Here is a 57671-nt window from a genome sequence, read left to right on the forward strand (position 1 = left end):
TTATCCGCTCGATGTTCTTCACCGGCGTCAATGCGCTCTCCTACGCCGAAGTGTCGGCCGAGGACACCAGCAAGGCAACGCCGATCACGGCGGTGTTCCAGCAGCTGTCGATCGCACTCGGCGTGGCGCTGGCCGGCGGCATTCTGGAAGTGTCTACCTCGATCCATGGCGGCCCGCTGATGCTCGGCGATTTCCACATTGCCTTCTTCATCGTGGCGGCAGTGTCAGCGGCGGCGTCGGTATCGTTCATGCGGCTGGCGCCGGACGCCGGCAACGCCGTATCGGGTCATGGCCGGATGACGACGCCGAAGACACTGGAGCCGGTGAGCACGGCTGGGAAGTAGGGGCGGCGCGACGAAAATCGTCGACGTCGGCGATCCTTCACACCCCCCTCTGGCCTGCCGGCCATCTCCCCCGCAAGGGGGGAGATCGGATATCACGCGGCTTTCGCCAATCTTGCAACTTTGAAGGAATGGCGAGGCGGTCGCAGCTGCCAATCTCCCCCCTTCCGGGGGAGATGTCCGGCAGGACAGAGGGACGGAACGCTACGAAGCGCCTTTCACGCCGTGCCGTCTCTGCCCTTAAAATCCTTCGCCAGCAAATACAGTTCCACCGACTCATCCCGCGACGCCGGCGGCTTCACGTGGTGCACCGAGCGGAAGTTCTTCTTGAGCATCGACAGCAGCTCGTTTTCGGCGCCGCCTTGAAACGTCTTGGCCAAAAAGTGCCCGCCCGGCTTCAGCACCGACAGCGCGAAATCGGCGGCCACCTCGCACAGATGCATGGTGCGGATGTGGTCGGTTCGCTTGTGGCCGGTGGTCGGCGCGGCCATGTCGGACAACACGATATCGGGGTCGCCGCCCAGCGCCTCGGCGAGCTTTTGCGGCGCTTCCGGGTCGAGGAAATCCATCAGCAGCACCGGCGCACCCGGCACCGCATCCATTTCGAGATAGTCGATGCCGATGACATGTGGATTATCAGCCGTCGATTTCGTCCTCGCGGCCGCCACCTGGCACCAGCCGCCGGGGGCCGCACCGAGATCGATGACCTTCATGCCGGGTTTCAGCAGATGATGCTTGTCATCGATCTCGATCAGCTTGTAGGCCGCGCGCGACCGGTAGCCGTCGGCTTTTGACCTCTGGACATAGGGATCGTTGATGTGGCGCTGCAGCCAGCGGCGCGACGATTCTTTGAGGCCCGACTTCTTCTTGATTCGTGTTTTGAGGACGCGAATGCTGGCGGAGCCCGGCTTTTCCGGCTTCTTGGTCATGACGTTATTTCTTGTTTGAGCTTTTGCGCTGGCCGAGTTGCCGCCGTTTTTCGGCGGCTTCGCGTTTCGCGAAGGGCTTCCCCCACTCCGTCGCCGCTTCGCGGCGCCACCTCTCCCCCCTCCGGACGGAGAGGAAAGGCGCCGGTCTGCATAAGTTCGCGCCCTTCCTCTACCCCGTCGATCGGGGGAGAGGTGTCGAGCGAAGCTCGACGGAGTGGGGGTCGACCGTTCACCAAAGCGATGCGGATCATGCTCGGCCCCGCCCACTGTTGCGCCAGACGCCGTCATCGGCCATCAGCTCGCTCAAAATGCCTTCGCGTAAGCCCCGGTCGGCGACGCGCAGCCGCTCCGACGGCCACACCGCACGGATGGCTTCCAGGATAGCACAGCCGGCCAGCACCAGGTCGGCACGGTCGGCGCCGATGCACGGGTTGGCGCAGCGCTGCTGGAAATCCCAGCCAACCAGTTTTTCGACCATGCGGTCGACGCTGTCGCGGTCCATCCACAGCCCATCGACGCGGCGGCGGTCGTAGCGTTCGAGATCGAGATGGACGCCGGCCAGCGTCGTCACCGTGCCGGATGTGCCCAGCAGATGGAATTTCGGACTGGCCAGCACATGGCTCAGCCGGTCGCGGCCGTCGAAGGCTTTCAGCCGCACCGCGACGTCGTCGACCATGGCGGCAAAGATCTCGCGCGTCACCGTGCGGCCGCCAAAGCGTTCGGCCAGAGAGACGACGCCGACCGGCAGCGAGGTCCACGACACGATGTGGTTGGCCAGCCGCGGCGAGCGCTGGCCGGTGAGGTCGATCAGCGCGATTTCGGACGAGCCACCGCCAATGTCGAACAGCACCACGCCTTGCGTGTCGCGCTCGACCAGCGAGCCGCAGCCGGATACAGCAAGCCGCGCCTCGGTCTGGCGGTCGATGATTTCCAACTTCAACCCCGCCTCTCGTTCGACGCGCTGCAGGAATTCGACGCCATTGTCGGCGGTGCGGCAGGCCTCGGTGGCGATCAGCCGGGCTTTCCTGATCTTGCGGTTGCGCAATTTGTCGCCGCAGATCTTCAGCGCCTCGACGGCGCGGTCCATCGCCGCCTGGCTCAGGTGCCCATTCGCCGTCAGCCCCTCGCCCAGCCTGACGATGCGCGAGAAGGCGTCGATGACGCGGAACTGGCCATGGCGCTGCGGCACCGCGACCAAAAGCCGGCAATTGTTGGTGCCGAGATCGAGCGCGGCAAACACCGGCAGTTCCTGCATCGGCGGACGATGCATTGGCTGTTCCGGTCGGGATTGTGGCGCCGAGGGCAAAGGCACCGGCGCTGGAGCGGCCGGGCCGACTGAGGCCGGCGCACTAACCGCTGCGGCGGTTGCGAGAGGGCTGTCGTCGCGCGCAAAAACCTTGCGCCCACGCCGGCGCTTGCGCCGCTTTCTCGCCTTGCCTCGCTGATGCTGGGCTTCGCCGGCCTGTCCGTTACCGGACTGAGGCCCCGCCTGGCGGGGCCGCCCGGCGGATGGGCTTGGCCCGCCTGACGGCGGCGAAGCCCTGGACACGCCCACTTCCGGCGCGCCAGCGCCGGTGTCGTGGTCTTCCACTTCAGTTCCTTCCGGCGCCGCGCGAACCGGAAAACCGGACGCAGCAGGCGCTTCAATCTTTCAAGTTGCCGCCAGAGTAGCAGTGCCGGGCCGGATCACCAAGAGCAGCGGGTCAAATTTTGCCGGCATCATGCCGCGGCAATGCTTGCCGCGTTGAATAGCGGGCTTGTCCGGTTGAATAGCCGGCTTCAATGAGGCATTTCTGAAATGAGGGGGAATATTGGTGAATCGCGGACGTTTTTACGCCCGCTTGGGCGATGGGCAGCAACGCATGACGAGAACTCCATGAGTTGGAGGCGCTATCTGTGGCCGGTCATCGGCATCGCGGCGGTCATCGGGTCGCTGCTGTTGCTGTGGCATGAGTTGCGCGGCATCTCGCTCGACGATGTCTGGGACGGCATATCGGCCATCCCGACGCGCGGCTGGGTGCTTGCGGCACTGAGCTCGGTGGTCGCCTATGCCTCGCTCGCCGGCTACGACCACATCGCGCTCTTGCATATCGGCAGACGAGTGTCGTGGCTGTTCGTCACCTTCTGCTCCTTCACCACCTACGCGCTGTCGCACAATATCGGCGGCTCGGTGTTTTCGGGCGCCGTGATCCGCTACCGCGCCTACGGCACCAGGGGGCTGACCGGCCAGGACGTCGGCATTCTGGTGGCGATCTGCTGGATCACCTTCGTGCTCTCCAGCATTCTGGTCGGCGGCCTGGTGCTGGTGTTCGAGCCTGCGATCATCGACCGCTTTTCCGGCGCCCCGCACCACGGCCTGGCGATCGCCGCCGGCATCGCTTTGCTGATCCTGGTCGGCGCCTACATCTTCGGCAGCTGGCTGCATCTGAAGCCGCTGAAAATCGCCGGCTTCCAGCTGCACTATCCCGCGCTGCCGATCGTGGCGCGGCAATTGCTGATCGGCCCGATCGAGCTGTTGGCCGCGGCGGCGATCATCTTCTTTGCCCTGCCCGTTGCCGGCAATCCCGGCTATTTCGTCATCCTCGGCGTGTTCCTGGTCTCGTTCTCGGTGGCGCAGATCTCGCATGCGCCGGGCGGGCTCGGCGTGTTCGAGGTCGTGTTCCTCGCCGGCCTGTCTGATATGGACCCGGTCGGCGTGCTGGCGGCACTTCTGGTGTTCCGGCTGTTCTACCTGATCATCCCGCTGCTGATCGCGCTTGGCGTGGTGCTGTTCTTCGAGCACTCGCAATACAGCCGGACGGACAGTTGAGGTCGCGCCGGGCGACAGCGCCCGCCTGGCGCAATTGGCTGATGAAACACCGAGATTGAAATGCAACGCAGGCTTGACTATTTTCCGGCGGCGGCTACAAGGCACGCGCGGCTGCTTCGGCGGCCCACCAGCGCGACAGCGCCTGCTGGGGAATAGGTTAACGGTAGACCCACGGACTCTGACTCCGTTAGTCCTGGTTCGAATCCAGGTTCCCCAGCCAAGGCACGTCAGGTCCATTCCGGACACATAGGTTACGGTTTATATCGGAGACATGGGTAACACTTTTGGCCCGAAGGGGTTTTGGAGTGGTTCGAGCCTGCATGTCTCATCATCGAAGTAGCCCAAATCATAATCCATGAAGGAAGCCAGCCAGATATGGTCCTCGACCTGTTTGATGCCGACGGTCTGGCCGGCAAAGACGAGGCTGAGGTTGATCTTCTTGCGATTGTAGCAGATGCGGCCGCAGGTGGTGACGGTGACGGCCTTGTCGTGAAACGGATAATCGAGATCCGGCAGGCCGGCATAGATGCGCGGTGACGGCGTGTAGCGCTCGGCTGGACAGGCCATGTCGAGCGCCTGATGTGGGCGTTCTGAGTTGAACTCATTGATGAAGTCATCGAACCTGGCCTGCTGCTGCAGGAAATTGGAGCCAGCCGGTTTGGTGGTTTCCTTCTTGAGAGTCAGGTGCATGCGCTCATGGCGCCCGTTCTGCTGCGGACAGCCCGGCTGGATGCGCTCGATGTCGATGCCCAGGCGCAGCCACCAGACCGACAGTTTGCTGAGATTGAACAGCGCGTTTGGGCTGGCAAAGGGAACGCCATTGTCGGTCCTGATGGCGCTGGGCAGGCCGAACTCTTTGAAAACGCTCTCGAACACCGTGAAGGCATAGGCTTCCTTGGTAGTCGACAACGCCTCGCAGGCGATGAGATAGCGGCTGGCGAAGTCGGTGATCGTCAGCGGATAGCAATAGCGCCGATCGGCGAGCATGAACTCGCCTTTGTAGTCGGCACACCACAGATCGTTGGGCCGATAGCCGTTTGAAAGTGGTGTTCCCATCGCCCTGTTGCGCCTTCGCTTGCGGCGCTCGACCAGGCCATGGCTGTCGAGAACCGCATGCACCGTCGAGATCGCAGGCCGGTGAACGTCAGGATACAGCCGGGCCAACCGTTCGCGTATCTTTGGCGCACCCCAGGTCGGCTTGTCTTGCTTGAGGCGCACAATCAGCTTCTCGATTTGAAACGGAAGCTGATTGGCGTGGCGGTAGGGTCGGCGTGATCGATCCGTCAGCCCCTCAAGGCCACTGTCATTGTAGCGTGTGAGGATCTTGTAGCCGGTCTTGCGCGAGATATCGAACTCACGGCAAAGCACCGCCATCTTCTCGCCGTCCAGCAGCCGGGCAATGAACTTCAGCCGCTCTTCCATGACGTTACACTCCTTCCAAGGCACCTTGCTCTCCTTGCAAAGGGCCGAAAGTGTAACCCATGTCTCCGGAATGAACTGTCACCCATCTCTCGGGAAGGGCATCATGCCCACTGACAGCCAGTACATCCTCGAACGCATCCGCCAAGGATGCGTGGAGTTGTCCGACGACGAGTTCGTCATCGACAGGCTGGCAAAATATGTCGGCAACGGCAGGATCCGCTGGCATGTCGAATTGCGTAGGCACCGCATCGAACTGACGACCGGCCAGATCAAGAAGCAGCCGACCTTTCGCAGGAAAATCCTCGAACAGGCTGGCGTGCTGCCGCCGCAGCGTACCGGGGCCGACTACCGGCGATGGGCTCTCGATCTGAGGCGGAACGCCATCGAGCTTCCCTGGCGGGACAGGCCGGTCGATGCCGGTTTTGCCATCGACAGGCTGACCAGCCACGGCGATGGGCGCTGGACGGTGGAATACCAGGGCAAGGCGATAAAATTCACGACGACCAAACTGCGCAGGCAGCTCAGCTTCCGTAAACGCATGCTGGCCAAGGCCAAGGTGCTGCCGCCCGAACTGGCCCCAGCCGCTTATCGAAAGTGGATGGACTGGCTTATTCAAAACGCCACTGAGGCGGCACCACAGGCCGGCGAAATCTTGATGACGGAGAAAAGCTGGCTGGACGACCTGCCGGAGCTGGCCGGCTGGCAAGATGAGGCGCCGCCCGAGAATTGATTGGGTTCCAATGATGTCATACGCCGCTGGCGTCCGATCCGGTCGACGCTGTTGGGCACTTCACGCAAACAGGCTAAGATCGGTCCCGGCAGGGAGGACATTTGCAATGGCCGAACCAGAGGACAGAGATATCAGGGAATCGCGCCGCATCCTCCGGGACATCAAGCAACAGAACGGCCCGGCAGGCTTTAGTCGTCTCCCTTACGAGGACCGGTTGCTTAGCCTGAGCGAGAAATATCCTGATCAGATCGTACGGTATTGGCCAGTTGGACTTATCGTTGTCTTTGGACTCCTCGCCCTGTTGATCTATTTCGCCCAGCGCAGTGGGCATTGCCCTCGGTGCGCTTTGACGAGGTTCCTCGGCATCCCAACGCGGATCTATCCGCATTTTAACTAATGTAGACAATCTCACGGAGAACGTTCTCCCGGCTGGTGAGCAGTGTGGAATGGACTAACCTTGTGGATGAGGATGAGCTTCCGGCACCCAGCCGATCAGGCCGCTGGCGCGCAATAGCTTTGGCGGCACTCCAAATCGTCCCACCGGTCATTTCGGTGGGATGCGCCATCATGGCCGGCTATTTCACCTATGTGGCTTCAAACAACAAGCCGCCCGCGGACATGGCCGCTTTGGCCGTGTCGATCATGAAATCCGGCGATGCCTCTCCGGAACTGCGCGATTGGGCAGCGGACGTTCTGGGGATACAGACCGATATCGGAATGCCTGCCAAAATTGCCCAGCAATAATCGCCTACCCGCCTCATATTCCTCCGGCGGGAATTTGGTCGCCGCCCAAATCAGCGGCCGGCGCCGCTCATTCAAGAGATGGCCTGAGGAGGCGCCGGCCAGGCGGGCATTGGGGTACCCGCCGACGCTACATTAGCATTCACGCATAGATTTGGAATGGCGCGAACGCGGAAGGCCGGCTGCCTTCACAGCAGCATTACCGCAATTTTTCCCAAGACCAGGAACCCGCAACGGTGCAAGGGTTGGAACGCCCAGCGTTTCGGCGCGGCTTGCCTGGAGACAATCATGGCGACGTTTCTTACCGCTCTCGCATCCGAAGGTCCGCCAGCCGACCGGGCGAAAGACATGGACCTGTATGGATGGTTGATCGGCAGTTGGGACATGGAGACGCTCCACCACCGCAACGACGGCACAATTCAGAAATGGGATGGCGAGTGTCACTTTGGTTGGGTGCTCGAAGGCCGCGCCATTCAGGACATCTGGATCAGGCCCAGGCATGTATGGCACGACCTTGCGCGTCTTCGATCCCGGGATTGGTGGCTGGCACATTATCTGGAGCGATCCGCTCAACCAGGATTACTCGCGCCAGATCGGGCGGGCCGAAGGCAAGGACATCGTCCAGATGGGCGCCGACTCGCGCGGCCTGCAGGCGCGGTGGCGGTTCACCGAGATCACCGCCGACAGCTTTCACTGGATCGGCGAGGAGAGACGCGCGGAGAGCGACCCCTGGCGCGTGACCTATGAACATTTCGCCCGCCGGGCGGGTTTCTGAAGCACGCCTGCGCGTTCCGCCCTCGTGCCCTTGCGCAACGCTCGATCATTTTCCCAACCGGCGCGATAACCCTCGTCCCGGTCGACGCCCCCGGCGAGAGCACGAAGGCGGTGGTCCCGCCGCCTGCCCCGCCCGCGAAAGGCAACAGCGCGCATACCGGCGTTTGAGCGAAAGACGGAAGCTTACTCCGCCGCTTTCGTAGCCTGCGATGCCCCTGATCGAGAGGAAATCCTCGAGCCTGTATCCGGCGTATTCGGCCGTTGCCGGATTGCTTTGCGCCGCCCGACCGGCAGCCTGCGCCAGCCGGGATGGTTGATGCAGACATTGTGGTGCGCATGGCGGGCGAGGTACGACCATAGATTAGCGATAGCTCAATTAACACCAAACGAGTATCTCAAAACCCGCCGGTACAAGCGCGCCCAAGAACCTTCATATGTACTGAGCGCGAACAGAGGCTAGACAAGCGAAGATTCCAATAGCATTGTTGCCACTGGGACGGGGCTCGACCGGCAAGCGCAAACGATGCTTGTCGGTGGTTGGCAACAGCTAAACCGTACGGCCGTAATTGCCACGGCTGCGAGACCAAGGAGTCCCAAGGATGCCGAACCCAAGCCAAACCAGCGATCAATGGTGGGTCAACGACCAGACGCCGGACAACCCGTACGGCAAAAGCGAAGATTACGGGGCCTTCCTCACCTACCTTGGAGCGCTGGACCGGTCGATAACGCCGGCGATCGCGGCGGGAACGCTGAGGATCAATGTCTCCGAGCTCAATGACCATCCCGAATACAAGGCCGCCGCGATCGGCGCCTTGCAGATGTGGGCCAGTGTCACCCCTTTGAAGTTCGAAATCGTCGACAATGCACCATACAACAGCGCAACGGACTGGATTCAGCCCCGAACTGGGCGAAGAGGACGACGGCAGCGCCTATTCCAACGACCGCTATGTCAGCATCGGCCAGCGTTTCCACGACACCGAGGTCAACAAGACGGATATTGGCGGCTATGTCTTCGATTCCTTCATCCATGAATTCGGTCATGAGTTCGGGCTGAACCACCCCGGGCTCTACAATTACAGCGGCCCCGGCGGCGTACAGATCAATTATCTGAACAATGCGACCTGGACCTACGACCGTCAGCAATACAGCGTCATGTCCTATTTCGACGGGATCGATGTCGGTGAAACCAGCCGCTGGTCGGCGTCAACGCCGATGATGGCCGACATCGAGGCGGTCATCCGCCGCTTTTTCTCCACCGTCGACGAGAACGGCGTGCGCACCTATCATCATATCGATCTCAACACCGGCGACAACGTCTACGGCTTCGGCAGTGCCGTGGACGGCTACCGGCTGACCTCCTCGGGCATGCAGCACGATATCGGCTTTGTCATCCATGACACCGGCGGAACCGACACGATCGACTTCTCCGGCTCGACGGCCGGTACGATCCTCGATTTGCGCGCCGGACAGTTCTCCAGCGTCAACGGCCACAGCAACAATGTGTCGATCTTTGCCGGGCACAACGCCGACGGCACCGACTATTACATCGAGAACGGCATCGGCAGCAGCTATGACGACGTCCTGATTGGCAATGACGGAGCCAACGTGCTGGATGGCCGCGGCGGCGGCGACCGCATGGCCGGCAATGGCGGCGACGACACCTACTTCGTCGATTCCCTCGACGACATCGTGCGCGAGGAAGCGAATGGCGGGAATGACACGGTCGTTCTGCTGAACCGGAACTTGAATATCCGGAAAATCGCCAACGTCGAACACATCATCTACGCCGACGAGTCGACACTCCAGCCTGGAGACGGCGGCACCGAAACCGCACCGACCATCGGCGACAACACGATGACCAGCGTCATCTTCGGCGACAATGGCAACAATACGCTCGACGGCGGCGCCAGCGACGACACGATCTTCGGCCAGGGCGGCGATGACCTCATCATCGGCGGCCGCGACTCGCTCGCCAGCCGCGACATCAACAACACCATCGATGTCGCCGACCTTCCAGACCAGACCGAGAGCGACGACGGCAATGACACGCTCTATGGTGGCCGCGGCAACGATACGATCCTCGGCGGCCAAGGCAACGACATCCTCGACGGCGGCGACGGCGACGATACGCTGAGCGGCCAGGATGGCGTCGATATATTCAGGGGCGGCGCCGGCGTCGACACGGTAGACTTCAGCAAGGAGAGCCCCTTCCAACTGCTCGTCAACCTCGAGACGAACGTTGCCAATGGCGGCACCGCCACCGGCGACACCTTCTACAGCATCGAAAACCTGATCGGCTCCGATGACCGCATCGACCGTTTCATCGGTACGTCGGCGGCAAATCATTTCTGGGGCCGGGGCGGCGGCGACTATTTCAACGGCGGCGGCGGCAACGACATACTGGATGGCGGCAATGACGGCGACATCCTGTACGGAGAAGCCGGCAACGACACGATCATCGGCGGCGCCGGCCAGGACTATCTGGATGGCGGCGCCGGCATCGATACGGTCGTCTACGAAGGCAGCTCCGCCAGCGTGACGATCGACCTCGCCAATGGCACGGCCAATGGCGGCGATGGCGATGGCCCGGTGCAGATCGTCGGGCGCGGCACCGTTATCCGACACGACATCCTGGTCGGATTCGAAAACGCCGTCGGGTCGTTCTTCGACGACCATCTCATCGGCAACGCCCAGGCCAACAAACTTTCCGGCGGCGCCGGCAACGACACGCTGACCGGCGGTGGCGGCGCCGATATATTGAATGGCGGCGCCGGCAGCGACACGGCGGACTACGCCGACGCGGCCATCGGGCAAAACCTCAAGCTGGGTGGCGGCAAATCCGGCGGCGACACCTATATCTCGATCGAAAATCTGGCTGGCTCGGGCTTCAACGATCACCTGACCGGCGATGGCGCGGCCAATGTGCTGACCGGCCAGGGCGGCGCCGACAAGATCGACGGCGGCGGCGGCGATGACACCCTGCTCGGCGATTTCGCCTATCAGGGCGATGCTCCGCCACGCCCGGGCATGGGCACCGGCTACGCCACGCTCGGACCGGACGCGACCAACAATTCGGTCTCGACCGCCTTCGACATCTCGAACAACTTCTCGCTGACGGCTGACCCCGACATCTTCGATTCGACGACCACCCTTCACACCACCGTCAATGCCACCGGAAACGGCCTCGGCGGATATTACAGCATCAACCTGGCGGCCGGCACGATCATCACCATCGACATCGATGGCATTGCCGACCCCAATGTCCATGACAGCATCGTCAGGGTGCTGGACAGCGATGGCAATATCGTCGCCCAGAACGACGATGGCGGCAACGACCCCGGCTCCAACAACGGCCGCGATTCGAGCACCAGCTTCATCGTTCAGGAAACCGGAACCTACTATATTGTGGAGGGCGAATGGTCGGACTCGGCTCCTGGCGATGGCTGGGTCGAATCCGTGCCGGAGGGCTCGACTTACAAGCTGAACGTGTCGGTCGAATTCCCGCCGGCACCAGCTCAGCCGGGCGTTGCGGGCGCCGATACGCTCAACGGCGGCGGCGGCAGCGACCTTTTGGATGGCGGGCTGGCTGCCGATACGCTGACCGGCGGCGCCGGCGACGACTATTTCCGCTTCTCGACAGAACTCGGGAACGGCAATATCGACTGGATCAAGGACTTCAAGGTCGCCGACGATACGATCCTGCTGGACAACCTCATCTTTGCCAGCGTTGGCGGCGACGGCGCCCTCGCTTTGGGCTCATTCTACAAGAGCGCAGCCGGTGCTGCTCATGATGCCGACGACCGCATCATCTACGACACCGACAGTGGAATATTGTCTTACGACGCCGATGGTTCCGGACAGGGAGCAGCCGTACAGTTTGCACACCTGAACACAAATCTGGACCTTTCGGCTGCAGACTTCATCGTCATCTAACGCGTTGCCGGGAGGGGTGCCGTCAGGCTCCCCTCCCGCATACCCCAGCGCAGTGAAAAGGGAGAGGACGCGATGACCGACCGCCGCACAGTGTTAATGGCCGCCGGAGTTGCGGCAGTCGCCGCGGCCACCGGGGCAGCGGCAGCGCAATCGCCAGATATTCGCGCAACAGATATTCGCGGCGCCGTCACCTTTGTGGGGGGCAAGGCTATCCCGGAAGGTCATCTCGAGATCTATCTTGAGGATCCCGCCATTCAGGACAGTGGGCGACGCCGCGCCGCCAAAACCAGCCTCAAGAGCGAGGGCGGCTCAAAGACCATAGAATTTTCCTTGCCCCTGCCCGCAAGCTCGACCGCTTCACCAACGCTGCAGGTCGTTGCGCGCCTGGAGCGTGCGGACGGCTGGCTGGTGGCGCGGGGCAGCGCGCAGTTCCAGGCCGGCCTGCCCGTCCATGTCACACTCAAGGCAGTTATCTATTGAAGGGCGAGATGCCATATCCTGATTGCGAGCCTGCATGCAGCTGACGCCATCGACGCCGCTTACGCTGGTCGGAATCCTGGCGTCCTTTCGACGTGCGTTTTCGGGCATCGTCCTGATGAGCGGGGTCGTCAACGTGCTGACCCTGACCGGCTCGTTCTTCATGTTGCAAGTCTATGACCGCGTCGTTCCGGGTCGCAGCGTGCCGACGCTGGTCGGCCTGGCGGTGCTTGCGGGAACATTGTTCGTGTTTCAGGGCGTGCTGGAGTTGATCCGCTCTCGCCTCATGGTTCGGCTGGGACAGGGGCTGGACGCAAAGCTGAGCCCGTCGGTCTATTCGGCGCTGATGCGCCTGCCGCTGCGCGCCAAGCCTTCCGGCGACGGGCTGCAACCCCTACGGGATCTCGATCAGGTCCGCTCCTTTATCGGCAGTGCCGGACCGACCGCTTTGTTCGACCTGCCATGGATGCCGCTCTACATCGGCATCTGTTTCATTTTTCATTTCTGGATCGGCGTTACCGCGCTTGCCGGCGCCGTTGTCCTATTTGCACTGACGCTTCTGGCCGAATTCCGGACCCGCGGCCCGACAAGGATCGCCGGACAGCACGCGGCCGTTCGCAGCACGTTGGCCGAGGCGACAAGGCGCAATGCCGAAGCCATGCAGGCCATGGGTTTTGGCGGGCGTATCGCCGAGCGGTGGTCTGCCGTCAATGCCGAGTACCTGAACGCCCATGCGGCGGCCAGCGATGTCGCGGGAACGCTTGGCACGATTTCCAAGATCCTGCGGTTGATGCTGCAATCGGCAATGCTGGCGATCGGCGCTTATCTGGTCATCAAGCAAGAGGCGACCGGCGGCATCATGATCGCAAGCTCGATCATGATGGGCAGGGCGCTGGCTCCGATCGAACTGGCGATAGCGCATTGGAAGGGTTTCATTTCGGCGCGGCAAAGCTGGGCACGCCTGAAGCAGCTTCTGTCCGCGCTGCCGGAAGGCGCAACCGGCGTGACCCTGCCCGCGCCTGTCAGCGCGCTGGCGGTCGAGAATGTCAGTGTCGCGCCGCCGGGCGAACGCACGCCGGTGGTGTGGGATGCAAGTTTTTCACTGGCCAAGGGAGCAGGCCTGGGGGTCATCGGCCCGAGTGCTTCCGGCAAATCATCGCTGGTGCGTACGCTTGCAGGTGTCTGGCTGCCGGCGCGCGGCGCCGTGCGGCTGGACGGAGCGACGCTTGACCAGTGGCCGGCCGACGAGTTGGGCAAACATATCGGCTACCTGCCGCAGGATGTGCAGTTGTTCGACGGCACGATTGCGCAGAACATCGCCCGCTTCGACCCGGATGCGTCATCCGACATGGTGCTTGCGGCAGCCAAGGCCGCCGGCGTGCATGATCTCGTCGTGCATCTGGCCGACGGTTACGACACGAAGGTTGGCGAAGCCGGCGCCTCGCTGTCGGCGGGGCAACGGCAGCGTGTCGCCCTTGCCCGCTCTCTCTATGGCGATCCGTTCATGGTCATCCTGGACGAGCCGAATTCCAATCTCGACTCGGAGGGTGAAGTGGCCTTGTCCGCAGCGATCCAGGGCATCAGGGACCGCGGCGGCATCGTTATCATCGTCGCGCACCGGTCCAGTGTGCTGGCCAATGTCGATACGGTGCTGGTGATGGCCAATGGCCATGTGCAGGCCTTCGGTCCGAAGGACGAGGTGCTGAACAAGGTCTTCCGATCGGCAGCGCCGCTCAAGGTCGTTGCCGCCACGGAGCGAGGCGTTCCGGCATGAGCGAGGACAGAAGCGCTTTGCATCACCGGCAGGTCCGCCGCTATCTCGTGGCTGGCGTTGCTACCTGTCTGCTGCTTGTCGGAGGTGTTGGCGGCCTGGCGGCAGTGACCAAGATGTCGGGTGCGGTGATCGCAGCTGGCCGGCTGGTGGTCGATTCCAATGTAAAGAAGGTTCAGCATCCGACGGGCGGCGTGGTCGGCGAGATCAGGGTGCGTGAAGGCGACCGGGTCAAGGCGGGCGATATTCTGGTGCGGCTGGACGAGACGACAACGCGCGCCAATCTGGCGATCGTCTCAAAAGGTCTGGATGAGTTTTATGCACGGTTGGCGCGCCTAGAGGCGGAGCGTGACGGCAAGGACACGATCAGCTTTCCGGACGTTTTAACATCGCGGCGCGACGAAGCCGGTGTCGCCGCATCGATGGCCGGAGAACAATCGCTGTTCGATTTCCGGCACCAGGCGCGATCCGGCCAGCGATCTCAATTGCGCGAACGGATCGCCCAGTTGACGCAGGAGACCGCCGGCCTGACCGAGCAGCGGCAGGCGAAACGCCGCGAGATCGAGCTGATAGGGATCGAGCTGGAAGGGGTGCGGTCGCTCTGGCGTCGCAAGCTGATAGGGATCGAGCGGATGACGGCGCTGGAACGGGACGCGGTGCGGCTCGAAGGCGAGCATGGCCAGTTGACCGCCGGAATTGCCCAGGTGAAAGGCAAGGCGTCCGAGATCGAACTGCAGATTATCCAGATCGACCAGGACCTTCGCAGCGAGGTCGCAACCGACTTACGCGAAACCCAAGGGAAGATCTCCGAGTTCGTCGAACGCAAGGTGGCGGCCGAGGACCAGTTGAAGCGCATCGATCTGCGCAGCCCGCAGGATGGCGTGGTGCTGCAGTTGGCCGTGCATACGATCGGCGGGGTGATCACCCCCGGCGAACAGGTGATGCAGATCGTACCGGTGACGGACGACCTGACCGTTGAAGCGCATATCGCACCGCAGGATATCGACCAGGTGACGATGGGCCAGAATGCGATTTTGCGCCTGTCGGCCTTCAATCGGCAAACCACGCCGGAGCTGACCGGGACGCTGTCGCGGATCTCGGCGGATCTCACCATCGAAGAGCGCACCGGAGCAGCCTTCTATGTGGCGCGGGTGACGCTGCCCAAAACCGAGGTCGCCAAGCTGCGCGGGCTGGCGCTGGCGCCAGGCATGCCGGCCGAAGTGTTCTTCCCGACGGGCGACCGGACGATGCTTTCCTATCTGGTGAAGCCGCTGTCGGATCAGATCCAGAAAGCTTTCCGGGAAGAGTGAAGCCGCACCTTTGAGAGCTGAAGCCTCGGGACCGGCTGGTTGCCGGTCCCCAAGGGGTAGCCCCTACTCCGCTGCCTTATACCCCGCGATGCCCTTGATCTCGAGGAAATCCTCCAGCCCGTATTCGGCGTATTCGCGGCCGTTGCCGGATTGCTTGTAGCCGCCGAATGGCAGGCCGGCGTCCCATTGCGGATAGTTGATGTAGACAGTGCCGGTGCGCATGCGGGCGGCGACTTCGCGGGCCTTCTCGATATCCTTGGCCTGGATGTAGGACGCCAGCCCATAGACAGTGTCGTTGGCGGTGCCGATCGCCTCTTCCACTGTGTCGTAAGGCATGATCGCCAGCACCGGCCCGAAGATTTCCTCGCGCGCGATGCGCATGTCTGATGTGACGTCGGCGAACACGGTGGGGCGGACATAGTAGCCGCGGTTGAGCTCGGCCGGACGCCCCGGTCCACCCGCGACCAGCGTGGCGCCTTCATCTATGCCGGCCTGGATCAGGTCCTGGATCTTGTCGAACTGGATCTGGCTGACCACCGGGCCGAGCTTGGTGCCGGCCGCATCGGCCGGGCCGACGGTCAATTTTTCGGCCGCCGTCTTGGCGTAGCCGGTCGCCTCGTCATGGCGGTCGCGCGGCACGAACATGCGGGTCGGCGCGTTGCAGGACTGGCCCGAGTTGCTGAAGCAGCCGGCGACGCCCTTGCTGACGGCCTTTTCGAGATCGACATCGGGAAACAGGATGTTGGCCGACTTGCCGCCGAGTTCCTGATGCACGCGCTTGACCGTGTCGGCGGCCGCCTTGGCGACCAGGATGCCGGCGCGGGTCGACCCGGTGAACGACATCATGTCGACATCGGGATGGCTGGACAGCGCCTGGCCGACGCCCGGGCCGTCGCCGTTGACGAGGTTGAAGACGCCCTTGGGAACGCCTGCCTCGTCGATGATTTCGGCAAAGATGATGGCGTCGAGCGGGGCGATTTCCGAGGGCTTCAGAACCATGGTGCAGCCGGCGGCAAGGGCGGGGCCGACCTTGCAGGTGATCTGGTTCAGCGGCCAGTTCCACGGCGTGATCAGGCCGACGACCCCGATCGGCTCCTTGACGATCAGCGACGAGCCCTTGACGTGGCGGAATTCGAACGACTTCAGCACCTCGGCCATCTTCCGCAGATGTGCCAGGCCAATGCCGACCTGGCTGTCTAGTGCCATCTGGCGCGGCGCGCCCATCTCGCGCGATACGGCCAGCGCCAGATCGGCGCTGCGCTTCTTGTAGACCTCGATTATGCGGTTGAGGATATCGAGGCGCTCCTCGACCGAAGTGAAGCCGAATGTCTCGAAGGCGCGCTTGGCGGCCGCAACCGCCTTGTCGACATCGGCCTTTGAGCCGAGCGAAATCTGCGCGAAAGCATCTTCGTTTGACGGGTCGATGACGTCGAGTGTGCTGGGCACGACAGGATCGACCCACACGCCGTCGATATAGAACTGCAGATTGTGTGACACGGGCTTCTCCTCGGGGGATTTCTGAATTGATGGGGGCGATCGCCAGATCGTCGTATCGGGGATAACGATGGGGCAAGAGCGATGTCAAACGCAAGGGCGGGCGATTGAGCCTACGGCTACAGAAGCGTGTGCCCCGCCGCGACCAGAAGCCCCCTTGCCGCGGCTTCATCCTTGGCTTTGACGAGCAGATGGTCACCATCGAAGGTGGATACCAGAAAAATGCCGAGTTCGCTTTCCGACAATGGCTTTATCACCGACAGGACGATGCCGGTTTCGTCGAAGGCAAAGGGACCTTGGAGTTTCAGGGCGACCCAGTCCCTGTCATGCTTCACCCCGTCCGGCACCCGATCCTGCAGGCAGACGACCGAAAGCTCGTCCTCTGTCCTGGTGATGCTGACGAAGCCCGGCCCGTCCGCCCAGCCGGGAATGCTGTCTTTTGCTTCGAGGCGCGAAACCGCATACCGCCCCGTGAGCGGCTTCAACCGGACCCTGACTGCCATCCGATCCTCCCTGTTATCGGCCATCACCCAGTTTCTTGCTCATATAGACCGTCATGCCGTTCATGAACGGCTCCTCCCGGTCGATCGTATAGCCATGCCGTTTGTACAACAACACATTGGCCATGAAGGCGCCGTTGGTCAGCAGGCGCAGCTCGAAGCAGCTGGCCTCCAGCGCCTTCTGCTCCGCCCGTTCCAGCAACAGCCGGCCGATGCCCCTGCCCTGCGCCTGTGGCGCGACGCAGACATTCTCGATCCAGAGATGATCGTCGGCCAGGATGGTCTCGATCATGCCGACGATGCGGCCATTTTCGATGGCGAGATCGAACGGATGTTCGGCGACCGCCTTGTCATAGTCGGCGCGCATCGGCAGCGGCTCGCGGCCGATCAGAGGCACCCATTTGGCATAGGCGGCACGCACAATGTCCCTGATGGCGGCAGCGTCCGCCGGTTGGGCCGGCCGAAACAGGATGGAAGAATTGGACATGGCAAAGGCTCCAGACATGAAAACCCCGCCGGCAGACATCGCGGGCGGGGCTGGAACGAACGAACCGATTTAGTGTGCCGGTCTTTGTCGTCGCGCCTTGCCGCTCCGCACTGTGCAGAGGCGACGTCGCTGGGCGATGGCGAGCGAGAAAATGGACATGACGCCACGCTGGAGTGCAAGACGCAGAGCGTCAAGCTGCATAACCGAGCCAGTCATTATGTTTGCATGGCACAGGCAAGATTGAAGGCATTGCCGACCGTTCGCAAAGATCGATCATTCCAATAAGAACAATTCGTTGGAAAGATCGATTCTGGAATGACATTCTCCTGAGGTACTTGCCTGGAGAATTGCATTGTCTTCCGCCGCCCAGCTAGCGAACGATATTCCGATCAGCATGATTTCCGCCGATCTGGCCGTGGGCCGGAAGCGGCTCGATTCCGTGTGGAATGGCGTCATCCCCGGGATCGTGCTGGTGGCGATGATTACGGGGGTGGCCTTCTCGGCCCATAATGTCTCCGGCTTCGCGCTGTTCAGCCCGATGATCCTCGCCGTCGTCGCCGGCATGATCTATTCCAACGTGCTCGGCACGCCCGCCCACGCCAAGGCCGGCATTGCATTCTCGCAGAAGCGCCTGCTGCGCTTTGCCATCGTGCTGCTCGGCTTTCAGCTGACGCTCGGCCAGGTCGTCTCCATCGGCGCCGGCGGCGTCGGCATCGTGGCGCTGACCCTTGGAGCGACCTTCGTCTTCACCATTACGCTTGGCCGGCTGATCGGCGTCGACGCCAAGCTGGCGCAGCTGATTGCCGCCGGCACCTCGATCTGCGGCGCTTCGGCGATCGTTGCCACCAACATCGTCACCGATGCGCGCGACGAGGACGTCACTTATGCCGTCGCCTCGATCACGCTGTTCGGCACCGTCGCCATGCTCGGCCTTCCGCTGCTGGCGCCGGTGCTCGGCCTCGACCAGCACGCATTCGGCCTGTGGGCCGGCGCCTCGATCCACGAGGTGGCACAGGTCATCGGCGCCGGCTTCCAGAACGGCGCCCAGTCCGGCGAGATCGCCACCGTCGCCAAGCTGACCCGCGTCGCCCTGCTGGCGCCGATGGTCATCGCGCTCGGCCTGATGGCGCGCCGCAAGAGCAATGGCGATCGCCCAAGCGACCAATCCGGTGCGCGGCCGCCGATGCCGTGGTTCGTCGCCGCTTTCATCGCCGTCGTGGCGCTGAACAGCCTGGTTGCCGTGCCGGCCGAAGTGAAGTCGGCCATGGCGTTCGCTACCACCATCATGCTGACCATGGGGCTCGCCGCCATGGGTCTGCAGGCCAACATTTCGCAACTGCGCTCGCGCGGCCTTCGCCCGCTGGCGCTCGCCTTCTGCGCCTTCCTGTTCATCGGCGGCTTCAGCCTGATGCTGGTGAAGTTCGCTTAGTCCTCGAACGAACTCGCCGCGACATAGATCGCGGCAAGCGCCTCGATGCCGGCCTGGTCGTCCTTGTCGAAGCGGCCGGGCGTCGGGCTGTCGAGGTCGATCAGGCCGAAGACGCCGTCACTGTCCCTCAGCAGCACGACGAGTTCCGAGCGCGAGTCGGCGTCGCAGGCGATGTGGCCGGCAAACTCGTGCACATCCTTGACCAGCATCGACATTTCGAGATCGATCGCGGTGCCGCACACGCCCTTGCCGACGGCGATGCGCACGCAGGCCGGCTTGCCCTGGAACGGTCCAAGCACCAGCTCCTCGTCCGACGCCAGGAAATAGAAGCCGGCCCAGTTGAGATCGGGCACCATCTGGAAGATCAGCGCCGATGTGTTGGCGGCGTTAGCGACGGAGTCGCTCTCGCCTTCCAGCAGCGCCTTCAACTGGGTGGCCAGTTCGCGGTAGAAGGCCGGCTTGTCGGTGCTGTCGATGGTCTGGGCCGCAAACATGGCGTCGTCTCCATTGCCGGCGGGCCAAAAAGCCCGTTACATTTCCTGTCTGCCACCAATGACGCTCCCAGGAAATACACAATTGTGAATACCGACCGTGCCAGCCAAACACACGACCGGGCGCAACCCGCAGCGAGCGAAGGTCCCCTCACCTTCGCCGTTCTGGTCTTTCCCGGCTTTCCGATGATGGCGTTCAGTTCGGTGATCGAGCCATTGCGCGCCGCCAACGTGCTGGCCAAGCGCGAATGCTATCGCTGGGTGATCGTCGGCGCCGACCAGGGCACGGTCGAGGCATCCAATGGGGTTGTCATACAACCGGGATTCTCAGCGTTCGGCGCGCCGAAGGTCGATCGCATCGTCGTCTGCTCGGGCGGCAATGCGGACCTGCTTGTCGCCGACGATGCGGTTGCCTGGATGCGCAAGAGCCTGCGCGCCGGCGCTCACATAGGCGCGGTGGCCGACGCCGCCTTCTTCCTCGCCAGGGCCGGCCTGCTCGACGGCCATGCCTGCACCTTGCACTGGACCAGCCAGGCGGCATTCACCGAGGCCTTCCCGGATATCGAGCTCCGGCGCGATCTCTACGTCATCGACCGCAAGCGCTTCACCTCGGCCGGTGGCGTCGGCAGCCTCGACATGATGCTGGAGATCATCACCAACGATTATGGCGGCGAGCTCGCGGCGGGCGTTGCCGAATGGTTCGTGCACAGCCCCTTGCGTTCGAGCGTCGACCGCAAGCTGATGCCGCTCAGGCTGCGCACCGGCGTCCAGAACGAACTGGTGCTGTCGGCCATCGCCATCATGGAGGATGCGGTCGAGGAGCGGCTTGGCATGACGGAATTGGCGGCAAGGCTCGGCGTCTCCTCCGACAAGTTGGAGCGCAATTTCCGCGCCCAGCTCAGCATTTCGCCCAATGGATATTACCGGCGGCTCCGGCTGCGGCGCGCCGCCGACCTGTTGGCCCATTCGACGCTGATGGTGCGAGACGTGGCGCTGGCCTGCGGCTTCGCGTCCATGTCAAGTTTTGCCCGAGCGTTTCGCGAGGAGCATGGGCACGCGCCGAAGGCGATGCGGCGGCATTAGAGGGCGCTGCGCGCTAACGCGGTGAGATGCTGGCGGGACAGCGCCCCCCTCTGTCCTGCCGGACATCTCCCCCACACGGGGGAGATCAGATGTCGCCTCGGCTTTCGCCAATCACCAACGTTGCAGGGCGAGCGGGACGCGAAAGCTGCTAATCTCCCTCCTTGTGGGGGAGATGTCCGGCAGGACAGAGGGGGGCGCGAAGGATCGCAGCATTGCCCTTTGTATCCATGCCCTTCTTGCGGCATTTCGCACGACATCTGCGGATTCTCGCACAGACATTTTTCGGCGCATGGCTATGGTCTAGCCCTTCAGGAGGCGCACCCAATGAGCATCGTCGTTTTCGACCCCGACAGCACCGAGGATGTGGATTTCAAGGACCGCATGCGCCACCCGGTCGCGGCTGACTCCGCCGGCGGCATGTGGCTGTCGGACACCGAGCCGTCCTTCATCGATGCCGACGCCTTGCGCAAAGGGCGGCTGGCGAAACTGCGCGGCTGGATGCGCGAGGCGGGCTATGGGGGCGTCGTTTTGTTCGACCCCTACAACCAGCGCTACGCAACCGGCTCGCGCAACATGTTCGGCTATTTCCTGCGCAACTCGACGCGGTATTTCTTCATCCCGACCGACGGGCCGATCGTGCTGTTCGAGTACCCGCAGAGCTACCATGTCTCGATGGTGCTCGACACGATCGACGAGGCGCGGCCGTCCAAGCTGGTGTGGTCTTCGGTGTCGGGCCGTGACGACGAAACCGCTGGTCCCTTCGCCGACGAGATCGCCGAGCTTTTGACGAAGCACGGCGGCGGCTCGATGAAGCTCGGGCTCGACCGCTGCAGCCATTTGCAGGCGCTGGCGCTGGAAAAGCGCGGCTGCGACGTCAGGGATTGCCAGGGCGAAATCCTGGGGGTGCGGGCGGTCAAGACGCCCGAGGAAGTCAAATGCCTGCAGGTGTCGATGGCCGGCGCGGAAGCCGCCGTCTACGCCGTGCGCGAGGCGATCAAGCCCGGCGTCTCCGAAAACGATCTGTTCGCCATCATGTATGGCGAGGTGATCCGCCAGGGCGGCGAGTTCATCGAGACGAGGCTGCTCACCTCGGGACAGCGCACCAATCCCTGGTTCAACGAGGCCAGCGGCCGCAAGATCCGGCCGGGCGAGCTTCTGGCGCTCGATACGGACACGATCGGCTGCTATGGCTATTATTCCGATTTTTCGCGCACCTTCCGCTGCGGGCCGGGCAAGCCGACCGGCTATCAGAAATCGCTTTACCGCATGGCACACGACCAGGTTCAGCACAACATTTCGATCGTCAGGCCGGGCATGGCTTTTCGCGAGATCGCCGAAAAGGCGTGGAAAATCCCGGACCGCTTCGTCGACCAGCGCTATACCTCGGTGATGCACGGCGTCGGCATGCATGGCGAGACGCCGTTCATAGCGCACGCCATGGACTATGAAACCTACGGCCGCGACGGTGTTGTCGTGCCCGGCATGGTGGTGAGCGTGGAAAGCTATATCGGCGAGAAAGGCGGCCGCGAGGGCGTCAAGCTGGAGGACGAGATCCTGATCACCGACACCGGCACCGAGCTTCTGTCGCGCTTTCCCTACGAGGATGAGTTTCTGGAGAAGCAGGTTTGATCGCAGCGTCCCTCACTAACGTCAGCGCGGTATCGCAAACCTTCGGGAATAGTCGCGGCAGCTATGCCTTCGTCATCCTAGGGCGAAGCAAGGAGCGCAGCGACGCGGCGCAGACTCTAGGATCCATGCCGGGACTCATCCGCGCCGCAACGGTGCAAGTTCTGCTCCGCCGCACTCTCCGACCAGCGTCATGCATGGATCCTCGGGTCTCCGCGACGGAGCTTCGCTCCTGCTTCGCCCGTGGATGACGAAGGTGGGGAGGCACCGGCCAATCACCACTGTTGGCGCCACTTCGCTGAACGGAATAGCGTTGGTCGCGAACCAAGGCCTATCCGCATGAAAAGCCCCATCTCGATCAAACGCGGCACGGTCGCCGCGGCGTTCATCGACCTCCAGGAAGAGCATCGGCAGGACAAGCGCTATCTGGTCGAAGGTTTTGGCGAGGTGCTTGCCAACGTCCAGCGCCTGCAGGCGGCGGCGCGGCGCAACTTCGTGCCGCTGTATCACTGGGCCTATATCGTCGATACCGCCAAGGCGCGGCCGTTCCATCCGCTCGATGCCGACGGCAAGTCGGCTTTTTCCGACAAGAGCGATCCGCTGACGGAAATCTGCCCGGAAGTGGCGGCCGCGGCCGGCGAGACGATGCTGGTCAAGACGCAGGCCAGCGCCTTCGGCGCCGGGCCAGCCGCAACCGAACTCAAGGCGCGCGGCATCGAATGGCTGATCGTCGCCGGCGTCTGGACCGAGGCCTGCATCGACGCCACCGTGAAGGACGCGGTCGCATCCGGCTTTCGCGTGCTTCTGGTCAAGGATGCCTGCGGTAGCGGCAGTGCCGCCATGCACCAGACCGCCATCCTCAACCTTGCCAACCGGCTCTATGGCGGCGCCGTCACCAACACGATAGACGCGTGCCGGCTGATGGCGGGCGACACCATCGATGCATGGCAGGTCGAAGGCTCGGTACCGCTGCGCTTCACGTTTGAAAACGCCGAACGGCTCTACGGCGAGCTCTGACAGATGGGCACGGTCCACAAGCTCAAGACCGCCAGGCGGGGGAAATACGCCACCCTGCTCGATCCGGCGCTGTGGGAGTATATCGACCTGGTCAATGACTGGTTCCCGCCAGAAATCGCCGAACTTCCGATCGCCGAGCAAAGGTCGGTCTATGATGCGATGTGCCGCGCCTTCCATCAGGGTTATCCCAAAGGGGTTTCGGCCAGCGGCGGCATCATCGCCGCAGATGCAGGGCACGCCATCCCGATCCGCTACTATCGGATGGCGGGCAAGCCCGTGCGCGCCGTCATCGTCTACTATCATGGCGGCGGCTTTGTGCTTGGCGGGCTCGACAGCCATGACGACATCTGCGCCGAGATCTGCGCCGGCACCGGTTTCGACGTTGTCTCGGCCGACTACCGGTTGGCGCCGGAGCATCCGCACCCGGCCGCCTTCGACGACGCGCTGACCGTGTTCGAATGGGCGGCGGTGACAACGGACCTGCCGATCGTGCTTGTCGGCGAAAGCGCCGGCGGCAACCTTGCCGCCGCGGTCGCGCACGCCTCGCGCCGCCACCTGCGCCGGGCGGCCGGCCAGGTGCTGATCTATCCCGGCCTCGGCGGCGACGAGAGTGCCGGCTCCTATGTCGAACATGCCAAGGCGCCGCTGCTGACGCTGCGCGACATCGCGTTCTACCGCACCATTCGCGCTGCCCCGGCACAGTCGCCCGACGACCCGACTTTTTCTCCGCTGAAAGACAATGACTTCTCCGGCCTGCCGCCGACTGTCATCATCACCGCCCAGTGCGATCCGCTGTCATCGGACGGCGAGACCTATCGCGACCGCATCGTTGCGGCAGGCGGCCGCGCCTGGTGGTATGAGGAGCCCCGCCTCGTGCACAGTTTTCTGCGCGCCCGCAAAAATGTTCCGCGCGCCGGCGAGGCGTTCGTGTGCACGCTTGCAGCCATCGCCGCCGTCGCCGTGCTCGGCAAGAACGACGAAGCGCTGATCTCCCCCCTGGTGGGGGAGATGGCCGGCAGGCCAGAGGGGGGCGCGAAGGATCGCGGCCCTTCAATATTCTAAATCAACGCAACGATTATCTGCGATGATACTCCAGTCGGCAGACGGGATGGCGGGACAGCGCCCCCCTCTGTCCTGCCGGACATCTCCCCCACAACAAGGGGGGAGATTGTCTGCACTCCCACTGCGGAGTGGCGCACAAGAATTGCGGAAAAGAGAACATTTCCCGGGGTCGGCCCGCTTTATCATCACCTGCTCAGGCAACGGCGCCCGATGATCGCATCCGCCCCAGCGGAGGCGGACCGTCGGGGCGCCCAACAAAAGAGGGAACGACGATGAAATTCATGCTGACCGACCGTAATTTGCACCCGCAGGCGAAGCCCGTTGCCGATGATTTCACAAAGGGCGGTGTCAACCGCCGCGAATATCTCGCCATCATGGCCGGCTTTGGCGTCAGTGCCGCCGGCGCGCTGGCGCTGGGCGGCCTTTCCCCTTCGCCTGCCCGGGCCGAAGAGCCGAAACGCGGCGGCACCTTGCGCGTCGCCATGAACGTCAAGGGCTTCAAGGATCCACGTACTTTCGACGGCGTCGAAATGTCCAATGTAGCGCGCCATTGCAACGAATATCTGGTGCGCTGGAACCGCGACTTCACCTTCGAGCCGTGGCTGCTCGAAAGCTGGGAAACCAGCGACGACGCCAAGACGCTGACGCTGCATGTGCGCAAGGGCATCGCCTGGTCGAATGGCGACGCCTTCAACGCCGATGACGTCATCCACAATCTCAACCGCTGGTGCGACGCTTCCGTCCCCGGCAATTCGGTCGCCGCGCGCATGGGCGCGCTGGTCAATGCCGACACCAAGAAGCCGGTCGATGGCGGCATCGAGAAGGTCGACGATTTCACCGTAAAGCTCAATCTGCCGAAACCCGACATTTCGCTGATTGCAGGGATGGCCGACTATCCCGCGCTGATCATGCACCGCTCCTATGAGGGCGGCGACGATCCGATGAAGGCGCTCGCAATCACCACCGGCCCTTGCGAACTGGTCAGCTGGAATGCCGAGACCAGTGCTGAGGTGAAGCGCAAGGACAAGCCCTGGTGGAAGGGCGACTTCTACCTCGACGGCATCAAATGGGTCGATTACGGCTCCGACCCCAACGCGATGCTGTCGGCGTTCGAATCCGGCGAGATCGACACCGACCATGAGACCGCGTCCGACGCCGTGTCGCAGACCGAACAGATGGGCTTGTTGAATTCCGAGATCGCCACCGGCTCGACCATCGTTGCCCGCTTCAATGTCGGCAACGCGCCTTATGACGACGTCAAGGTGCGCCGCGCCGCCCAGCTTGCGGTCGACAATTCGGCCGTGCTGGCGCTCGGCCTCGGCGGCCGCGGGAAGCCTGCCGACAATCACCATGTCGGCCCGATGCACCCGGAATTTGCCGATATCGGCCCGGCCAAGCGCGACACGGAACAGGCCAAGAAATTGCTCGCCGAGGCCGGCAAGACGGACCACGAATTCGAGCTGATCTCGGTCGACGTCGAATGGCAAAAGAGCACCGGCGATGCGATCGCCGCGCAGATGCGTGAGGCCGGCCTGAAGATCAAGCGAACCGTGCTGCCCGCCGCGACCTTCTGGAACGACTGGAGCAAATACCCCTTCTCCACAACCGAATGGCTGGGCCGCCCGCTCGGCGTCCAGGTGTTGGCGCTCGCCTACAAATCGGGCGCCGCCTGGAACGAAAGCGCCTATGCCGACAAGGAATTCGACACGCTTCTCGACAAGGCGCTGGCAACGCCGGACGCCGCCCAGCGCAAGGAGATCATGGCCAGGATCGAGCAGAATCTGCGCGATGCCGGCATCATCATCCAGCCCTACTGGCGGTCGGTCTACCGCACCTATCGCAAGGGCGTGCAAGGCTGCGAACAGCACCAGTCGCTCGAGCAGCATTTTGAAAAGGTGTGGCTGGAGGGGTGATCCTTCGGGGACGCCGCATACCGGCTGGCACCTGAGCGGTATGTCGCTCAGGTAGATACCTGCAGCGCACTCCGAGCATTTACGACGGTGTCTGTCTTGACGCGGCGATCGTGGATCGGTCTGGTGTGTCGACGAGGCGCCGCTGTGGGCTCGCGTCATTCCGGAGAATACACATGCGCGCCCGTTGGGCTTTCATTCTTGCACCCATTATTCCGGCGATCCTGCCCGGCTACAATTGGCATGCGAACCACCCTGAGACGGGGCCATTGTCGGGCTTCATCTTCGTAACCCTTGTTTTCTATGTTGTGGAGGCGATGGTAGGAATTCCGGCCTTCTATGTCCTCACCCGACGGCGCTGGCAGTTTTTTTGGGTATACGTCGTCGTTGGCTTTCTGGCAGTTTTTGTTCCAGCGTTTGTCTTCGGCCTCATTAAGTGGAGTCCTCCATTGGGAATCGGCGGAGTTCTCTATGCATGCTCCTTCATAGGGATACTCGGTGGCGCTACAGGGCTGATCTTCTGGCTTTTGGTGCGCCCAGACAAGGACCCTGTCGAACAGATTGCTTCGCACTTTACCTAGGTCAGCACCCCAAGATTGAGTTCAAGGCCTGATAGACTTTGGCCGCGATATTTTGCACGAGAACGCATGGACCACTTCGACCTCGGCACCTATCGCCGTCCAATCTCCACCGCCTCGGCCGAGACGCAGCGCTGGTTCGATATCGGGCTGAACTGGTGCTACGGCTTCAACCATGAGGAAGGCATAAAGTGCTTCGAGAAGGCGCTGGCGACAGATCCTGATTGCGCCTTCGTGCATTGGGGCATCGCCTATGCCGCCGGGCCTTTTTACAACCTCACCTGGAACGAGCACGGCAAGGACGAGCAGACCGTGCGGCCAAACGCTGCTTCGACCATGTCCAGCTCGCGCGCGATGTGGCGATCACCTCGTCGTGCCTGTGTCGGACGAGCGCGGAGGCGGGCCAAGCTGTTGTCACTGAAATCCCGCCGCCCGACCAGCCGAGTCGGCTTCGCCTTCTAAGAGAAAATCTCCGCCAGTTCGTCTACGCTGGTGCCTTCCCTAACCTGGCGCAGTTCAACATAGGCGGCCGCAATGGCCACCGATGCCACCGTGGACACGACCGTCACGATAAGGACGCTTCCGAAAGCGCCGAAAATCAGGGCGACCGTCGAGAGGCCGCTGAAGAAAGCGAAAATCAGGCCGATCAGCAGGGCAAACATCATCTGGAAGGCAAGCGCCGCCAAAAACAGGATCAGCAAGACACCGAACATCGGCCAGCGGCTGCCCTTGGTCAGAGCACGGCTGCGCGACATCGCGCCAAACACGCCAAGCCGCTCCTGCATCAGCACCGGCACGGAAACCGATATGCCGAGCAGCCACCTGACGCCGGCAACGAGCAACACCACGAAGGCAATGATCGCTCCGAAGATCGGCACCAACATTCCGGCGATGCCCATCACGATGAGGCCAAGGATCATGGCCAAAAAGACAATCAGCCCCACCCCCAGCGTCGGCAATATGCTGCGCAAGGCTATCTGGATGCAGTAGCGATCACCGGGCGCTTGCCGTTCAGGTCCTCTATCGTCGCTTGCACCAGCGAGGACTGGAACAACAGCGCGCAAACGAAATAGATCAGGCTTAAAACGAGCGATAAGAACGAGCTGCTCATAATGACCCACTTCGCGCCGAGTGGAGGTGTGGCGATGTAGCCGTTGGGGCCGCCATTCCAGTGGTTCGACAGATTGAGCGCAACTGCTGGGAGGACCAGGAAAAGCGCCGCCAAAGCAATCATCAGACCGGGATTGCGGTCGATCACGGCGAAGGTGTTGTTGAAAACCCTGCCGATCTGGAACTTCTCAAGCCGCGCCGCCGCCGTCGATGCCACGATTACCCCTTCCGGCCCGAGCTAGATCCCGGCCAATCGCGCCAACATGACTGGCTGTTCTCGGGCCAAAACCTTCGTTACGAGAATATCTGCGCCAGTTCGTCGACGCTGGTGCCTTCCTTGACCTGGCGCAGCTCGACATAGGTGACGGCAATCGCCACCGAAATCACCGCCGAAACGATTGTCGACAGCAGGCTGCTTCCGATGGCGGCGGCAATGAGTCCGGTCGTGCTGATCCCGCCGCTCGCAATAGCAGCCTGAAACAGCAAGGTGAAAACCACTTGTAGCCCTATCGCAACAATGCCGAGGACCAGAAACAGCGCGAATATCCGCCAGCGGCTTCCCTTCGTCAGCGCCCTGCTTCGCGAAATCGAGGCGAAGACGCCAGGCCTTTCCTGAACTGCGACGGGCACAGCCACCGATATGCTGATCAGCCACATGGCTATGGGGATGAGCGACAGAAGTGCAATCACACCGCCGACGATGGGGATGGCCATGGTGATGACCGTTAATATCATCGCCACCAGAAACATTGCCACGATGATCACAAGACCAATTCCGAGCGTGGGGAGGAAGCTGCGCAGGGCTATCTGAATGCAATCGCCAATCGACGGGCGCTTGCCGTTCAAATCTTCGATTGTCGCTCGTACCAGCGCCGCCTGCGCCAGAAAGGCCAAGATCAGGAGCACCAGGCCGGCAATCATCGAAACGGCACCATAGCCCGCCATCGCCGATTGCTCGAAGCTCGCCCCAGGTACTGCTATCTTTGCAATCTGACTAAAGCTCCAGATGTTGTACAGCAGCGCAGGCAGCGTCGAAAAAAGGCCGACGATGGCGGCAAGTGGGACGAAGCTGCGTCCGATTACCGAAAACGTATTGCTGAAAGCCCTGCCGACGCTGAACCGTTCCGGCCGCTCGCTCGCGATTGACGTCATGTTACATTCCCCCGACTAATGGATACCCGAAATCAGAAAGTATAAATCACCGATATTGATACTTGCGGTTGCCGCCGCTTGCAATTGCCTTGGCGTATTGCCAGTGTCGGCTCGCGAACCGCAGGTTGCAGGGGGGCGAGAAGGTGACTGCTGCACAGCCGGACGCTGCGCAAGCCGAATGGCTGGCCAAACTGCACAAGCAGTTGCTGTCGGACGATTCGATCCAGTTCGACCTGCCGGCCTTCAGGCCGCCGGAGACGCCGGAGTGGCTGAAGCCGCTGGGCGAGTTCCTCAAGTGGCTCGGCCCCTATATGATCTACCTGTTCTGGGGAGCGGTGATCACAGGTGCCGCCATCATCCTCATGCTGATTTTCCTTGAGGTGAAAGGCGTCGCCTGGCGCCTGCCCTGGTGGCGCAAAAAGAGCGTGACCGAGGCGGAAGCGACATGGCACCCCGACGTTGGCGCCGCGCAGGTCCTGCTGTCGGAAGCCGATGCGCTCGCCGCCCGGGGCGAGTATGACGAGGCGGTGCATCTCCTGCTGCGCCGCAGCGTTGCCGACATTGCCGGCCGCCTGCCCGACTTCCTGCGCCCGTCGCTGACCGCGCGCGATATCGCGGGAGCGGCGTCGCTGCCAACGCGGGCGCGTGGCGCCTTTACCCAGATCGCGCACATCGTCGAGGCCGCTCTGTTCGCGCGCCGGCCGGTCGGGCCCGAGGGCTGGCAGGAGGCGCGCAGCGCCTATGAGCGATTCGTCTTCAGGGATGCCTGGATGTGAGTGACACGACAGCCGACATCGCCCAGCAGGAACCGTTCAGCCGCAGGACGGTGTTCTGGGGCATTTTCGCCAGCCTGCTCGCGGCGGCGGGCTTCTTCCTTTTGTCGACCTATGCCCCCGATTTTCGCCAGCCGAGCGTCGGTGGCGCAACGCCGCTGTCGAAGAGCGGCATCGGCTATGCCGGCCTGGCGAAATGGCTGGAGCTGACCGGCGAAGCGCCCGATATGGCGCGGTCCGACAGCGATCTCCAGATCGACACAAACCTCCTGATCGTCACGATTTCGCCCGACAGCGACCCGGATGCGCTTGCCAACATCGTCAAGCTTCGCAAGGGCCTGGATACGCTGTTCGTGCTGCCCAAATGGGCGACCTTGCCGCTGTTCGAGCACGAGGGGTGGGAGATGAAGATCCAGCGGCTGCCGGACGTCGTGGTCAACGACTGGCTCGCCCGGATCGCCAAGGCCAAGCTCGGCGAAGGTGAGACCACGGTCAAGCAACTCGACGTCTCAGGGCAAATGGTCAGCGTTCCCGACCAGCTGCAATGGGTGGCCGACGAACACCCGCTGATTGCCGCCGGCAACGGTAAGGCCGTGCTGACCGAGGTCGAAGACGAGCGGTTCTACATTCTGACGGACCCCGATCTCATCAATAACGCCGGCTTGAAAGATCCCGACAAGGCGGCGGCGGCGCTCAAGCTGATCGAGCTCCTGCAGCCCGAAGAGGGTGCTGTCATGTTCGACCTGACGCTGCATGGCGTCGGGCGAAAATACGATCTCGCCAAGCTTCTGGTCGAGCCGCCCTTCCTGGCGCTGACGCTGACCATCCTGGCGGCGGCGGCACTTGCCTTCCTGCATGGCCTTGGCCGGTTCGGGCCGCCACGGGCCGATCAGCGCGCCATCGCCTTCGGCAAACGCGCGCTGGTCGACACCACGGCGATGCTGTTGCGCCGCGCCGGCCGGCTGGAGGAACTGGGCGACCGCTATGGAACCCTGGCGCGGGTGCGCGCCGGCGCGCTGCTCGGCGCGCCGCACGGTTTGCAGGGCGAAGCGCTCGACCGCTGGCTCGATTCCCGCGATAAGGACGAAGCCGGCGGGTTCACGACCCGCCTGCAAGCTGCGAACGCGGCAAAGACCCTGACACAAATGCATGATGCAGCCGAAAAGCTGCACGACTGGACGGCAAGGAGGCTCGGTGAACGTCGATGATGTGAAGGCCCTGGCGACACAGATCAGGGAAGAGGTGGCCAAGGCCATCACCGGGCAACACGATACGGTCGATCTGATGCTCACGGCATTGTTCGCCGGCGGGCATATATTGCTCGAAGGACCGCCGGGCACGGCCAAGACGATGACGGCGCGCTGCTTTGCCCACGCGCTGGGCGTCGCCTATGGCCGGATCCAGTTCACGCCCGACCTGATGCCCGGCGATATCGTCGGTTCCAACATCTACAATTTCCAGACCGGGCAGTTCACGCTGACGCGCGGCCCGATCTTCTGCGATCTGCTGCTCGCCGACGAAATCAACCGAACGCCGCCGAAGACCCAGGCAGCCCTGCTGGAGGCGATGCAGGAGCATGCCGTCACCTTCGACGGCACCACCCATGCGCTCGGCCCGAACTTCATGGTGGTCGCGACGCAGAACCCAATCGAGCACCAGGGCGTCTATCCCCTGCCCGAAGCCCAGCTCGACCGTTTCCTGTTCAAGCACCGGGTGAGCTACCCCGGCCCGGAAGAGGAAAAGGCGATCATCATCCACCATGGCGGCGGCACCGCCTCGCACGACATCAAGCAGTACGGCATCAAGGCCCAGGCCGACCGCAAGACGCTGGAGAAGGCGTTGGCGACCGTCGGCGAGGTTACGCTGGTCGACGACGTCGTGGACTATATCGCAAGGCTGGTGCGGGCCACGCGCGCCAGCCCCGATCTGGAAGTCGGTGCCAGCCCGCGTGCGGGCGCCATGTTGGCGAGAGCTGCACGGGCTCGGGCAGCGCTCGACGGGCGTGCCTATGTCATCCCCGACGACGTCAAGGCGCTTGCCGTGCCGGCGCTGCGCCATCGCGTTATCCTGTCGCCGGCGGCGCAGATCGACGGCCGCCTGGTCGAACAGATCGTGACCGACCTTGTAGACCAGACGGAAGCGCCACGTTGATTTATCCGAGCGGCCGGGCAGTCTGGGCAGGTGCGGCCGGTGCAATACCGGCCTTCCTGATCGCGCTCGCGCTGCCGTCGATGTGGTATCTCGGCCTGTTGTGGATCTGCGCGCTGCTTGCTTTCCTGGCCGTGGACGCGGCCGCCGGGCGCGGACGGGCTTCTCTGAACGCCAGCATCCACGCCCCGCCGCAGGTCAGCGTCGGCGGCCAGCTCACCGTCAATGTCACCGCCAGGCTCGGCGGACGGCCGCGCGCCGTGCAGGCGCGTCTTGGCCATGACGAGCGGCTGCAACCGCTGGGCGGCACCGGCGGCGCATCGACCGCCGAGGCCGGCAGCGCATCGCTCGATCTCAGATTTCAGGCGCTGCGGCGCGGCATTGCCAGGTTCGATCGCCTGTGGGTGCGCTGGCGCGGGCCGTTCGGGCTGGTCTGGAACCAGGTGGTGCTGCCGATGGACGGCAAGGTGGCGGTGCTGCCCAACGTCAGCAGCGCCCGCGACGAGGCGATCACGCTTCTGCAGCGCCAGGCGCTGCCCGACGGACATGCGCAGCGCCGCGCCGGCCAAGGCCGCGAATTCGAGGCGCTCAAGGACTACCAGCCCGGCATGGGCCGGCGCATGATCGACTGGAAGCGCAGCGCCCGCCACGGCAGGCTTCTGGCGCGCGAATTCCGTATCGAGGAGAACAACAACATCGTGCTGGCCATCGATAGCGGCCGGCTGATGTGCGAGCCCGTCGACGGCGTGCCGAAGGTCGACCGCGCCGTCACCGCAGCCTTGCTGTCGGCGTTCATTGCGCTGAAGGGCGGCGACATGGTCTCCCTGTTCGGCTTCGACGCGCGGCCGCGCGTTTCCAGCGGCGCCGTGCGCGGCTCCGCCAGCTTCGCCATGATCCAGAAGCGGGCGGCGGAGATCGACTATTCCACCGAAGAGACCAATTTCACCCTGGCGCTGACGACGCTGGCGGCGCGGCTCGACCGGCGCTCGCTGGTGATCATCTTCACCGACTTCGTCGATCCGATCAGCGCCGAAGTGATGCTGCGCACCGTCGGCCGGCTCACCGAACGGCATCTGGTGCTGTTCATGATGATGAGGGATGTCGAACTGGAGACACTGGCCGACATGCCGCCGGACGCACCGGAGGATGTGGCGCGCTCCGTCGTCGCCGGCGGGCTGCTGCGCGAAAGGCAGGTCGTCATCGGCAGGCTCAGGCTGCTCGGCGCGCATGTCATCGAAGCCGACCATCAGAGGCTCGGGCCGGCGCTGGTCGAGCGCTATCTCGAGCTCAAGCGAGAGGATCTGTTGTGAACGCGCTGGTCGGCAAGGATGCGGTGCGCCAGTCGCTGGCGAGCTTCCGTTCGGAGCGCGAGGCCGACTGGAAGGCGTTCGAGGCGCTGCTTGCCCGGGTCGAGAAACGTGCGCCACGCACGCTATCGGAAGACGAACTGCTGTCGCTGCCGCTGCTCTACCGCTCGGCGCTGTCCTCGCTTTCGGTGGCGCGGGCGACGTCGCTCGACAATGCGCTGGTCAGCTATCTCGAAGCGCTTTGCCTGCGCGGCTACTTCTACCTCTATGGCGCACGTCGCGGCTTGCGGCAGCGCATAGGCGACTTCTTCCTGCATGACTGGCCGCATGCCATTCGGGATTTGTGGCGCGAGACCTTGCTGTCGGTCGTCCTGACCTTTGTCGGCGCCGGCGCCGGCTACTGGCTGGTGGCCAAAGACAAGGGCTGGTTCGACGCCATCATTCCGCCGAGCCTGGCCGGCGGGCGCAACCCGGACGCCTCAGTCGAAGTCCTGCGACAGGTGCTTTATGACGGCGCCGACAGCAATTTCCTGTCGGGCTTCGCCGCCTATCTGTTCACGCACAATGTCCAGGTGGCGATCCTGGCCTTCGCGCTGGGCTTTGCCTTCGCGGTGCCGAGCGTGCTCTTGATCCTGATGAATGGCTGCCTGCTTGGCGCGATGTTCCAGATCTACGTCGCCAAGGGGCTTTGGCTGGAGCTGGGCGGATGGCTGTCCATCCATGGCACCACCGAGATGTTCGCGATCGCCTTGGCGGGCGCCGCCGGCATGCGCATCGGCACGCGCATCGCCTTCCCCGGCGAACTGACGCGGATGACGGCTGCTGCCGATGCCGGGCGCGTGGCCGCAACCACCATGGTCGGGGTGACGATCATGCTTTTGTTTGCCGGCCTGCTCGAAGGCATCGGCAGGCAGGTGATCACCAGCGACGTGACACGCTATGCCATTGGCGGCGTCATGCTGACGCTGTGGCTTTGCTATTTCTATGTGTTCAGGGTGGTGCGGCATGGCGACCGCTAGGCGCGCTGCCGTCTCGACGATACGGCCGCTGATCACGCCGGAAGGGGTCGATCTCCGGATCAAGCTCGCCGATGCCGGCACCCGCGCCGCCGCCTTCCTGCTCGACTTTGTCATCATCATCGTCACGGCGATCGTGATCTCGATCGTTGCACTGTTCGGGCTGGCCGGCCTCAAAGGCGAAGGCGCGCAGCCGCTGTTCATCGTCTGGATCATCCTGATCTTCTTCCTGCGCAACGCCTATTTCATCGTCTTCGAAGCCGGCCGCCGCGCCGCCACGCCCGGCAAACGGATGCTCGGCATCCGGGTGGCGTCGCGCAGCGGCGCCGGCCTTTCGGTCGATCAGGTCATCGCCCGCAACCTGATGCGCGAGATCGAGATCTTCCTGCCGCTGTCGATCATCCTCGGCCGCAGCGAGATGGGGCTCGCCGACACGCTGACGACGATCTTCGGACTGGTGTGGACGCTGCTGTTTGCGCTCTTCCCGCTGTTCAACCGCGACCGCATGCGCATCGGCGACCTTTTGGCCGGAACGTGGGTTGTCGAGGCGCCGAAACTGGCGCTGGTCGAAGACCTGTCGCAACGCCAGGACACCACCACCCGCGCATTCCGCTTCACCCAGGCGCAGCTCGATGCCTATGGCATCGCCGAACTGCACAAGCTGGAGGAAGTGCTGCGCCGCGACGACTATTTCGCGCTGAAAGCCGTGGCCGAGACGATCGGGCGCAAGATCGGCATGACGATCGAGCCGGTCGATTCCAGGGCTTTCCTAACCGCCTATTATGGCGAGCTGCGGGCTCAACTCGAGCGCAAGCTTCTGCTGGGAACACGCAAGGCGGATAAATATCAGCGCTAGATCGGAGTTCCGGGATGCCGGTTCGCGTCAGCGAAGCAGAAGAAGCCAGGATTGAACGCGCCATTCAGGCCGCGATCTCGGGATCCTGGAACGAATTCGTCAAGCTCACGGATGCACCATTTTCTAACGATGCATCGATGATGGAGCAATTCGCAGACTCCTCCCACCGGCTTCGGGAAGTCGGTGGGAATTGGAAAATGAGCTCAGGCGTAGGCATCGCACCTGAGGGGACCCGTCTGATCACAGCGAGGATCGAAGCGCCACCGACCGTCGATATCGTTCTTTGCCTGCACAGTACGAGCTACAAGGACGACAGCACGATTAGCATTTGGACATTCCATCAGCAGTTGAACTGGGACTGACCATCTGGCACCTGGGGCGGTGACCGTACCGTCGCCTACCCCACCCACTTCTCATAGTCGGACACCAAAAGGTGCACCGGGGCAACGTCCTCTTCGATGTTGGAGAAGCGGCCGATCGGCTCGCGGAAGACGTTGTCGGTGAGGTCGTCATTGACGGTCGAGACCTCGCCGATCAGCACATCCTTGCCCTCGGCCCAGAAGGCGTGCCAGACGCCGGGCATCAGCGTGACGCTCTGGCCCGGGTCGAGCTTCAGCAGCCCGCCCGCCGGCAGCCTGTGGATGGTGCCATCAACCGGCACCGAGACTTCGGCCTTCGGATCGATGCCACCGTCGCGGTCGTGCATGAACAGTTCGAGCACCAGCTTGCCGCCGCCGCGGTTGATGATGTCCTCGGCCTTGATGTTGTGGCGATGCATGGGTGACAACTGATCCTTGCGCGAGATCATGATCTTCTCGGCATAGAGCATGCCCATGCCCTTCTTCATGTCGGCATAGACGCCGTTGCGCACGGTGAACAAGAACAGGCCGAGTTCGTCGAATTTCTCCTGGCCGTAGTCGGTGATGTCCCAGCCGAGCCGCGAGGTGAAAATGGCGGCGGAGTCAGCCTTGCGCGCCTTCATCTCTTCCGGCGACCAGTATGCGAAGGGCGGCATGATGTAGCCGAACGAGCGGATAAAGGCGTCGGCATCGCGGATGATGTCGTTGACGGTGGAGCGTTTCATGGTCGTGATCCCTTGGCGTCGCGTTCCTGCCTAAAGCGCATAGCCGAACAGCGTTGCGGTGTCGACGCAAACTGCAAGCTGGCCCCATGACATCCGGGCCGATCGGGGCCATAAGTCCAGCCAAATTTCCCAAGGTGACATTCATGCAAGGCATAGACGACCTCGATACGCCGGCGATCCTGATCGATGCGGCCCGCGCCGAAGCCAACATCGCACGAGCGCAGGCGCATGCCGACCGCCACGGGCTGAAGCTCAGGCCGCACATCAAGACGCACAAGCTGCCTTATTGGGCAAAGAAGCAGGTGGCGGCGGGTGCCGTCGGCATCACCTGCCAGAAGATCGGCGAAGCCGAGGTGATGGCCGATGCCGGGCTCTCCGATATTTTTCTGCCCTATAACATCCTGGGCCGCGCCAAGCTGGAGCGCCTCAAGGCGCTGCATGGCCGCGTAACGCTGTCGGTGACGGCCGACAGCCACGAAACGCTGCAAGGGCTCGCCGCCACCTTCATCGATGCCGGGCACCCCCTGCCCGTTCTGGTCGAATGCGACACCGGCATGGGCCGTTGCGGCGTGCAGAGCGCCGCCGAAGCGCTGGCACTGGCGAAGTTGATCGACCAAGCCAAGGGGCTCACCTTCGGCGGGCTGATGACCTACCCCGCGGCCGGCCGCGCCGCCGAGGCTGAATCGTGGCTGGCCGGCGCCAAACAAACGCTCGCGGCCTCGGGTCTCGCCTGTGAACGCATCTCCAGCGGCGGCACGCCTGACATGTGGCGCTCGGGCGAGGACAGCGTGGTGACCGAATACCGCCCCGGCACCTACATCTACCTCGACCGCTACCAGGTCGCCAAAGGCGTCGGCACGCTCGACGATTGTGCGCTGACGGTGCTCGCCACCGTGGTCAGCCATCCGACGCCGGCCCGCGCCATCCTGGACAGCGGCAGCAAGGCGCTGTCCAGCGACACGCTGGGGCTCGCCGATTTTGGCGAGCTGCTCGGCATGCCCGGCGCCCGCGTCACCAGCTTGAGCGAGGAACATGGCACGGTCACGCTTGGAAATGGTGCGAAGCTTCGCATTGGCGAGCGCGTGCGCGTGGTGCCTGATCATTGCTGCGTCGTGACCAACCTGTTCGACCAGGTGCATCTGATCGACGGTGACAAGGTGCTGGAAACGCTGAAGGTGGAAGCGCGTGGGCGGATGGGGTGAGGCTTTTCGTTTTGGAGGCTCGCCCTATTTCGACATTGACGAATTGTAATTTATAACTTACTAGCCACCATGGCAATCCTGAAGCAGACAGCCACCTTTCGGAGGTGGCACCAAAAGCTGAAAGACGGAAGAGCCAAGGCGGCAATTGCCGTTCGGCTGCAACGTTTGATTGTAGGAAATCCCGGCGACGTGGCCCCAGTGGGTGAAGGCATCAGTGAATTGCGCATTCACTGTGGGCCCGGCTATCGCGTTTATTTCACAAGCGCGGTGAAACGGTCATCCTGCTCCTGTGCGGCGGGGATAAAAGTTCACAAGAAACCGACATACGGACAGCAAGCGCCTGGCCGTAGAATGGAGTGACGACAATGGTTGAAAAAATCTATGATTTCGATCCCGCCGAAATGCTCGATTCCGATACGGCAATCGAGGCGTTTCTGGCAGAGGCAATGGAAACCGGAGACGCCAAATTCGTCGCGTCCGCCCTCGGTGTCGTTGCCCGCGCCAAGGGGATGAGCAACATTGCCAGAAAGACCGGCTTGGCTCGCGAGCATCTTTATACCTCGCTCAGCGAAAACGGTAATCCTACGCTGGAAACCACACTGGCGGTCATGAAAGCATTCGGCTTTCATTTGGCCCCAAAGCACGATGCAACTCAGGTCTAATCTACGCCAGCGCGCGTCGAGCGCGAGGTTGTTCGGGCCAACTGAAATCAGGACTGATAAACCGGACCCAGCGCCGCCTTCAGCGGATCCAGCGCGTCGCCATACAGCTTCCAGCGCTCGACCGAGGATGAATAGATCGGCTGGCGCACCTGCCAGCGGCTCGGCGTCCGCACCGTGCGCTCGGTTTCGTTGAAACGCAAGCAGGCATCGTCCCACTCGATGCCGAGGAATCCGATCAATCCGCGGGCGCGATTTTCGAAATCGCCGACCGTTTCTTCGTAGGGCATGTCGTGGATATCCAGCGGGATGACCTTGGCCCAATGGCGCATCAGGCGGTCATACTGCCGGTAATACTGCCCAAGCTTGGTCAGATCGGCATTATAGCCGTGCGCCTCGGAAAAATTATGCATGAAACAGGACGCGCAATTGTCCATCGGGTCACGCCGGCAATGGATGATGCGGGCATTCGGCAAGATCAGGCTGATGAAGGCCAGCAGCTCGAAATTGTGCGGCATCTTGTCGACGACAAGCCGCACCGTGTTGTTGCGCTTTTTGAGATCGTCGAGATATTTCGATCCAAGCTCCTTGGCCTTGGCTGCAGTGAGCGCCGCCATGGCCTTGGTGAAAATGGCTGGGTCGAGCTTGTCGAACCCAAGTTCGCCGGCAAGTGAACGAATGGTCGACAACTCCCCGGCGCCATGGATATCGCGATGACTGGCGCATATCTGCTCGGTCAGCGTCGTTCCCGACCGTGGCATGCCGACGATGAAGACCGGGCGTCTGGATGGATTTCCCAAATTGGCTCGCGCCTCGAAGAAGCCGGCGTCGAAAGTGTCGATGAAGCTGTCGTAAAGCTGGGTGTGCCGGTCGATGTCGAAGTCATTGCCGGAAATCGCCTTGGCCCTCGCGAAATGGCGGATGGCCGGGCCATAATCGCGCTGATCATTGAGCATCTTGCCGGCGGCGTGGTGCAGCACTACCCGCTCGCGATCGGTGGTTGTCGGCAATTCCAGGCGTTTCAGCACCAAAGGCAACGTCGGATCGTCCTTGACCGCCCGGCGCGCAAGCGCCATTCCAGCCAGCGCCTCGACATGGCCCGGGTCGATGGCAAGGGCCTTGCTGAAGCATTCGACCGCCTCGGCCGGCCGGCCAATGTCGGTGAGCAAATCGCCCATACCGGCAAGTGCCATCACCGACTGGCCGTCGATAGCCAGCGCCTGGCGATAGAACCCTTCGGCAATGTCGCCCTCGAGCTGGCTGCGGTAGGAGCGGCCGAGATTGCACAGCGCTTCGATGAGCCCTCCGTCGAGCTCGATCGCCTTTCTCAGATGTCTGCGCGCCTTGTCGACGTTGCCGGTGACATTGTAGGCATTGCCGAGATTGTTGCGGAAGATGGCGTTGTCCGGTTCGAGCGTGACCGCCCTTTCCATATAGGCAATGGCGGCGTCATGATGCTCGGCCTCGATGGCGAGCGTGCCCATCAGGTTCAGCGCCATGGCATTTTTGGGCTGCGTGCGAAGCACCGTCTGGTAGCAGAACTCGGCCTCGCGAAAACGCTTGCGCCGTTGCAGGTCGATGCCGCGCTGCAATGTCTTTTCCGCCGGCTCACCGGCGGTCGGCAGCGAGGCTGAGATCATTGCCGGCAGACCCAGGGGTTGCCGGCGTGGCAAGAGCGGCATCCGTCAGATCCCGGTCGCGACCTGCGACGAACCAATCAGAACTTCAGGGTAACGCCAAGCTGGAGATTGTGGGAGTACAATTTGGCGTTCTCGTATGTGCCGCCGCCATCATTGTCGTCTAGATCCACGCTTGTCACGGCCTTGAAGCGGTAACCGAAATCGAGGTCGACATTCTGCGTTACCGCGTAGGTAACACCGGCGCCCACCTGGCCGGCGAAACCCCAGCCGCCAGGCCCGTATCCATAGGCGTGGCCATCAAAATGAGTATCGGCAGTAACATAGGCCGCGCCGAGACCGCCGCCGACATAGAGTTTGGCATCACCAAAATGCGCAACATCGGCCCAGACGTTGGCGAGAAGATAGGTGGCCGACAGATTGCCGGAAGCTGGGCCGGAACCTTGGTCGGCAGGAGGGAAGCTGAAGCTGTACTCGCTTGCCTTGTAGCGCGCGTAGGACAGTTCGCCTTCCACGCGGAACGTGTCGTTGATCCGCCGACCGACAGCGCCGCCGATCACGAACCCACTGTCAAGATCCACGGAATACCGACCACTATCGTAGTCCGTCTTCACATTGTTGGCAAAGCTGGCGCCGCCGAAGAGCGTGACGTACCAGAGATCCTCCGCCCTCGGCACGTCGACAAGCGCGTCTGCGGCGTAGGCCGAACTCCAGCCAAGCGCCAATGCAAATGTCGAAACGCCAGCCAGCAGGCACAGTTTCATCGTCGAATCCCCTCGCAACAACTAGTGACTAATATCACTCTTGCTTGGCGGCCGAGCTGTCAAGAACGCAAACGAGATCAAGGAGCAAAGCGAGGTCGGGAACGATCTTTTGAGAATTCTTGTTGCCGCACCGCAACATAGCAGCACATGCTAATGTTTCTGGCGGCAGGCGCATGGCTGTCCCTTCCGTTTGAAATCGCGCTAGTCGGCCTGCCTTGCCGCCACCCTGCGCATGGAGATCACCCGCCGGCGGCGGATCTCGGTGCGCATCACCGTCAGGTGCAGCGCGAAGAACAGCACGGTGAAGCCGAGCGCCATCACCAGCAGCGGCCATAGCAGGCTGGGATCGATCGTCGGTCCGCCGAGCCGGAACACCGAGGCCGGCTGGTGCAGCGTGTTCCACCAGTCGACCGAGAATTTGATGATCGGGATGTTGATGAAGCCGACCAGCGTGATGATGGCGGCGGCCCAGGCGGCACGGCTGGCGTCATCCAGCGCGCGCGTCAGCGCGATGATGCCGAGATACATCAGGAAGAGGATGAAGACTGAGGTCAGGCGGGCATCCCACACCCACCAGGTGCCCCACATCGGCTTGCCCCAGATGGAGCCGGTGACCAGCGCAAGCGCGGTGAAGGTGGCGCCGATCGGGGCTGCAGATTTCAGCGCGACGTCGGCCAGCGGATGGCGCCAGACCAGCGTACCGAGCGCGGCGACCGCCATCACCGTGTAGCACATCATGGCGAGCCAGGCGAAAGGCACGTGGATGTACATGATGCGCACCGTGATGCCCTGCTGGAAATCCTCAGGCGCGGCAAAGCTCATATAGAGACCGATGGCTAGCAGGATCGCGGCGATCGACGCCAGCCACGGCACCAGCCTGTCGGCCAGCCCGACAAAGCGCGTCGGGTTGGCGAGGTCGGTCCAGCCGGCGAGGCGTGAGGAGGTGTCGCTCATAAGGTCTAGATAGACCGGCGGCGCGTTCGGGGCAATCGAGCGGTTGTCGCAGTCTTATTTACCCTCCCCATCGTGGGGAGGGTCGCTGCGAAGCAGCGGGGTGGGGGTGGTGGGGCACTACCCCCACCCGGACCCTACGGGTCCGACCTCCCCACAAGGGGGAGGTAAAAAAGCTACGCCGCTTCGATATTCACGGTGCGGCTGAGGCGGCGGACTTCCTCGTCGTTGAGCAGGCCGCCGGCGCGCAGCAGGCTGGCGAAACGGCCATTGCGCAGCGACAGTTCGGCGAAGCCGCCCATCTCGACCACCTTGCCCTTGTCCATGAACACGACCAGGTCGGCGTCGCGAACGGTGGTCAGGCGGTGGGCGATGATGAAGGTGGTGCGGTTGCGCCTCAGTTCGTCGATGGCTTCCTTGACGCGGTCCTCGGTCTCGACGTCGAGCGCGCTCGTCGCCTCGTCGAGCACCAGGATCGGTGCGTCCTTGAGCACGGCGCGGGCAATGGCGATGCGCTGACGCTCGCCGCCCGAAAGCTGGCCGCCGCGCTCGCCAACGACGGTGTCGTAACCGGCGCTCTTGGCAAGGATGAAATCCTGCGCGGCAGCCGCGTTGGCGGCGGCGTGAACCTCGTCATAAGTCGCCTCGGCACGACCGACGCGGATGTTGTCCTCGATCGAGCGGTTGAGCAGGCCGGCATCCTGGAAGACGGTGGCGATCGAATGACGCAGCGACTTGCGGGTCACCGTGCGGGTGTCGATGCCGTCGATCAGGATACGGCCATGAGACGGCGAGAAGACGCGCTGCAAGAGGTTGATCAGCGTCGTCTTGCCGGCGCCGGTCGGGCCGACGATGGCAACCGTCTGCCCGGCCTGGACCTCGAAGGAGACGTCGTCGACGCCCTGCCGCGAATTGGCAAACTCGAAGCCGACATTCTCGAAGCGGACATGGCCGGTGACGTTGGTGAGGTCGCGCAAGCCGTCCGGCTCGGCGGAGTCGGCGGCCGAATCCTCGAGGTGATAGAAGTCCTCGAGCTTGGCGCGGGCTTCCGAAATCTGGTTGGCGAAAGCCGACATCTGGTCGAGGCGGGCAATCAGCAGCGTGGCAAAGCCGGTGAAGGCGATGACGTCGCCGATCTTGAGCTGGCCATGGGTGACCAGATAGGCGCCGATCAAAAGCACAACCATCATCGATATGGTCGACGACAGGCGGTGCAACGCATTGGCCATCGCCCACCAGTCGAGCACCGGGTTCTGCGCGTCGAGCAGGTTCTTGACATAGCGGCGCAGCGTATCGGCCTCGTGGCCGAGACGGTTGTAGCTCTGCAGCACGGCGACATTGCTGACCGAGTCGGTCACATGCGCGAAGACCTGATGGTAGTGACGCTCGACCGCGGCCTGGCCCGCCTTGGTGCGCTTCATCACAAGCCGGCCGATGCCGACATAGAGAACGCCCAGCGCCATTAGCACCAGCGACATGCGCAGATCCATGCTTATCGCGGTCGGAATCAGCAGAGCCAGCGCAACCGCCGTCGACAGATGCTGGCGCATGAATTCAAGCCACAGGCTGAACAGCGTCTCGACGGCGCGCAGCAGCGTGTGCAGCGCGTTGGAGGTGCCGCGCTGGTGGTGCCAGGCGAGCGGCATGGTGATCACGCGCTCGAACGACTGGCACAGCACCTCGCTGCGCCGCTTGTGGGCAAAACGGTCGGCGCCGCGCGCCACCAGCACGAAGGCGACGATGTTAAAGGCGCCGAGACCGGCCCACAGCGCCAGCGTCGAAAACACCGAACCCTTATCGGAGATGGCGTCGATTACCCGGCCGAACATGATCGGCTCGAGGATGGCGATAATGGCGAGCGCGACATTCGCACCGCAGATAAACGCAACGCGCTTCCTGTCGGCTGCGAGATAACCCAGCGCTCTCCAGTAGATTTGCAGAAGTGACACTTCAGCTACTCCGCCCAAAACATTATTGTGCACCGCACCATTTCTTGACACGTACCGGTTAACGGGTCGCAAAACAATGCCCGTCTACCTCTTCCGTTCCCATTCTGCGAACAAAAGATGACGACGTTGCGAAATCTGCCGTGATCACCTAACGGTTTGAGATAAAAGGTGAAATGTCAGTCTTGCGGCAAAATCATGGCAGCATCTAGCGCTGCTACATTTTTAGTCACTGCACGCTTGACCCGCCGGTATCCGGGAAGGCACGCCGTACTGCGCCAGGAGCATGCCCAAGTAGAAAACGCGCGCCTCGAAAGGCGCGCGTCAACAATCTGAAGCCCTTGATTTTACGTGGGTATCTTGACGACCACCTCGATCTTGTCGCCGGCCTTCGGCTGAAAACCGGAAGACTTTGTCTTGGTTCCATTGACTTCGAGCGAGATGGATTTGGCCTTTTTGTCGCGGATGACGCGAACCTTGACCTCCGCCCCCAGCATCTTCAGCGTTGCAGAATAGCCGTCCCAATGGCTGGGCAGTTTCGGCCGGAACGTGATTTGCTTGCCCCGCCGCTCAATGCCCAGAATGCCTTCGACCGCAGCACGGTAGAGCCATCCCGCTGAGCCCGTATACCAGGTCCAGCCGCCGCGACCGCCCTTGTCCTCACCGGAATAGATGTCGGCGGCGACGACGTACGGCTCGACGCGATAATGCTCGGCCGATGCATCGTCGAGCGCATGGTTGACCGGGTTCAGCATCGAGAAGCAGCGATAGGCATCGTCGGTGCGGCCCATTTCGGCGAGCGCGATCACGAACCAGGTCGCCGCATGGGTGTACTGGCCGCCGTTCTCGCGCACGCCCGGCGGATAACTCTTGATGTAACCAGGGTCCTTTCTCGTGTTCTGGAAGGCCGGGGTAAACAGTTTGACGATCTTGAGCTTGTCGTCGACCAGCAGGTTCGTCGCCTGCTGCATCGCCGTGGTCGAGCGCGCGGGGTCGCCCTCGCCGGAGAGCACGCTCCACGACTGCGCGATGGAGTCGATCTTGCACTCGTCCGAATTGTGCGAGCCAAGCGGCGTGCCGTCGTCGTAGCTGCCGCGGCGATACCACTGGCCGTCCCAGGCGGTGCTTTCCAGCGCCCGCTTCAGCACATCGGCGTGTTTTGTCCAGGCCTGCGTCCGCTTGGTGTCGCCCTGCCCCTTGGCCACGGTGGTAAAGTCGCCCAGCGTCTTCAAAAGGAACCAGCCGAGCCAGACACTCTCCCCCTTGCCGGCTTCGCCGACGCGGTTCATGCCGTCGTTCCAGTCGCCGCCGAGGATCAGCGGCAGCCCAGCCGGGCTGCTGCGCTTGACCGCAAGGTCGAGCGCGCGCGCGCAATGGTCGTAGAGCGAAGCGTTCGTCTTGGAGATTTCCGGCGTGAAGAAGGCGTCGTGCTCGCCCTCGCCCAGCACCTGCCCGTCGATGAAAGGCAGCTGCTCGTTCAGGATCCCTGTATCGCCGGTCACCTCGATGTAGCGATTGGTGGCATGCGCCAGCCAGACCACATCGTCAGAGATCATGGTGCGCACGCCGGCGTCGGTGCGCGGCAACCACCAATGCTGGACATCGCCTTCGGGGAACTGCCGGCGCGCCGCATTGAGGATCTGGTCGCGCGCCAGTTTCGGATCATGCGCAAGCAGGGCCAGCGTGTCCTGCAGCTGGTCGCGGAAGCCGAAGGCGCCGCTTGCCTGATAAAAGGCCGAGCGGGCGCGGATGCGGCAGGCCAGGCTCTGATAGGGCAGCCAGTGATTGACCATGGCGTCGAGCGCCTTGTCGGGCGTCTCGACCTGGATGGTGTCGAGGAAGCCGCGCCAGACGCGTTCATTGTCGGCCAGCCGCTGGTCGAAATCCTTGCCCGAATGAGTCTGCACCAACGCGCTCGCCTCGGCTGATGTGGCGGCGTCGCCAAGCAGCCAGACCAGCGTGACGTCGCCGCCGGCAGGGATATCGATTTCGCTGGCGACAGCTGCGCACGGATCGTCGCCGGCCTCGACGCGGCCCGACAGGCCGGCGCCGCTGACGACCGCGTGCGGGAATGCGCTGGTGCCATGCCTGCCGATGAACTCGCCACGATCGGCTGTCACCGAATGCACCGGACCGGTGGCGGCCAGGAAGGCCACCCGGTCGCCGAAATCGAGACCGTAGGGGTTTTGCGCCAGAAGCGCGCCGGTCGCTGGATCCCTGGACGGGATGATGGTCGCAGCCGTGCTCGAGCGATGGCTGCCGAGAACCCATTCGGCATAGGCATAGACGCGCAGCCGCGCCGGCGCCGAGCCCGAGTTCTGGATGCGCAGGCGCGTGATCTTCACTGGATCGACGGGATCGACGACGTGCGTCAGATCCATCGACAGCGGGCCGCGTTTGGACCGGAAGGTCGAGAAGCCCTGGCCGTGCCATGTCTCATAGGTCATCGAGGGATCGCGGACCATGGCAGCCAGCGGCGAGAATGCCTTGCCGCTGGCCTGATCGTAGATGTAGATGCCCTCGCCCGGCCGGTTGGTGACCGGATCGTTCGACCATGGCGTCAGCTGGTAATCGCGGCTGTTGCGGCTCCAGGTGAAGGCAGCGCCTTCGGCCGAGACATGGAAGCCGAACGAGGCGTTCGAGACGACGTTGATCCAGGGCTGCGGCGTCGAGCGCCGGCCGGCAAGGCGGGTGACATAGTGGCGGCCGTCGCCCTCGAAACCGCCAAAGCCGTTCCAATGGCTGAGGCCGCTGCCGTCGGCGCTGCTGTCGGACGCGGCATGGTATGCAGGCGCCGCCGGAACCGGCAGAGACGGCTCGCGCAGTGACGCGGGGGGCGCCGGCTGCAGGGCATCGCGTGCTTGCAAGGCTGCCGCCTCGGCGCGTTCGATCTGGTCGAAGATGGTGCCGTTGCGCGTGTGCAGAACCACGCGGGCAACCGCCAGCAGCGTCTTGTACGTCGCCTCGTCCATCAGGTCGCGGCGCACGGCGAAGATGTGCTGGCGCGGCCCGAGTTCCTTGCCGCGCAGGCGGCTGTTTTCGCACAGCGTTTCGACCGCGCGCTGCAGGTCCTGGACATAGGACGATGCCTGCTCGTTGACGACCACAAAGTCGATCATCATGCCGCGGGCGCGCATATACTCCTGGAAGCGCAGCGCCTGGGCGACAATTTCGAGGTCGGCCACGTCGCCGATGCGGACCAGGAAGATCGGGAAATCGCCCGAAATGCTGGTCGGCCACAGGCTGGACTGCTTGCCCAGCCCCGAAGCGATGGATTCGCCGGGCAGGCGCAGGAACGGATCGGGATAGATCAGGAAACGCGCCAGCTTCTGCACATTGGCGGCGTCGGTCAGGCTGAGACCAAGATGGCGTGTCTGCACCTGCGAACGCGTCCAGGCAAGCATCGCCTGGCGGGCAAAACTTTCGGGATGGTCGAGCCTGGCGATGGCCTCGTCAAGTTCGGCGCGGTTGGCGCCGACGGCGGTCCAGAAGGTCAGCGATATCTTCTTGTTGGCCGGCACCCGCACCTGGCGGCGCAGGGCCGCTACCGGATCGAGGGTGAAGCCGTGGTGACCGCCAAGCTTGGCGCCGGGATCGAAGGCCGCCGCTTCCGCGATGGTACGGCCACGGCCGATGAAGGCACGGCGATCGGTTTCGGCCTCGGCATCGCGCGCCAATCCGGAGGGATCGGTGACGAAATGCACCATGGTGACGTCAGGCTCGTTCTTGTCGCGCTTGCGCCTGGTGGCAAAGATGGCACCGTTGTTGGCAGCGATCTCGGTCTCGATAAACATTTTCGAGAACGCAGGATGGGCATTGTCGGAGGCTTCGTTGCCCAGCACCAGCTCGGCAAAGGAGGTCACCTCGATATGCCGGTCAGTGGCGCCGTCATTGTAGAGCGTGACGCGCCGTCCCTCGCCATTGCCTTCCGAGATGACGATGCATTCGACCTCCGAACGCAGCGAGCCCACTGTTTTGACGAAGCTCGCCTTGTCGTCGGAAAACAGCGTCTGCACTCTCTCGCCGGTCGCCTGCTTCGGCTCCGCGGTGGCCGACCACCAGTCGCCGCTGCCGGCGTCGCGCAGGAAGATGTAGGAGCCGAGCCGGTCTTCGGTCGGGTCGGGCTGCCAACGGGTGACGGCGAGTTCGCCCCAGCGGCTGTAACCGGAACCGGTGGCCGAGACCATGACGGAGTAGCGGCCATTGGACATGACGCTGGTGGCGCGCAACGCCCTCAGCGGGTCGAGGACGATGCGCGAATCCGGGCTCTCGACCTCGGTCTCGTCCTTCGAGCGCTCGTCGGCTTCGGTCCTGACCGTGGCGGTCGGGATGTCGCGCGGCGCCCTCTCCTGCAGCAGGAGTTCGGCAGACTCGATCACCGGATCGCTGTGGAAGCGGTCGCGCAGCCGGCCCTCGAAGATGGCGTCGGCAACGGCGGCGATCGACATGCCGGAGTGATGCGCCATGTAGTTCAGGACAACAGCGTGGTCGGTGCCTTCCGGCACGCGCTGCGGCGTGAAGTCGACGGCGTCGTAAAAGCCATGCCGGCCGAGAGCGCCGATGGAGCGCAGCCTGGCCAGATTCTGGACGGATTCGCGCGGTGTGAACTGCGCCGCGAGGATCGTGGCGTAAGGGGCGATCACCGTGTTCTGGCCAAGGCCGCGCTTGAGGCCAAGTCCGGGCACGCCGAAATTGGTATACTGGTAGGTCAGTTCGCGGTCGCGGGCATTGTAGGCCGCTTCCGAAATGCCCCAGGGCACGTTCTTCGAACGCGCGTACTGGATCTGGCGCTTGATGATCAGCTTGCTGGTCTGGTTGAGGATCGACCCCTGCGGCTCCTTCATTACCAAAGGCGGCATCAGATACTCGAACATCGAGCCCGACCAGGACATCAGCGCACCCTGGAAGCCGATCTCGACGATCGGCCTTCCAAGCCGGAACCAATGCTCCGTCGGCAGGTCACCCTTGGCGATGGCGAACAGGCTGGTCAGCCGCGCCTCGGAGGCGAGCAGATCGTAGCAGCTCTCATCGAGCTGGTGCTCCTCGACCCGGTAGCCGATCGAGAGCAGTTTGCGCTCCTGACGCATCAGGAAAGAGAAATCCATCTCGAAGGCATAGCGGCGGCAGCGTTCGCGCAGCGCCAGCAGCTTGGCGCGCAAGGCTTCGACGGCGTTTTCGTCGCTGTGCGAGTCATGCACATGCGCCTCGCAGGTCGCTTCCAGCCGTGCCGCCCAGTCGGCGATAATGTCGCTGCGCTGCGATCCGGCCTCGGTGTGGATGGCGGTGGCGAGCTTGCGGATCTCGCCGGCAAGCACGGCCAGGTTAATGGTGCGGATCGAGGCCATCTCCGGCTGCGCCTTGATGGTCATGACGGCGCGCCGCATGCCATCGAGGCGATCGGCCAGACGCTGGCGCAACGGCCGCAGTTGCCGGCGGTCGTCAGGCAATTCCTCGAGGCTCTCGTCGAGGATACTCACCGTGTCGAGGACGCCTTCGAAATCGCCCTGCAGGTGAACGGACGGGGCTTCCGCCCATTCGGCGCAGGCAGCCGCCACCGCGACCAGATGTCCGGCGAGATTGCCGCTGTCGACGGCCGAGATGTAAAGCGGATAGAGCGGCTTGAGCGTCGTCGTGTCGTACCAGTTGAAGAGGTGGCCGCGGTTGCGCGGCATGCTCTCGATGGTCGTCATCGTGGCGTCGATGCGAGTGATGGCGTCGGAGAGCGCAATCCAGCCGAAATCGCGTGCCGACACCACCGACAGCAGGTAGACGCCGATATTGGTCGGCGACGTCCGCGGCGCTACAACCGGCGCCGGGCTTTCCTGGAAATTGTCGGGCGGCAGATTGTGGTGCTCGGCCGTGACGAAGGTTTCGAAATAATGCCAGGTGCGGCGCGCCACGGTGCGCAGCGCGTGGATGTCGGCTTGCGATATGCGCAGGCGGTCCTCGGTCTCGGCCGAGCGGCTGATCCAGCAGGCAACCGCCGGCGAACCGATCCAGAACAGAGCGAAGAAGAAGGCGACGAAGGCACCGGTGGAATCGGCCAGCACGGGGATAGCGAGACCGACGACGCCGATGATCACGGCGCCATACATCATGCTGTAATAGGAGCCGATATCGTTGTCGCCGCCCTTGTGCGCCTGCGACGCGGTGCGCCATTCCAGCAGGTTCTGGCGGCTGACGAACAGGCGGTAGAGCGTGCGCACGATGGCGTCGCCCATCATCCAGGCATTGTGCGCCATCAACAGCACTTTCAGCGCCACAAGGGCCGTGCCGAAGACGGTGTCGTGCGCCAGTGCGGAGAAATGGCCGCGCGGCGTCTGGTCGCCGCTCTTGGGCAGGATGGCGTTGACGACATCGAAGGTCGGCGCCATGAACAGCGACAGGATCAGCAGCGCCTGCCACTGCGCGGCCTGCGTGAAGGGCAGCAGCGTCCAGCCGGCGATCGCCGCCATCACCCAGAAGATCGGGGTCAGCGAGCGGCGCAGATTGTCGACCATCTTCCAGCGCGACAGCGCCGGCACGCCGGAACGCGGCGAGAAGATGAAGCGCAGCAGCTGCCAGTCGCCGCGCGCCCAGCGGTGGTGGCGCGAGGCGTCGACCGAGTAGCGGGTAGGATAGTCCTCGACCAGTTCGACGTCGGTGACAAGTGCTGCGCGCGCCAGCGCACCTTCGAGCAGATCGTGGCTGAGGACGGTGTTTTCCTCGATGCGGCCCTGCAGCGCCGCCTCGAAAGCGTCGACGTGATAAAGGCCCTTGCCGGTGAAGGAGCCGTCGCTGAAGACGTCCTGGTAGAGATCCGAGACGGCAAAGACGTAAGGATCGAGACCGCTGTTGGACGAGAAGACGCGCTGGAAGAAAGAAGCGTCGTCGCCGCTGGTGAGCGAGGCTGTGATGCGCGGCTGCAGAATGGTGTAGCCGGCGGTAACGACGCGCTTTGTCGCGTCAAAATGCGGGCGGTTGAGCGGATGGGCGAGCTTGCCGACCAGTGACGACACGGCGTCGCGCGTGGTGCGCGTGTCGGCGTCGAGCGTCATGACATAGACGACCTTTTCCGGCAGCGGCACGTCGAGCGGCAGGAAGGTGGTGTCGCTGTCGCCGCGCAAGAGAAGGTTCAGCTCATGCAGCTTGCCGCGCTTGCGCTCCCAGCCCATCCAGGCGCCCTGCGCCTGGTTGTAGAGCCGGCGGCGATGCAGGATATAGAAACGCGGCGCGCCTTCCGAGGGATAACGGGCATTGAGCCTGGCGATCTCGTCGCGCGCATATTGCAGGATCTCGATGTCGGCGGCGTCGATCTCGGTCTTGGAATCCGGCCAGTCGGACAGCAGCGCGAAATGGATTTCTTCGGCCGTGTTGGCGAGGTGATGCACCTCGATGTTGCGGATGTTTTCCTCGACATCATCGCGCGAGCCGATCAGCGACGGCACCACGACCAAGGTGCGTGATGCCGCCGGAATGCCGTGCTTGTAGTCATAGCCGACGAGCCGCGTCGGCTTCAGGAACAGTGAAACAACGGTGTTGAAGAAGGCGAGCGCGCCTTCGCTGGCAGGCACCGCAAACAGCGCCAGCATCAGCGTGATGGATTCCACCGACAGGCCGAGATGGGCAAGCGCATTGCCGGAGACAACCAGCAGTAGCACCGTCAGCAGGAAGACCGGCACAACGATGCCGAGCCAGCCCGTGGCGGTGAAGGCGCGCTTGAAGGTCACATGGAAGGGCGGCCGATAGCCGATCGCCTTTTCCAGATCCGGCCGGCGCGGGCCGACCAGGAAGAAGCCGACATCGGTATGCATGGCCGGATCGGCTGATGCATCCGGCACGCCGGAGGCATCGGTGACCCCGGGAACATGGCTGGCCAGCTCGATGGCCTTTTCGGCGACACGGAATTCGGACAGGTCGGAGCGCCGCGCCAGTTGCTCGATCGACGTGCGGTACTGGTCGCGCGAAAAGAAATCGAGCGCGGCGAAATCGGTGCGCTCGCGCAACAGCGTGTCGATGCGGCTGACGCCCTCGAACCACACCGTCCAGTCGACGTCGTTGATGAGGCGCAGGCCGCGGATGATGTTGCCGGTGGTGACATTGCCGCTGGACAGCGTGCGATGCTCGGAAATGATGATTTCCTCGGCGTCGGAGCCGGTTTTCTCGAGCTCGACCTCCAGCCATTCCAGCGCCCTGCCGGCATTCTGCGAGCCGTCGCGCAGGCGGTAGAGCAACTGGGTGGCGAAGGTGGTGTCCTGCGCATGCGCGCCGTAGCCCGACAGGATCTTCCGGCGGTCTGCATTGTCGTCGGTCGCCAGCACGCGGTCGGCGACCTCGTTGGCGATATGGCGCATCTGCCTGGTGCGGTCGACGCGCACGGCGATGCGGCGCAGATTCTCGATCAAAACGAAGCGCAGCAGCGACGGCAGCGCCCACAATTCGCCGATCTTGAGCGGCTCGACCGACTGAAAACCCTCGACGATGGATTTGAACATGGTCGCCGAAACCGAACTGTCGGAATGGGCGACATAGCTCCAGGCCAGGGCCAGCGCGCGCGGCACCGCGGCGCGGTTGGCCACTTCCAGGGTCGGCAACTGCCGGTAGAAACGACGCGGCAGGTCGCGCTTCACCTGAAAAATGGTCTCCTCGACGAGATAATTGTTGTCGAGCAGCCATTGCGCGGCAGGCGTGATGGTTTCGCCCTTGGCCTGGGCGGCATTGGTCGAGCGGTAGACTTCGAGGATTTTCTTGGCGCTGTCGCGGATGCGGGCCTGGAAATCGAACTGCGTCAGGCCGAACAGGTCCTTGATGTCGCCCTTGGCGAGGCTTTCGCCCAGCGCGCGCAGCCGCTCTTCGGGCAGGAAATTGGAGCGTATCGGCTCTTCGGTGATGACCGGGAAGCCGGCGCTGGACTTTTCGATATGGGCAGGATTTGTCTGGATATTCATTGAAAATTCCGCATGGGGGACGCGATGCGGCGCCACCGCCACGGCAATGTCCCTAAAACCGATTCAAATGCAATTGGTTGCATGATTACACTGGCCGAAAGTTTTGCTTCTCACCACGCCAGAGGCGTTATCCCTTCGACATTTTAAGTGGGGCTTTCGACAACTCAAGGACGAGCACCCCTGCCCTCCCGTCCGCCTTGGAACGACGGAAGGATTCGGGCTTTTTCGTGATCCAGACAACAGCTTACGCCAGATTTCTCCGGCGTGCGATCATGTTTGGCAACAGGCGTTAATCGTTGTGCTGGCGGTGCGGCTAGCCCAGGCTGGCTATCCGGACGACGAACACGATCGTCGGCCGCACCGGTTCAAGCCGCAGTTTCGCGGCCTGCGGTCCGAGCAACAGCGTGTCGCGAGGTCCAAGGCGCGACGATGTCGCGCCGGTCACGCCGACCTCACCGTCGAACGGCAGGATCAGGGTCATAGCGCTGGTCGGCCGGGTATCGGTCGGAACCGAGATCACCAGGCGCTCGACCGTGTGCATGGCCCGCCCGCGGCGGGTCATGACGTTGAGGTCGGTGATCGGACCGGAGATCAGCGCCGCCGAGGTCGGCACATCGGCCGGGAAGGACAGCGGGGCGGAAGCCGCCGTCACTTCGGCCGGCGGCCGGCCAGCAATGTCGAGGACGATGCCCTCGCCTTCCAGCACGGCCAGCGTGCGGTCGACGCCGGCAAAGCCCGAGAACGGCCCGCTATCCTCGACTCGCGCCATCGAAACGCGCCAGTCGAAATCGTCCAGGCCGGCGCCGTCCGGCGAGACGGCGATCTCGGTGGTCGTGCCGCCGCCATTCTTCCACGGCATGACCCGGTAGTCGGCGGCCCGTAGGATGCGCATCATTTAAGCCAATCAGCCTAAAATACCGGGCAGATTGAGCTGGTGCTCCTTCGCGCACTCGATGGCGATGTCGTAGCCGGCATCGGCGTGGCGCATGACGCCTGTCGCCGGATCGTTCCACAACACGCGCTCCAGGCGCCTTGCGGCGTCCGGCGTGCCGTCGGCGACGATGACCATGCCGGCATGCTGCGAGAAGCCCATGCCGACGCCGCCGCCATGATGCAGCGACACCCAGGTCGCGCCCGACGCGGTGTTGAGCAACGCATTGAGCAGCGGCCAGTCGGAGACGGCGTCGGAGCCGTCCTTCATCGCTTCCGTCTCGCGGTTCGGCGAAGCGACCGAGCCGGAATCGAGGTGGTCGCGGCCGATGACGACGGGCGCCTTGAGTTCGCCCCTGGCCACCATCTCGTTGAAGGCGAGGCCCAGCCTGTGGCGGTCGCCGAGGCCGACCCAGCAGATGCGCGCCGGCAGGCCCTGGAAGGCGATGCGCTCACGTGCCATGTCCAGCCAGTTGTGCAGATGGGTGTTGCCAGGGGTGAGTTCGCGCACCTTGGCGTCGGTCTTGTAGATGTCCTCGGGATCGCCCGAAAGGGCGGCCCAGCGGAACGGGCCGATGCCCCGGCAGAACAGCGGCCTTATATAGGCCGGCACGAAGCCCGGGAAGGCAAAGGCGTTCTCGAAGCCTTCGTCCTTGGCGACCTGGCGGATGTTGTTGCCATAGTCGAGCGTCGGCACGCCGGCATTCCAGAAATCCACCATCGCCTCGACATGCTCGCGCATCGAGGCGCGGGCGGCCTTCTCGACAGCCTTGGGATCGGAGACGCGCTTCTCGCGCCACTCAGCTATCGTCCAGCCCTTGGGCAGATAGCCGTTAATCGGGTCATGCGCCGAGGTCTGGTCGGTGACCATGTCGGGGCGGATGCCCCGCTTGAACATTTCCGGCACGATGTCGGCCGCATTGCCGAGCAGGCCGACCGACTTCGCCTCGCCGGCCTTGGTCCAGCGCTCGATCATTTCCATCGCTTCGTCGAGCGTCTCGGCCTTCTCGTCGACATAGCGGGTGCGCAGCCGGAAATCGATCGAGTCCGGATTGCATTCGATGGCGAGGCAGCAGGCGCCGGCCATGACGGCGGCAAGCGGCTGGGCGCCGCCCATGCCGCCGAGGCCGCCGGTCAGGATCCATTTGCCCGTAAGGTTGCCATTGTAGTGCTGGCGGCCGGCCTCGACGAAGGTCTCGTAGGTGCCCTGCACGATGCCTTGCGTGCCGATATAGATCCAGGAGCCGGCCGTCATCTGGCCGTACATCATCAGGCCTTTTTTATCGAGTTCGTTGAATTTGTCCCAGGTCGCCCAATGCGGCACGATGTTGGAGTTGGCGATCAGCACGCGCGGCGCATCGGTGTGCGTCCGGAAGACGCCGACCGGCTTGCCGGACTGGACCAGCAGCGTCTCGTCTTCATTGAGGGTCTTCAACGAGGCGACGATGCTGTCGAAATCGTTCCAGGTGCGCGCGGCCCGGCCGATGCCGCCATAGACGACGAGCTCATTGGGGTTTTCGGCGACATCGGGATCGAGGTTGTTCATCAGCATGCGCAGCGGCGCTTCGGTCGTCCAGTATTTGGCGTTGAGCTTGTCGCCGCGGGGCGCGCGCACTTCGCGGATGTTGTGGCGAGGATTGTTCATCATTGTCCCTTTGGAGTAAGGCGGCGTCTCAGCGCCCGGCCCAGTCAATGGCGGATTGGAGGATTTTCGTCAGTGTGGCGCGCATCGGCGCGGCGAACTCGGCATCATAAGGCACCGGCCAATTGTCCGGTTCGCCCTTGCCCTCGGGCTCGCGCAAATAGCCGCGATCGGCAAGTTCCATCTGCAGCGCATGGTAGCCGCCTTGCGGATTGCCGAAATAGCGGGTGATCCAGCCACCCTTGAAACGGCCGTTGATGACATTGCTTTCACCGCTCTCGGCCATGATCTGGCCAACCAGCGCCTGCAGCGTAGGATCCGCGGTCTGGCCGTCATTGGTGCCGAGATTGAACACCGGCAGCGTGCCGTAGAACAGGCGCGGCAGCACCGACCGGATCGAGTGGCAATCGTAAATGACGACCTTCTCATGCAGGCCGCGCAGCCTGACGGACTGAGCCGCCAGCATTTCATGGTAGGGCACGAAATACGCTATGCGGCGCTGGTCTATCTCCGATGGCGTCGGTTCCGCGCCGGGCAGATACAGCGGATCGCCGTCGAAGGTCTCGGTCGGGCATAGCGTCGTTGTCGTCTGCCCGGGATAGAGCGAGGCGCCGGAAGGATCGCGGTTGACATCGATGACGGTGCGCGAGATCGACGTGTGCACGACAGTCGCGCCAAGGCCGGCGGCAAAATCGTAGAGATTGTCGATCCACCAGTCGCAATCGCGGCGGCCGAGCCAGGGCGAGACCAGCCGATTGTCGATGCCGGCGAGATCGATACCCGTGTGCGGGATGGACACCAACAGGGGTGCCGTGCCTTCCGTCACTGTCAGCCAGTCGGTCATGTCAGACTCCCGAGATCGAAGGCAATGTCACCGCGCTCGCAGCCTTGATGGCAGCGCCGCTGCGCACCATGGCGATGGCTTTTTCCATGTCAGGGTGGAAATGCCGGTCATTGTCGAGATGCGGCACCTCGGCGCGGACCAGCTTACGAACCGCTTCCAGAGCTGCACTCGACGCCAGCGGCGCATGGAAATCGCAGCCTTGCGCGGCGGCCAGGAGTTCGATGCCGATGACGGCCGTGGCGTTTTCGATCATGCCGATCAGCCGGCGAGCGCCGTGTGCGGCCATCGAGACATGGTCTTCCTGGTTGGCCGAGGTCGGGATGGAATCGACACTTGCCGGATAGGCCTTCTGCTTGTTCTCAGAGACGAGCGCCGCCGCCGTCACCTGCGGGATCATGAAGCCGGAGTTCAGGCCGGGCTTCGGCGTCAGGAAGGCCGGCATGCCGGACAGCGCGGGGTCTACCAGCATGGCGATGCGGCGCTCCGACAGCGAGCCGATCTCGCAGACGGCAAGCGCGATCATGTCGGCAGCGAAAGCCACCGGCTCGGCGTGGAAATTGCCGCCGGACAGCGCAGTATCGTCCTCGGCGAAGATCAGCGGATTGTCGGTGACGCCATTGGCCTCGGTGCCGAGCGTATCGGCGGCCTGGCGCAGCACGTTGAGCGCCGCACCCATCACCTGCGGCTGGCAGCGCAGGCAGTACGGATCCTGCACGCGCTCATCGCCGACGCGGTGCGATTCACGAATGGCGCTGCCGGCCATCAGGTTGCGCAGCGCTTCCGCCGTCTCGATCTGGCCGGGATGTTTGCGCAGGAGATGGATGCGCCGATCGAAGGGCGCGTCCGAGCCCTTGGCAGCGTCGGTCGACAGCGCCCCGGCGACCAGCGCCGACTGATACAGCACTTCGGCCTCGAACAGAGCGGCCAGCGCGTAGGCGGTGGAAAACTGCGTGCCGTTGAGCAGCGCCAGACCTTCCTTGGCGCCGAGCGTCACGGGCTCCAGGCCGTGCGAGACGAAAGCGACCTTGGCCGGGAAGCGGCCATGCGGTGTAAAGCATTCGCCGACGCCGATCATCACCGCCGTCATGTGCGACAGCGGCGCGAGATCGCCGGAGGCGCCGACCGAGCCCTGCGCCGGCACCATGGGGATGACGTCGTTGGCCAGCATCGATTCCAGCAACTCGATGGTTTGCGGCCGTACGCCCGACGCGCCCTGCGCAAGGCTGGCGAGCTTCAGCGCCATCATCAGCCGAACCACCGAAACCGGCATCGGCTCGCCGACACCGGCGGCATGCGACAAAACGATGTTGCGTTGCAGGGTCTCTAGATCCTCGGCCGGAATGCGGACGCTGGCCAGTTTGCCGAAGCCGGTGTTGATGCCGTAGACCGGCTCACCCTTGGCGACGATGCGGGCGACTGCCTCGGCGCTGGCCTTGATTTTTGGCCGGCAGGAGGCGTCGAGCTTCGGCATGGCGCCACGATAGATAGCGCGCCAGTCGGCCAGCGTCGCATTGCCGGGCTTCAGGTTAAGTTCGGTCATTGTCCTCTCCAGATGCGGGCATGGAGCGGGTTGAAGCCCATGCGGTAGACGAGTTCGGCCGGACGCTCGATGTCCCAGATCGCCAGGTCGGCGGATTTTCCTGCCTCAAGCGTGCCGGTCTTGCCAAGCAGCCCAAGCGCGCGGGCAGCCTCGCGAGTGGTGCCGGCCAGGCATTCCTCGACGGTCAGGCCGAAAAGCGTCGCTGCCATGTTCATGGTCAGCAACAGCGAGGTCAGCGGCGACGTCCCGGGATTGTTGTCGGTGGCGAC

The 57671-nt window shown here is 63.3% G+C and carries 47 protein-coding genes, 1 tRNA gene and 1 pseudogene (2 of these 49 cut by a window edge); 28 read left to right on the forward strand and 21 right to left on the reverse strand.

Annotated features, from left to right (window positions below):
- Positions 1 to 344 carry the 3' portion of an MFS transporter gene (locus tag NL532_RS21815; RefSeq protein WP_023697478.1) on the forward strand. It extends 1078 nt beyond the left edge of the window, so only the last 344 of its 1422 coding nucleotides appear in the window; its start codon lies beyond the left edge, outside the window; it ends in the stop codon at positions 342 to 344.
- A 215-nt stretch (positions 345 to 559) separates the two neighbouring features.
- On the opposite strand, the gene NL532_RS21820 is transcribed toward NL532_RS21815, so the two are convergent.
- Positions 560 to 1270: an RlmE family RNA methyltransferase gene (locus tag NL532_RS21820; RefSeq protein ID WP_023694903.1), complete on the reverse strand. Its 711-nt coding sequence runs from the start codon at positions 1268 to 1270 to the stop codon at positions 560 to 562.
- A 247-nt stretch (positions 1271 to 1517) separates the two neighbouring features.
- Positions 1518 to 2861, reverse strand: a complete 1344-nt coding sequence (locus tag NL532_RS21825; protein WP_023829855.1) for a Ppx/GppA phosphatase family protein — start codon at positions 2859 to 2861, stop codon at positions 1518 to 1520.
- Between the two features lie 285 nt (positions 2862 to 3146).
- On the opposite strand from NL532_RS21825, the gene NL532_RS21830 reads away from it, so the two are divergent.
- Both NL532_RS21830 and NL532_RS21835 read left to right on the forward strand, forming a co-directional pair.
- Entirely contained in the window at positions 3147 to 4079 is a 933-nt protein-coding gene (locus NL532_RS21830; protein WP_023829854.1) for a lysylphosphatidylglycerol synthase domain-containing protein, read from the forward strand.
- A 146-nt stretch (positions 4080 to 4225) separates the two neighbouring features.
- Positions 4226 to 4299: transfer RNA gene (locus NL532_RS21835), tRNA-Gln, on the forward strand.
- Between the two features lie 38 nt (positions 4300 to 4337).
- Here the strand turns inward: NL532_RS21835 and NL532_RS21840 are convergent.
- Positions 4338 to 5525: a helix-turn-helix domain-containing protein gene (locus NL532_RS21840; RefSeq protein ID WP_023755075.1), complete on the reverse strand. Its 1188-nt coding sequence runs from the start codon at positions 5523 to 5525 to the stop codon at positions 4338 to 4340.
- Positions 5526 to 5604: 79 nt separating this feature from the next.
- Here NL532_RS21840 and NL532_RS21845 point away from each other — a divergent pair, with 79 nt between their 5' ends.
- From NL532_RS21845 to NL532_RS21875, 7 genes and pseudogenes are all read left to right on the forward strand, one after another.
- On the forward strand, positions 5605 to 6231 hold the full coding sequence (locus NL532_RS21845; protein ID WP_031196791.1) for a hypothetical protein: 627 nt from the start codon (positions 5605 to 5607) through the stop codon (positions 6229 to 6231).
- A 567-nt stretch (positions 6232 to 6798) separates the two neighbouring features.
- The gene (locus NL532_RS21850; RefSeq protein WP_023826091.1) at positions 6799 to 6975 is read left to right on the forward strand and encodes a hypothetical protein; all 177 of its coding nucleotides are present in this window, start codon (positions 6799 to 6801) and stop codon (positions 6973 to 6975) included.
- Positions 6976 to 7471: 496 nt separating this feature from the next.
- On the forward strand, positions 7472 to 7747 hold the full coding sequence (locus NL532_RS21855; protein ID WP_050588094.1) for a hypothetical protein: 276 nt from the start codon (positions 7472 to 7474) through the stop codon (positions 7745 to 7747).
- Between the two features lie 598 nt (positions 7748 to 8345).
- Positions 8346 to 11679 (forward strand): annotated as a pseudogene (locus NL532_RS21860) (M10 family metallopeptidase C-terminal domain-containing protein).
- Between the two features lie 72 nt (positions 11680 to 11751).
- Complete coding sequence (locus tag NL532_RS21865; RefSeq protein WP_023819576.1) at positions 11752 to 12159, forward strand: hypothetical protein; 408 nt, start codon at positions 11752 to 11754, stop codon at positions 12157 to 12159.
- 34 nt (positions 12160 to 12193) lie between these two features.
- On the forward strand, positions 12194 to 13930 hold the full coding sequence (locus tag NL532_RS21870; RefSeq protein WP_023829535.1) for a type I secretion system permease/ATPase: 1737 nt from the start codon (positions 12194 to 12196) through the stop codon (positions 13928 to 13930).
- Positions 13927 to 15237 carry an HlyD family type I secretion periplasmic adaptor subunit gene (locus NL532_RS21875; protein WP_023705800.1) on the forward strand — a complete coding sequence of 437 codons (1311 nt, stop codon included), beginning with the start codon at positions 13927 to 13929 and terminating at the stop codon, positions 15235 to 15237. The genes NL532_RS21870 and NL532_RS21875 overlap by 4 nt, the downstream gene beginning before the upstream one ends.
- Before the next feature lie 63 nt (positions 15238 to 15300).
- On the opposite strand, the gene NL532_RS21880 is transcribed toward NL532_RS21875, so the two are convergent.
- From NL532_RS21880 to NL532_RS21890, 3 genes are all read right to left on the reverse strand, one after another.
- Positions 15301 to 16734 (reverse strand): aldehyde dehydrogenase family protein, encoded by a 1434-nt coding sequence (locus NL532_RS21880; protein WP_023705799.1) that lies wholly within the window; start codon positions 16732 to 16734, stop codon positions 15301 to 15303.
- 116 nt (positions 16735 to 16850) lie between these two features.
- Positions 16851 to 17234: an ACT domain-containing protein gene (locus NL532_RS21885; RefSeq protein ID WP_023705798.1), complete on the reverse strand. Its 384-nt coding sequence runs from the start codon at positions 17232 to 17234 to the stop codon at positions 16851 to 16853.
- 13 nt (positions 17235 to 17247) lie between these two features.
- Entirely contained in the window at positions 17248 to 17718 is a 471-nt protein-coding gene (locus tag NL532_RS21890) for a GNAT family N-acetyltransferase (RefSeq protein WP_023705797.1), read from the reverse strand.
- Positions 17719 to 18112: 394 nt separating this feature from the next.
- Between NL532_RS21890 and NL532_RS21895 the strand changes: the two genes are divergently transcribed.
- Positions 18113 to 19147: a YeiH family protein gene (locus NL532_RS21895; protein ID WP_502882009.1), complete on the forward strand. Its 1035-nt coding sequence runs from the start codon at positions 18113 to 18115 to the stop codon at positions 19145 to 19147.
- On the opposite strand, the gene msrC is transcribed toward NL532_RS21895, so the two are convergent.
- Complete coding sequence (gene msrC, locus NL532_RS21900) at positions 19144 to 19641, reverse strand: free L-methionine (R)-S-oxide reductase MsrC (protein ID WP_023730524.1); 498 nt, start codon at positions 19639 to 19641, stop codon at positions 19144 to 19146. The two genes, NL532_RS21895 and msrC, sit on opposite strands and share 4 nt — an antisense overlap.
- A 183-nt stretch (positions 19642 to 19824) precedes the next feature.
- Here msrC and NL532_RS21905 point away from each other — a divergent pair, with 183 nt between their 5' ends.
- From NL532_RS21905 to NL532_RS21935, 7 genes are all read left to right on the forward strand, one after another.
- Entirely contained in the window at positions 19825 to 20721 is an 897-nt protein-coding gene (locus NL532_RS21905; RefSeq protein ID WP_245270335.1) for a GlxA family transcriptional regulator, read from the forward strand.
- Between the two features lie 324 nt (positions 20722 to 21045).
- Positions 21046 to 22350: a M24 family metallopeptidase gene (locus tag NL532_RS21910; RefSeq protein ID WP_023672543.1), complete on the forward strand. Its 1305-nt coding sequence runs from the start codon at positions 21046 to 21048 to the stop codon at positions 22348 to 22350.
- Between the two features lie 336 nt (positions 22351 to 22686).
- Positions 22687 to 23364, forward strand: a complete 678-nt coding sequence (locus tag NL532_RS21915; protein WP_023829532.1) for an isochorismatase family protein — start codon at positions 22687 to 22689, stop codon at positions 23362 to 23364.
- A gap of 3 nt (positions 23365 to 23367) precedes the next feature.
- Positions 23368 to 24426, forward strand: coding sequence for an alpha/beta hydrolase (locus tag NL532_RS21920; RefSeq protein ID WP_286487459.1), 1059 nt, complete (start codon positions 23368 to 23370; stop codon positions 24424 to 24426).
- A 272-nt stretch (positions 24427 to 24698) separates the two neighbouring features.
- Positions 24699 to 26339 (forward strand): ABC transporter substrate-binding protein, encoded by a 1641-nt coding sequence (locus NL532_RS21925; RefSeq protein ID WP_023829530.1) that lies wholly within the window; start codon positions 24699 to 24701, stop codon positions 26337 to 26339.
- A gap of 173 nt (positions 26340 to 26512) precedes the next feature.
- A complete protein-coding gene (locus tag NL532_RS21930; protein ID WP_023705790.1) occupies positions 26513 to 26917 on the forward strand; it encodes a hypothetical protein in 405 nt (134 codons plus the stop codon).
- A gap of 66 nt (positions 26918 to 26983) precedes the next feature.
- Positions 26984 to 27376: a tetratricopeptide repeat protein gene (locus NL532_RS21935; protein ID WP_023694387.1), complete on the forward strand. Its 393-nt coding sequence runs from the start codon at positions 26984 to 26986 to the stop codon at positions 27374 to 27376.
- Here the strand turns inward: NL532_RS21935 and NL532_RS21940 are convergent.
- The 3 genes from NL532_RS21940 to NL532_RS21950 all read right to left on the reverse strand — a co-directional run bounded on the left by NL532_RS21940 (position 27373) and on the right by NL532_RS21950 (position 29176).
- Positions 27373 to 27885, reverse strand: a complete 513-nt coding sequence (locus NL532_RS21940) for a hypothetical protein (protein ID WP_050587714.1) — start codon at positions 27883 to 27885, stop codon at positions 27373 to 27375. The genes NL532_RS21935 and NL532_RS21940 overlap by 4 nt on opposite strands.
- Before the next feature lie 2 nt (positions 27886 to 27887).
- Entirely contained in the window at positions 27888 to 28241 is a 354-nt protein-coding gene (locus NL532_RS21945) for a hypothetical protein (RefSeq protein ID WP_023694389.1), read from the reverse strand.
- Between the two features lie 77 nt (positions 28242 to 28318).
- Positions 28319 to 29176, reverse strand: a complete 858-nt coding sequence (locus NL532_RS21950; protein WP_023694390.1) for a hypothetical protein — start codon at positions 29174 to 29176, stop codon at positions 28319 to 28321.
- A 143-nt stretch (positions 29177 to 29319) separates the two neighbouring features.
- Between NL532_RS21950 and NL532_RS21955 the strand changes: the two genes are divergently transcribed.
- Genes NL532_RS21955 through NL532_RS21985 form a run of 7 tightly spaced genes read left to right on the forward strand, consistent with a single transcriptional unit; the run spans position 29320 to position 35638 of the window.
- Complete coding sequence (locus NL532_RS21955) at positions 29320 to 29952, forward strand: DUF4129 domain-containing protein (RefSeq protein ID WP_023829529.1); 633 nt, start codon at positions 29320 to 29322, stop codon at positions 29950 to 29952.
- Positions 29949 to 31157: a hypothetical protein gene (locus NL532_RS21960; protein ID WP_023829528.1), complete on the forward strand. Its 1209-nt coding sequence runs from the start codon at positions 29949 to 29951 to the stop codon at positions 31155 to 31157. Before NL532_RS21955 ends, NL532_RS21960 begins: the two co-directional genes overlap by 4 nt.
- Complete coding sequence (locus NL532_RS21965; protein WP_023747705.1) at positions 31144 to 32100, forward strand: AAA family ATPase; 957 nt, start codon at positions 31144 to 31146, stop codon at positions 32098 to 32100. The genes NL532_RS21960 and NL532_RS21965 overlap by 14 nt, the downstream gene beginning before the upstream one ends.
- Entirely contained in the window at positions 32097 to 33407 is a 1311-nt protein-coding gene (locus tag NL532_RS21970; RefSeq protein WP_023829527.1) for a DUF58 domain-containing protein, read from the forward strand. The genes NL532_RS21965 and NL532_RS21970 overlap by 4 nt, the downstream gene beginning before the upstream one ends.
- A complete protein-coding gene (locus NL532_RS21975) occupies positions 33404 to 34423 on the forward strand; it encodes a stage II sporulation protein M (protein ID WP_023829526.1) in 1020 nt (339 codons plus the stop codon). Before NL532_RS21970 ends, NL532_RS21975 begins: the two co-directional genes overlap by 4 nt.
- On the forward strand, positions 34410 to 35276 hold the full coding sequence (locus tag NL532_RS21980) for an RDD family protein (RefSeq protein ID WP_023742734.1): 867 nt from the start codon (positions 34410 to 34412) through the stop codon (positions 35274 to 35276). The genes NL532_RS21975 and NL532_RS21980 overlap by 14 nt, the downstream gene beginning before the upstream one ends.
- Before the next feature lie 14 nt (positions 35277 to 35290).
- Complete coding sequence (locus tag NL532_RS21985; RefSeq protein WP_023829525.1) at positions 35291 to 35638, forward strand: hypothetical protein; 348 nt, start codon at positions 35291 to 35293, stop codon at positions 35636 to 35638.
- 35 nt (positions 35639 to 35673) lie between these two features.
- On the opposite strand, the gene NL532_RS21990 is transcribed toward NL532_RS21985, so the two are convergent.
- Positions 35674 to 36360 carry a D-lyxose/D-mannose family sugar isomerase gene (locus tag NL532_RS21990; RefSeq protein WP_023829524.1) on the reverse strand — a complete coding sequence of 229 codons (687 nt, stop codon included), beginning with the start codon at positions 36358 to 36360 and terminating at the stop codon, positions 35674 to 35676.
- A 143-nt stretch (positions 36361 to 36503) separates the two neighbouring features.
- Here NL532_RS21990 and NL532_RS21995 point away from each other — a divergent pair, with 143 nt between their 5' ends.
- The 3 genes from NL532_RS21995 (at position 36504) to NL532_RS22005 (ending at position 38224) form a co-directional block, all read left to right on the forward strand.
- Positions 36504 to 37562 carry a D-TA family PLP-dependent enzyme gene (locus NL532_RS21995; protein WP_023829523.1) on the forward strand — a complete coding sequence of 353 codons (1059 nt, stop codon included), beginning with the start codon at positions 36504 to 36506 and terminating at the stop codon, positions 37560 to 37562.
- A gap of 69 nt (positions 37563 to 37631) precedes the next feature.
- Positions 37632 to 37922 carry a type II toxin-antitoxin system RelE/ParE family toxin gene (locus NL532_RS22000; protein ID WP_502881986.1) on the forward strand — a complete coding sequence of 97 codons (291 nt, stop codon included), beginning with the start codon at positions 37632 to 37634 and terminating at the stop codon, positions 37920 to 37922.
- A gap of 5 nt (positions 37923 to 37927) precedes the next feature.
- Positions 37928 to 38224, forward strand: coding sequence for an addiction module antidote protein (locus NL532_RS22005; protein ID WP_023672893.1), 297 nt, complete (start codon positions 37928 to 37930; stop codon positions 38222 to 38224).
- Between the two features lie 47 nt (positions 38225 to 38271).
- Here the strand turns inward: NL532_RS22005 and NL532_RS22010 are convergent, their stop codons facing one another.
- The 10 genes from NL532_RS22010 to hutI form a co-directional block, all read right to left on the reverse strand.
- Complete coding sequence (locus tag NL532_RS22010) at positions 38272 to 39861, reverse strand: tetratricopeptide repeat-containing sulfotransferase family protein (protein ID WP_023829522.1); 1590 nt, start codon at positions 39859 to 39861, stop codon at positions 38272 to 38274.
- Between the two features lie 77 nt (positions 39862 to 39938).
- Positions 39939 to 40622, reverse strand: coding sequence for an outer membrane protein (locus tag NL532_RS22015; RefSeq protein WP_023672895.1), 684 nt, complete (start codon positions 40620 to 40622; stop codon positions 39939 to 39941).
- A gap of 201 nt (positions 40623 to 40823) precedes the next feature.
- Positions 40824 to 41576 (reverse strand): heme ABC transporter permease, encoded by a 753-nt coding sequence (locus tag NL532_RS22020; protein WP_023672896.1) that lies wholly within the window; start codon positions 41574 to 41576, stop codon positions 40824 to 40826.
- A 173-nt stretch (positions 41577 to 41749) separates the two neighbouring features.
- Entirely contained in the window at positions 41750 to 43522 is a 1773-nt protein-coding gene (locus tag NL532_RS22025; protein ID WP_023672897.1) for a glucan ABC transporter ATP-binding protein/ permease, read from the reverse strand.
- A 344-nt stretch (positions 43523 to 43866) separates the two neighbouring features.
- A complete protein-coding gene (locus NL532_RS22030; protein WP_023829521.1) occupies positions 43867 to 52446 on the reverse strand; it encodes a glycoside hydrolase family 94 protein in 8580 nt (2859 codons plus the stop codon).
- 313 nt (positions 52447 to 52759) lie between these two features.
- A complete protein-coding gene (locus NL532_RS22035) occupies positions 52760 to 53338 on the reverse strand; it encodes a HutD/Ves family protein (protein WP_023715241.1) in 579 nt (192 codons plus the stop codon).
- 12 nt (positions 53339 to 53350) lie between these two features.
- Complete coding sequence (hutU, locus tag NL532_RS22040; RefSeq protein WP_023689635.1) at positions 53351 to 55021, reverse strand: urocanate hydratase; 1671 nt, start codon at positions 55019 to 55021, stop codon at positions 53351 to 53353.
- A 28-nt stretch (positions 55022 to 55049) separates the two neighbouring features.
- Positions 55050 to 55862: an N-formylglutamate deformylase gene (gene hutG, locus NL532_RS22045; protein ID WP_023689634.1), complete on the reverse strand. Its 813-nt coding sequence runs from the start codon at positions 55860 to 55862 to the stop codon at positions 55050 to 55052.
- 1 nt (position 55863) lies between these two features.
- The gene (gene hutH, locus NL532_RS22050) at positions 55864 to 57402 is read right to left on the reverse strand and encodes a histidine ammonia-lyase (RefSeq protein ID WP_023689633.1); all 1539 of its coding nucleotides are present in this window, start codon (positions 57400 to 57402) and stop codon (positions 55864 to 55866) included.
- A protein-coding gene (gene hutI / locus NL532_RS22055; RefSeq protein ID WP_023829520.1) for an imidazolonepropionase crosses the window boundary here: on the reverse strand, positions 57399 to 57671 show its end. Its footprint extends 990 nt past the window's final position; the window shows 273 of its 1263 coding nt (coding positions 991–1263); its start codon lies beyond the right edge, outside the window — the gene reads right to left on this strand; it ends in the stop codon at positions 57399 to 57401. Before hutI ends, hutH begins: the two co-directional genes overlap by 4 nt.

The organism is Mesorhizobium sp. C120A (genome assembly GCF_030323105.1).
In the GTDB taxonomy this organism is placed as follows: domain Bacteria; phylum Pseudomonadota; class Alphaproteobacteria; order Rhizobiales; family Rhizobiaceae; genus Mesorhizobium.

Bases quoted from the DNA above. Each gene is read 5' to 3' on its own strand.
- NL532_RS21820 (WP_023694903.1), bottom strand. From the start codon at position 1,270: ATGACCAAGAAGCCGGAAAAGCCGGGCTCCGCCAGCATTCGCGTCCTC.
- NL532_RS21830 (WP_023829854.1), top strand. From the start codon at position 3,147: ATGAGTTGGAGGCGCTATCTGTGGCCGGTCATCGGCATCGCGGCGGTC.
- NL532_RS21845 (WP_031196791.1), top strand. From the start codon at position 5,605: ATGCCCACTGACAGCCAGTACATCCTCGAACGCATCCGCCAAGGATGC.
- NL532_RS21850 (WP_023826091.1), top strand. From the start codon at position 6,799: ATGGCCGGCTATTTCACCTATGTGGCTTCAAACAACAAGCCGCCCGCG.
- NL532_RS21855 (WP_050588094.1), top strand. From the start codon at position 7,472: ATGTATGGCACGACCTTGCGCGTCTTCGATCCCGGGATTGGTGGCTGG.
- NL532_RS21865 (WP_023819576.1), top strand. From the start codon at position 11,752: ATGACCGACCGCCGCACAGTGTTAATGGCCGCCGGAGTTGCGGCAGTC.
- NL532_RS21870 (WP_023829535.1), top strand. From the start codon at position 12,194: ATGCAGCTGACGCCATCGACGCCGCTTACGCTGGTCGGAATCCTGGCG.
- NL532_RS21875 (WP_023705800.1), top strand. From the start codon at position 13,927: ATGAGCGAGGACAGAAGCGCTTTGCATCACCGGCAGGTCCGCCGCTAT.
- NL532_RS21885 (WP_023705798.1), bottom strand. From the start codon at position 17,234: ATGGCAGTCAGGGTCCGGTTGAAGCCGCTCACGGGGCGGTATGCGGTT.
- NL532_RS21890 (WP_023705797.1), bottom strand. From the start codon at position 17,718: ATGTCCAATTCTTCCATCCTGTTTCGGCCGGCCCAACCGGCGGACGCT.
- NL532_RS21895 (WP_502882009.1), top strand. From the start codon at position 18,113: ATGATTTCCGCCGATCTGGCCGTGGGCCGGAAGCGGCTCGATTCCGTG.
- msrC (WP_023730524.1), bottom strand. From the start codon at position 19,641: ATGTTTGCGGCCCAGACCATCGACAGCACCGACAAGCCGGCCTTCTAC.
- NL532_RS21905 (WP_245270335.1), top strand. From the start codon at position 19,825: ATGATGGCGTTCAGTTCGGTGATCGAGCCATTGCGCGCCGCCAACGTG.
- NL532_RS21910 (WP_023672543.1), top strand. From the start codon at position 21,046: ATGAGCATCGTCGTTTTCGACCCCGACAGCACCGAGGATGTGGATTTC.
- NL532_RS21915 (WP_023829532.1), top strand. From the start codon at position 22,687: ATGAAAAGCCCCATCTCGATCAAACGCGGCACGGTCGCCGCGGCGTTC.
- NL532_RS21920 (WP_286487459.1), top strand. From the start codon at position 23,368: ATGGGCACGGTCCACAAGCTCAAGACCGCCAGGCGGGGGAAATACGCC.
- NL532_RS21925 (WP_023829530.1), top strand. From the start codon at position 24,699: ATGAAATTCATGCTGACCGACCGTAATTTGCACCCGCAGGCGAAGCCC.
- NL532_RS21930 (WP_023705790.1), top strand. From the start codon at position 26,513: ATGCGCGCCCGTTGGGCTTTCATTCTTGCACCCATTATTCCGGCGATC.
- NL532_RS21935 (WP_023694387.1), top strand. From the start codon at position 26,984: ATGGACCACTTCGACCTCGGCACCTATCGCCGTCCAATCTCCACCGCC.
- NL532_RS21950 (WP_023694390.1), bottom strand. From the start codon at position 29,176: ATGACGTCAATCGCGAGCGAGCGGCCGGAACGGTTCAGCGTCGGCAGG.
- NL532_RS21980 (WP_023742734.1), top strand. From the start codon at position 34,410: ATGGCGACCGCTAGGCGCGCTGCCGTCTCGACGATACGGCCGCTGATC.
- NL532_RS21985 (WP_023829525.1), top strand. From the start codon at position 35,291: ATGCCGGTTCGCGTCAGCGAAGCAGAAGAAGCCAGGATTGAACGCGCC.
- NL532_RS21990 (WP_023829524.1), bottom strand. From the start codon at position 36,360: ATGAAACGCTCCACCGTCAACGACATCATCCGCGATGCCGACGCCTTT.
- NL532_RS21995 (WP_023829523.1), top strand. From the start codon at position 36,504: ATGCAAGGCATAGACGACCTCGATACGCCGGCGATCCTGATCGATGCG.
- NL532_RS22000 (WP_502881986.1), top strand. From the start codon at position 37,632: ATGGCAATCCTGAAGCAGACAGCCACCTTTCGGAGGTGGCACCAAAAG.
- NL532_RS22005 (WP_023672893.1), top strand. From the start codon at position 37,928: ATGGTTGAAAAAATCTATGATTTCGATCCCGCCGAAATGCTCGATTCC.
- NL532_RS22010 (WP_023829522.1), bottom strand. From the start codon at position 39,861: ATGATCTCAGCCTCGCTGCCGACCGCCGGTGAGCCGGCGGAAAAGACA.
- NL532_RS22015 (WP_023672895.1), bottom strand. From the start codon at position 40,622: ATGAAACTGTGCCTGCTGGCTGGCGTTTCGACATTTGCATTGGCGCTT.
- NL532_RS22020 (WP_023672896.1), bottom strand. From the start codon at position 41,576: ATGAGCGACACCTCCTCACGCCTCGCCGGCTGGACCGACCTCGCCAAC.
- NL532_RS22030 (WP_023829521.1), bottom strand. From the start codon at position 52,446: ATGAATATCCAGACAAATCCTGCCCATATCGAAAAGTCCAGCGCCGGC.
- NL532_RS22035 (WP_023715241.1), bottom strand. From the start codon at position 53,338: ATGCGCATCCTACGGGCCGCCGACTACCGGGTCATGCCGTGGAAGAAT.
- hutU (WP_023689635.1), bottom strand. From the start codon at position 55,021: ATGAACAATCCTCGCCACAACATCCGCGAAGTGCGCGCGCCCCGCGGC.
- hutG (WP_023689634.1), bottom strand. From the start codon at position 55,862: ATGACCGACTGGCTGACAGTGACGGAAGGCACGGCACCCCTGTTGGTG.
- hutH (WP_023689633.1), bottom strand. From the start codon at position 57,402: ATGACCGAACTTAACCTGAAGCCCGGCAATGCGACGCTGGCCGACTGG.